At 41.3% G+C, this 57,671-nt stretch carries 40 protein-coding genes and 3 pseudogenes (2 of these 43 only partly in view); 17 read left to right on the top strand and 26 right to left on the bottom strand.

The genetic code is table 11. The features are described from left to right. On the bottom strand, positions 1-302 hold the 5' end (the start) of the coding sequence (locus B0X70_RS10565; protein WP_036814231.1) for an SDR family NAD(P)-dependent oxidoreductase. Its footprint begins 391 nt before the window's first position; only the first 302 of its 693 coding nucleotides appear in the window; its start codon is at positions 300-302; its stop codon lies beyond the left edge, outside the window. A gap of 751 nt (positions 303-1,053) precedes the next feature. Between B0X70_RS10565 and dauA the strand changes: the two genes are divergently transcribed. Beyond that, positions 1,054-2,769, top strand: coding sequence for a C4-dicarboxylic acid transporter DauA (gene dauA / locus B0X70_RS10560; RefSeq protein ID WP_214040460.1), 1,716 nt, complete (start codon positions 1,054-1,056; stop codon positions 2,767-2,769). 134 nt (positions 2,770-2,903) lie between these two features. Here dauA and kdsA read toward each other — a convergent pair whose 3' ends face one another. From kdsA to hemA, 5 genes are read right to left on the bottom strand one after another with little or no spacing between them, the layout of a single operon-like run. Continuing rightward, positions 2,904-3,758: a 3-deoxy-8-phosphooctulonate synthase gene (gene kdsA, locus B0X70_RS10555; RefSeq protein WP_162120874.1), complete on the bottom strand. Its 855-nt coding sequence runs from the start codon at positions 3,756-3,758 to the stop codon at positions 2,904-2,906. A 60-nt stretch (positions 3,759-3,818) separates the two neighbouring features. After that, positions 3,819-4,628 (bottom strand): invasion regulator SirB1, encoded by an 810-nt coding sequence (gene sirB1, locus B0X70_RS10550; RefSeq protein WP_036814228.1) that lies wholly within the window; start codon positions 4,626-4,628, stop codon positions 3,819-3,821. Continuing rightward, a complete protein-coding gene (gene prmC, locus B0X70_RS10545; protein ID WP_217471468.1) occupies positions 4,612-5,460 on the bottom strand; it encodes a peptide chain release factor N(5)-glutamine methyltransferase in 849 nt (282 codons plus the stop codon). The genes sirB1 and prmC overlap by 17 nt, the downstream gene beginning before the upstream one ends. Beyond that, entirely contained in the window at positions 5,460-6,542 is a 1,083-nt protein-coding gene (gene prfA / locus B0X70_RS10540) for a peptide chain release factor 1 (protein ID WP_040148969.1), read from the bottom strand. Before prfA ends, prmC begins: the two co-directional genes overlap by 1 nt. A gap of 31 nt (positions 6,543-6,573) precedes the next feature. Further along, entirely contained in the window at positions 6,574-7,836 is a 1,263-nt protein-coding gene (gene hemA, locus B0X70_RS10535; RefSeq protein ID WP_036778674.1) for a glutamyl-tRNA reductase, read from the bottom strand. Positions 7,837-8,109: 273 nt separating this feature from the next. On the opposite strand from hemA, the gene lolB reads away from it, so the two are divergent. From lolB to prs, 3 genes are all read left to right on the top strand, one after another. Next, positions 8,110-8,754 carry a lipoprotein insertase outer membrane protein LolB gene (gene lolB / locus B0X70_RS10530; protein WP_082302257.1) on the top strand — a complete coding sequence of 215 codons (645 nt, stop codon included), beginning with the start codon at positions 8,110-8,112 and terminating at the stop codon, positions 8,752-8,754. Further along, positions 8,754-9,629 (top strand): 4-(cytidine 5'-diphospho)-2-C-methyl-D-erythritol kinase, encoded by an 876-nt coding sequence (gene ispE, locus B0X70_RS10525; RefSeq protein ID WP_036814224.1) that lies wholly within the window; start codon positions 8,754-8,756, stop codon positions 9,627-9,629. Before lolB ends, ispE begins: the two co-directional genes overlap by 1 nt. Positions 9,630-9,693: 64 nt before the next feature. Continuing rightward, a complete protein-coding gene (prs, locus tag B0X70_RS10520) occupies positions 9,694-10,641 on the top strand; it encodes a ribose-phosphate diphosphokinase (protein WP_011146321.1) in 948 nt (315 codons plus the stop codon). Between the two features lie 126 nt (positions 10,642-10,767). Here the strand turns inward: prs and ychH are convergent, their stop codons facing one another. From ychH to B0X70_RS10460, 12 genes are all read right to left on the bottom strand, one after another. Next, positions 10,768-11,043, bottom strand: a complete 276-nt coding sequence (gene ychH / locus B0X70_RS10515) for a stress-induced protein YchH (RefSeq protein WP_036778679.1) — start codon at positions 11,041-11,043, stop codon at positions 10,768-10,770. Positions 11,044-11,506: 463 nt separating this feature from the next. Then, positions 11,507-12,475, bottom strand: coding sequence for an Ig-like domain-containing protein (locus B0X70_RS10510; protein ID WP_217471467.1), 969 nt, complete (start codon positions 12,473-12,475; stop codon positions 11,507-11,509). Positions 12,476-12,592: 117 nt separating this feature from the next. Next, on the bottom strand, positions 12,593-13,918 hold the full coding sequence (locus B0X70_RS10505; RefSeq protein ID WP_217471466.1) for a hypothetical protein: 1,326 nt from the start codon (positions 13,916-13,918) through the stop codon (positions 12,593-12,595). Beyond that, positions 13,915-14,601: a hypothetical protein gene (locus B0X70_RS10500; protein WP_217471465.1), complete on the bottom strand. Its 687-nt coding sequence runs from the start codon at positions 14,599-14,601 to the stop codon at positions 13,915-13,917. Before B0X70_RS10500 ends, B0X70_RS10505 begins: the two co-directional genes overlap by 4 nt. 83 nt (positions 14,602-14,684) lie before the next feature. Then, positions 14,685-16,205: a hypothetical protein gene (locus tag B0X70_RS10495; protein WP_246593489.1), complete on the bottom strand. Its 1,521-nt coding sequence runs from the start codon at positions 16,203-16,205 to the stop codon at positions 14,685-14,687. Positions 16,206-16,315: 110 nt separating this feature from the next. Beyond that, on the bottom strand, positions 16,316-17,836 hold the full coding sequence (locus tag B0X70_RS10490) for a hypothetical protein (protein WP_036814219.1): 1,521 nt from the start codon (positions 17,834-17,836) through the stop codon (positions 16,316-16,318). A 416-nt stretch (positions 17,837-18,252) separates the two neighbouring features. Then, positions 18,253-19,755 (bottom strand): hypothetical protein, encoded by a 1,503-nt coding sequence (locus B0X70_RS10485; protein ID WP_036814218.1) that lies wholly within the window; start codon positions 19,753-19,755, stop codon positions 18,253-18,255. 381 nt (positions 19,756-20,136) lie between these two features. After that, complete coding sequence (locus B0X70_RS10480; protein WP_036814217.1) at positions 20,137-21,642, bottom strand: hypothetical protein; 1,506 nt, start codon at positions 21,640-21,642, stop codon at positions 20,137-20,139. 455 nt (positions 21,643-22,097) lie between these two features. After that, positions 22,098-23,603 carry a hypothetical protein gene (locus B0X70_RS10475; protein ID WP_110087166.1) on the bottom strand — a complete coding sequence of 502 codons (1,506 nt, stop codon included), beginning with the start codon at positions 23,601-23,603 and terminating at the stop codon, positions 22,098-22,100. A 596-nt stretch (positions 23,604-24,199) separates the two neighbouring features. After that, positions 24,200-25,369: an RNA-guided endonuclease InsQ/TnpB family protein gene (locus tag B0X70_RS10470; RefSeq protein WP_217471463.1), complete on the bottom strand. Its 1,170-nt coding sequence runs from the start codon at positions 25,367-25,369 to the stop codon at positions 24,200-24,202. Between the two features lie 153 nt (positions 25,370-25,522). Further along, a complete protein-coding gene (locus B0X70_RS10465) occupies positions 25,523-32,686 on the bottom strand; it encodes an Ig-like domain-containing protein (protein WP_217471462.1) in 7,164 nt (2,387 codons plus the stop codon). A gap of 249 nt (positions 32,687-32,935) precedes the next feature. Continuing rightward, positions 32,936-34,621: a phage tail protein gene (locus B0X70_RS10460; protein WP_217471461.1), complete on the bottom strand. Its 1,686-nt coding sequence runs from the start codon at positions 34,619-34,621 to the stop codon at positions 32,936-32,938. A gap of 278 nt (positions 34,622-34,899) precedes the next feature. Between B0X70_RS10460 and pth the strand changes: the two genes are divergently transcribed. From pth to B0X70_RS10445, 3 genes are all read left to right on the top strand, one after another. After that, positions 34,900-35,490, top strand: a complete 591-nt coding sequence (pth, locus tag B0X70_RS10455) for an aminoacyl-tRNA hydrolase (protein WP_036814214.1) — start codon at positions 34,900-34,902, stop codon at positions 35,488-35,490. A 134-nt stretch (positions 35,491-35,624) separates the two neighbouring features. Beyond that, the gene (ychF, locus tag B0X70_RS10450) at positions 35,625-36,716 is read left to right on the top strand and encodes a redox-regulated ATPase YchF (RefSeq protein WP_217471460.1); all 1,092 of its coding nucleotides are present in this window, start codon (positions 35,625-35,627) and stop codon (positions 36,714-36,716) included. A 435-nt stretch (positions 36,717-37,151) separates the two neighbouring features. Then, positions 37,152-37,724, top strand: coding sequence for a nuclear transport factor 2 family protein (locus B0X70_RS10445; protein WP_036814212.1), 573 nt, complete (start codon positions 37,152-37,154; stop codon positions 37,722-37,724). A gap of 159 nt (positions 37,725-37,883) precedes the next feature. On the opposite strand, the gene B0X70_RS10440 is transcribed toward B0X70_RS10445, so the two are convergent. After that, on the bottom strand, positions 37,884-39,092 hold the full coding sequence (locus tag B0X70_RS10440; protein WP_217471459.1) for a phage tail protein: 1,209 nt from the start codon (positions 39,090-39,092) through the stop codon (positions 37,884-37,886). A 468-nt stretch (positions 39,093-39,560) separates the two neighbouring features. Next, a pseudogene (locus B0X70_RS25135) lies at positions 39,561-39,787 on the bottom strand (transposase); the annotation flags it as partial. A 106-nt stretch (positions 39,788-39,893) separates the two neighbouring features. Here B0X70_RS25135 and B0X70_RS10435 point away from each other — a divergent pair. The 3 genes from B0X70_RS10435 (at position 39,894) to B0X70_RS10425 (ending at position 45,427) form a co-directional block, all read left to right on the top strand. Next, positions 39,894-42,584: an AAA domain-containing protein gene (locus tag B0X70_RS10435; RefSeq protein WP_217471458.1), complete on the top strand. Its 2,691-nt coding sequence runs from the start codon at positions 39,894-39,896 to the stop codon at positions 42,582-42,584. 775 nt (positions 42,585-43,359) lie between these two features. Then, on the top strand, positions 43,360-44,166 hold the full coding sequence (locus tag B0X70_RS10430; protein WP_217471457.1) for a hypothetical protein: 807 nt from the start codon (positions 43,360-43,362) through the stop codon (positions 44,164-44,166). Between the two features lie 418 nt (positions 44,167-44,584). After that, positions 44,585-45,427, top strand: coding sequence for a hypothetical protein (locus B0X70_RS10425; RefSeq protein WP_040152636.1), 843 nt, complete (start codon positions 44,585-44,587; stop codon positions 45,425-45,427). Positions 45,428-45,511: 84 nt separating this feature from the next. On the opposite strand, the gene vapC is transcribed toward B0X70_RS10425, so the two are convergent. From vapC to B0X70_RS10410, 3 genes are all read right to left on the bottom strand, one after another. Then, positions 45,512-45,919 carry a type II toxin-antitoxin system tRNA(fMet)-specific endonuclease VapC gene (gene vapC / locus B0X70_RS10420; RefSeq protein WP_040152635.1) on the bottom strand — a complete coding sequence of 136 codons (408 nt, stop codon included), beginning with the start codon at positions 45,917-45,919 and terminating at the stop codon, positions 45,512-45,514. Continuing rightward, positions 45,919-46,149, bottom strand: coding sequence for a type II toxin-antitoxin system VapB family antitoxin (gene vapB / locus B0X70_RS10415; RefSeq protein WP_110090524.1), 231 nt, complete (start codon positions 46,147-46,149; stop codon positions 45,919-45,921). Before vapB ends, vapC begins: the two co-directional genes overlap by 1 nt. A 162-nt stretch (positions 46,150-46,311) precedes the next feature. Continuing rightward, positions 46,312-47,739, bottom strand: a complete 1,428-nt coding sequence (locus tag B0X70_RS10410; protein WP_217471456.1) for an aminotransferase-like domain-containing protein — start codon at positions 47,737-47,739, stop codon at positions 46,312-46,314. Positions 47,740-47,870: 131 nt separating this feature from the next. Here B0X70_RS10410 and B0X70_RS10405 point away from each other — a divergent pair, with 131 nt between their 5' ends. The 7 genes and pseudogenes from B0X70_RS10405 (at position 47,871) to B0X70_RS10375 (ending at position 53,695) form a co-directional block, all read left to right on the top strand. After that, complete coding sequence (locus B0X70_RS10405; RefSeq protein WP_040152629.1) at positions 47,871-49,208, top strand: cytochrome ubiquinol oxidase subunit I; 1,338 nt, start codon at positions 47,871-47,873, stop codon at positions 49,206-49,208. Further along, positions 49,198-50,205: a cytochrome d ubiquinol oxidase subunit II gene (gene cydB / locus B0X70_RS10400; RefSeq protein ID WP_040152628.1), complete on the top strand. Its 1,008-nt coding sequence runs from the start codon at positions 49,198-49,200 to the stop codon at positions 50,203-50,205. Before B0X70_RS10405 ends, cydB begins: the two co-directional genes overlap by 11 nt. Beyond that, positions 50,186-50,344, top strand: a complete 159-nt coding sequence (locus B0X70_RS10395) for a DUF2474 domain-containing protein (protein WP_071647063.1) — start codon at positions 50,186-50,188, stop codon at positions 50,342-50,344. The genes cydB and B0X70_RS10395 overlap by 20 nt, the downstream gene beginning before the upstream one ends. A gap of 208 nt (positions 50,345-50,552) precedes the next feature. After that, the gene (locus B0X70_RS10390) at positions 50,553-51,641 is read left to right on the top strand and encodes a histidine kinase (protein ID WP_229000842.1); all 1,089 of its coding nucleotides are present in this window, start codon (positions 50,553-50,555) and stop codon (positions 51,639-51,641) included. A gap of 138 nt (positions 51,642-51,779) precedes the next feature. Beyond that, entirely contained in the window at positions 51,780-52,613 is an 834-nt protein-coding gene (locus B0X70_RS10385; protein ID WP_036814199.1) for a siderophore-interacting protein, read from the top strand. 390 nt (positions 52,614-53,003) lie between these two features. Further along, positions 53,004-53,346 (top strand): annotated as a pseudogene (locus B0X70_RS10380) (type II toxin-antitoxin system RelE/ParE family toxin). Between the two features lie 7 nt (positions 53,347-53,353). Beyond that, the gene (locus B0X70_RS10375; RefSeq protein ID WP_217471715.1) at positions 53,354-53,695 is read left to right on the top strand and encodes a helix-turn-helix domain-containing transcriptional regulator; all 342 of its coding nucleotides are present in this window, start codon (positions 53,354-53,356) and stop codon (positions 53,693-53,695) included. Positions 53,696-54,069: 374 nt separating this feature from the next. Here B0X70_RS10375 and phoH read toward each other — a convergent pair whose 3' ends face one another. The 3 genes and pseudogenes from phoH to B0X70_RS26085 all read right to left on the bottom strand — a co-directional run. After that, entirely contained in the window at positions 54,070-54,861 is a 792-nt protein-coding gene (phoH, locus tag B0X70_RS10370; RefSeq protein ID WP_046395189.1) for a phosphate starvation-inducible protein PhoH, read from the bottom strand. A gap of 562 nt (positions 54,862-55,423) precedes the next feature. After that, complete coding sequence (locus tag B0X70_RS10365) at positions 55,424-56,407, bottom strand: endonuclease (RefSeq protein ID WP_418889067.1); 984 nt, start codon at positions 56,405-56,407, stop codon at positions 55,424-55,426. 367 nt (positions 56,408-56,774) lie between these two features. Further along, positions 56,775-57,671, bottom strand: a pseudogene (locus tag B0X70_RS26085) (phage tail protein); it runs 10 nt beyond the window's last position.

Below are 57,671 nucleotides of genomic sequence, written 5' to 3'. Positions count from 1 at the left end.
CCAAACAAGTTGACATTAAAAACATCATGCCAACCCTCAATATCCTGAGCATGCAATAAACCATCCAATGACATTGCCGGCGTATAGATAACTGCGTCAATACATTTCATCTTGTCAACTGCAATGCCAATGGCTTCTCTAACACTGTTATCCGACATAACATCTAAATAAATTTCTTCACTACACGGTTTACGTGAAGTACCTAATACTTCATAGCCGCTGGCAACCGCATGTCGGCAAATTGCATTCCCAATTTCACTTGATGAACCAATAATAAGTATCTTGCTGTTATATTTATGCATTCAAACATTCCTACCTTATCTAAAAGTTATTTTCCAACAGTAAACCCTACTTTAAATAAAGCATTCAGAATAAATATTATCTAAACAAGAAAACATTTTTAACTTATATATTTCTAAATACATGTACTTTTAACGCATATATTTTTAGCTTACCTATTTTCAACTCATTTAATCCATCTAATTCTATGAGTCATCCTAAATAGTAGGATGAGTTCTTATATCTGTCAAATTATTAATCTAATATTTCAGCGATATCAATGCATTGGTTAAATTACATCCAAAAATTAAATAAAAAACATCATGCGTAAAAATATCCAATATAGCTAATTTAATCTAGTCATAATCAATACATGTGGTGAATGCATAATTAATTATTTAACTTTCTGACAATAACAATTAAAAATTGTAATTAATTCTGTTATTTTATTATAAAGATAAAACATTATATTTAATAGAATAAATATATAGATTTAAGTTTGAAAATATTAATTAAATTCTTTATGAAGTTAATTCAATAATATTCACTAATAAGAATAGATACTTAATAGAATCGGTTTCAGCCTATTTTATGGTGATAAGAACACTATTCTCCCTTTTACTTTTCACTTTCCTGGCGTTAAGCTATTAACATTAAGTTTGATCTAATAGCGCTATCGCGTTGAACTAAAAGCACTATTTTTACAATTCGGTTTGCAGTTTGGTTGTAACAACCCTATTGCTTTTTCCCTCTATATTTTTGGTTTATGCACAGATGAAAACTCGTAGAATGAACGGCATACGGCCGTTTAGTGCTGTAATTGATGCTTGTTGGAAAGAACCCTACTCTTTTGCTCGTTTAACTAAAGATATTATTGCCGGTATTACTGTCGGTATTATCGCCATCCCACTCGCTATGGCGCTAGCAATCGGAAGTGGCGTCCCACCACAATATGGGCTTTACACCGCCGCTATCGCCGGGATGGTAATCGCGATAACCGGCGGCTCACGCTATAGTGTTTCCGGCCCTACCGCCGCTTTCGTTGTCATTCTCTATCCAGTCTCTCAACAATTTGGCCTGGGCGGTTTGCTCATTGCAACATTAATGTCAGGCATTATTTTGCTGGTGATGGGATTAGCCCGCTTTGGTAAATTGATCGAGTATATTCCCCTCCCCGTCACTCTCGGTTTTACTTCTGGAATCGCGATTACTATCGCAACCATGCAAGTAAAAGATTTTTTTGGCCTGCAATTGGAACATATGCCAGAGAATTATATCAATAAGGTTGCGGCTCTGTTTCAAGCGCTGCCAACACTGTATTTGAGTGATACGCTGATTGGCTTAACGACACTCGCCATTCTGATTTATTGGCCTAAGCTTGGGCTGAAATTACCCGGGCATCTTCCCGCCCTCATTGCAGGAACCGCTGTGATGGGGATCATGAACTTATTCGATCAACATGTTGCTACTATTGGTTCTGAGTTTAGTTATATTTTGAATGACGGTACTCAGGGGCAAGGCATTCCCCCCATCCTGCCGCAATTTGTTTTACCGTGGCATTTACCTGATATGGGGTTCCATCAAGTTGATATAAATTGGGCAACAATTTCAGCCCTATTACCCGCCGCCTTCTCAATGGCAATGTTAGGCGCTATTGAATCACTGCTTTGCGCCGTGGTTTTGGATGGTATGACCGGTAAAAAGCATCACTCAAACAGTGAATTGATTGGTCAAGGCTTCGGAAATATTGTCGTGCCATTCTTCGGCGGTATTACGGCTACCGCCGCAATCGCCCGTTCAGCCGCCAACATCAGAGCTGGCGCGACATCGCCGGTTTCAGCCATTGTTCACTCTCTGCTCGTGTTATTAACTTTACTGGCATTGGCTCCCATGCTCTCCTATCTTCCTCTGGCCGCTATGTCTGCCCTGTTGCTCATGGTCGCCTGGAATATGAGCGAAATACATAAAGTTATCGACCTCATGCGCCGTGCGCCAAAGGATGACATTATTGTGCTGGTACTTTGCATGTCGCTCACAGTTCTGTTTGATATGATTATTGCCATTACGATCGGTATCGTATTAGCTTCACTGCTGTTTATGCGCCGAATAGCCAATATGACTCGCATCAGTCAATTGCCGCAAACAAATGTCGATAAAGGTCTGCTGGTTGTCCGTATCAATGGCCCGCTATTCTTTGCCGCCGCTGAACGTATCTTCACAGAATTAAAGGAAGAAAGCGCCAGTTATCAGACGATCATTATGCAATGGGACGCCGTTCCCGTGCTGGATGCCGGTGGGATGCACGCTTTCCAACGCTTTATCGATGAAGTGGGTAAAGATAAATATATTGCTGTTTGTGATATTCCATTCCAGCCTTTAAAAACACTGGCCAGAGCTAAGATCCTATTGGTTGAAAATCACCTTAGCTTCCATGCGACATTGCCACGAGCAATGGCAGAATTAAATTTCAATGGCAAAATGGATAGCTGAAATTGCCAGACAAAAACTTGCTAACTCTTTTTCCAATACTTTTTTCCCATAATTAATGGCGCTGTAAACCAGCGCCGAATCTATTCATCACCAAATCTCGTCATCATTTGATGTCATGGCATCAGAAAGCCACTTTATTTACTGGTATCCAGTTGAGGTAAGCTTTTCACCACGTCATCAATGGCTTTCATCTGACTCAAGAATGGCTCTAGTTTTGCCAACGGCAATGCTGATGGACCATCACACATCGCATTCGCAGGATCAGGATGAGCTTCAAGGAACAAGCCGGCAATACCGACCGCCATTCCCGCACGCGCCAGTTCAGCAACCTGAGCGCGACGCCCACCAGAAGCGGCGCCAAATGGATCGCGGCATTGGAGTGAATGAGTGACATCAAAAATTACCGGATGCCCCCCGGTCGCCTGGGCCATAACATTGAAGCCCAGCATATCCACCACCAAATTGTCATAACCAAAGTTGCTGCCACGGTCACATAAGATCACTTGATCGTTGCCGCCTTCTTTGAATTTTTCCACAATATTTCCCATCTGACCCGGGCTGATAAACTGCGGTTTTTTAACGTTGATCACCGCACCGGTACGCGCCATCGCTTCAACCAAGTCAGTCTGACGCGCCAAAAATGCAGGCAGTTGGATGACATCAACCACTTCCGCCACTGGCTGCGCCTGTGCCGGTTCATGCACGTCAGTGATGATTTTCACACCGAAAGTTTGTTTCAACTCCTGAAAAATTTTCATTCCCTCTTCCAGACCTGGGCCTCGGTAAGAGTGAATCGATGATCGGTTTGCTTTATCAAAGGAGGCTTTGAAAACATAAGGAATGCCCAATTTTTGTGTCACTGTGACATAGTGCTCACAAATACTCATGGCCAAATCCCGTGACTCAAGGACATTCATACCACCAAAGAGAACAAACGGTAGATCATTCGCGACCTTGATATCACCAATATGAACCACTTTCTGTTGCATACTTATACCTTCCGTTAGGGACCAATAAATTAATGAAATAAATCAGTGCAAAACAATATCTTAGTGTAAAACAACGCATTGCTGCTTAATGGCGTATATTTGCATTCTGATCATTTCTGCCACCGGGTCTTCCGGGCAATTCTCGACAAAATAATTTAAATCAGAAACCGCAATATGATTACAATCAAGTTCCGCATAAATCAGCCCTCTATCACGTATTTCATAGGGGTTATCGGGATCAAACATCAGCACAGCTTCACTCGTCCTCAGCGCCAATTCCATTTGTCCTTCGTCCATTAATGCGACTTTTATCGTATCTAGCATTTTACGTATAATGCTAGCGTTATCAGCGCTTTGCAAATCATCTGCTGCTAATTCCGCTGTCTGGCTAATATTACCTTTCAGCCATACATCAAGCACGCGTTCGCTTAGCGCTTCTCCATTGATTGGATTAATAAACTTTGCCGTGTTATCTGGATAATCAACACGCAAAATCAACTGCGTCGGAAAAATAACCGGCATAAACGGCAGTTCTAAAGCCTGAGCAATATGAATCAGAATTGCCCCTAAAACAACAGAGGAACCTCGGCGGGTTTGCAATACTTTATCCAGCCATAATGTATCTGACAGGCAATAAACACCACTGGCGCCGCCGAATTTCCAGGTTTGATAAAAAAGCCTCAGTAATTTTTCCAGTCGTTCTTCTATATTTAGCTGCGGAGATATTTCACGTCTGGCTTCATCAATCAATACTTGAAGCTGCATTTCCACTGAATGCTGAGGAAAATCAGCACGCAAAGTTCTGGAAATTAACAGGATACCGCTACTCAACGATGCATCATTAAATTCATAATCAGCTATGGCTTTCATCACTTTTCCACTGACCCAGTGTTATTCGCTCATTACCGCCATAATCCTGAAAAGTAGCCACCTGCCGATAACCACTCTCAGAAAATAGGCTTCTTACAACATTTCCCTGTCTCCAACCATGTTCCAATAACAACCATCCACCAGGCAACAAAAAATGGCGAGATAGATCAATAATGGTATTCAGATCAGCAATTCCCTGTCGCGCCGCAATTAATGCACTATCCGGCTCGAACCGAACATCGCCCTGAGATAGATGTGGATCGGTTTCATCTATGTAAGGTGGATTACTGACAATCATACCAAACTGTTGATTATTCAACGAAGAGAACCAATCGCTTACCCCAAAATCCACATTTTGTATTTTGAGTTTTTCAGCATTGCCCTGCGCCAACATGACCGCATCAGGATTGATATCAACCCCGATAACCCGGCAATCAGGACGCTCACTGGCGATTGCCAGTGCAATTGCGCCGGTTCCCGTTCCCAAATCCAGAATGCGGCAAGGTGTCAGCGATAGCCGTTCAAGCGCCTTTTCTACCAGACATTCAGTGTCAGGACGCGGGATCAACGTGGCAGGAGAGACATTTAATGGCAATGACCAAAATTCACGCTCACCGGTGATGTAGGCAATAGGTTCACCTTTCACCCGGCGAGCGAGTAAAACCTCAAGCTGGCTGAACTGCGCCGAAGCTAGCTGCGTTTCACCGAACGCCAATAGGTAAGTCCGGGAATGGCGAGTGACAAACCCCAACAAAATTTCCGCATCTCGTTTAGGGCTGTCACTTGCCGATAACTGTATTGCGGCTTGTTTAAGCCAAGATTGATAATCCATCAATCTTGCTCTGACAAAGCCGATAAGAGATCAGCTTGATATTCATTAACGATCGGCTGAACAAGCATATCTAATTTGCCTTCCATCACTTCATCAAGGCGGTATAACGTTAAGTTAATACGGTGATCCGTCACTCGCCCTTGGGGAAAATTGTAAGTGCGGTTGCGATCTGAACGATCACCGGAACCTAATAAGTTACGACGCTCAGACGCCTCGGCCTCTTGACGCTTACGAACTTCCGCCGCATGAATACGCGCGGCCAACACGGACATCGCTTTCGCTTTGTTTTTATGCTGAGAGCGCTCGTCCTGACACTCAACCACAATACCGGTTGGAATATGAGTGATACGAATAGCGGAATCCGTGGTATTGACGTGCTGACCGCCCGCCCCGGAGGAACGAAACGTATCAATACGCAAATCATTTGGGCTAATATCGGGCAACTCCGCTTCCGGAACCTCCGGCAAAACCGCAACGGTACAAGCAGATGTGTGAATGCGCCCTTGCGATTCGGTTTCCGGCACACGCTGAACACGATGACCACCCGATTCAAATTTTAAATGACCATAAACCTGCTCACCGGAAACTTTAGCAATAATTTCCTTATAGCCGCCATGCTCGCCATCGTTAGCGCTAATCACTTCGACTTTCCACCGATGGGATTCCGCATAACGGCTATACATACGAAACAGATCCCCGGCGAAAATAGCCGCTTCATCACCACCGGTTCCCGCACGTACTTCAAGAAAACAGTTACGCTCATCATCAGGATCTTTTGGCAACAGCAATAATTGTAGTTGCTGTTCTAACTCTTCATTGCGAACCTTGGCGTCCCTGATCTCTTCCTGTGCCATTTCCCGCATTTCAGGGTCATCAAGCATTATTTCGGCTGCTTTAAGGTCATCCTGAACCGTACGCCAGGCCCTAAAACAGCTCGTCACATCAGTCAGTTGAGCATATTCCCGCGACAAAGCACGAAAACGTTCCTGATCAGCAATCACATCGGCATCACCGAGATGAGCCAAAACTTCCTCGTGACGTTCTTGCAATGCTTCCAATTTAGCAACAATAGAAGGCTTCATTCTTGGTTTCAGACCCTATTCCGAGATATGGTTAATTATGTTCCAGCCCCAGGCTGTCACGTAATAAATTAAGGCGCTCCAGATCACCATTGCTGGCGGCTTGCTGGAGTGATTTGGTAGGAGCATGTATCAGACGGTTCACCAATTGATGAGTCAATTGATTAACGGCCTGTTCTACGTCAGCTCCCTGATTGATAGCAGTCAGTGCCTTAGCTGTCATTTCAGCCCGCACCCGTTCTGCCTGATTACGATACTCACGGATTGAATTTACTGCGCTCTGCGAACGCAACCAGTCCATAAAATAACGGCTTTCCTGTTGAACAATACATTCAGCCTGAACCGCCGCCGCTTTGCGCTGCGCAAGATTCTGCTGAATAATTGCTTGCAAGTCGTCAACACTGTAGAGATAGACGTTATCCAACCTTTCTACATCAGGCTCTATATCACGAGGAACCGCAATGTCAATGAGTAACATTGGTTGGTTACGACGTAACTTTAATGCGCGTTCAACCATCCCTTTACCAATAATAGGCAAAGGACTGGCAGTCGAACTGATAACAATATCCGCTTCTGCTAAACGTGTGTCAATTTCAGGCAGGGTGATCACTTCCGCCTGAACTTCATCAGCCAACACTTGTGCCTTCTCTTTCGTCCTGTTAGCAATCATCATATGGTGCACGCGATGCTCTTTCAAATGACGAGCCGCCAGTTCAATCGTTTCTCCGGCACCGACCAGCAAAATATTTAGTTCAGAAAGTGATTCAAAAATCTGCCGCGCCAGAGTGCAAGCGGCAAATGCAACGGAAACCGCGTTCGAACCAATTTCTGTTTCCGTTCTGATGCGCTTGGCAACGGAAAATGATTTCTGAAACAGTCGCTCCAGTTCACTCGATAAAGAGTCGCTGTGCTGCGACTCGGCAAATGCTTTCTTCACTTGCCCAAGAATCTGAGGTTCTCCCAGCACCAACGAGTCCAGCCCACTCGCCACTCTCATCAAGTGGCTGACAGCTTCATTATCACAATGCCAGTAAATACTGGATCTTAGATCTCTGGGATTTAGCTGATGATATCCACACAACCAGTCAATTAACTGCTCATACAGATTATCTTGTTGCTCTACGCTGAGATAAAGCTCCGTACGATTACACGTTGACAACACAACTCCCCCTTTCACCAGGGGATGCTGGAGAAGGTTATCAAGCGCTTCCCCAATAGTACCCGGAGAAAAAGTGACCCGTTCACGCAGGGATACAGGAGCCGTTTTATGGTTAATACCAAGTGCTAACAAAGTCATATCAACTTCATTGAGTTATCAGCAGAGAGACAGTTCATCGTAAAAAACATTCTATTTGATGAAATCATCACCCTTAATAAGGACTCTTATAAACTGTGCATTCTACTTGATACCTCAGATCAATAAAAGACGATCGCAGTGTCTGGTATCATTATTCAGAACATTTTTTTGAAATTTAACTGGATTAATAGTTCATTCTTCATTATTAAGTGACGTAAAAGTTTTCACGTTATTAAACAGAGATTGCCGATGAAATCAATGCCGATAAAACCCATGTCGATAAAATCAGCGCCGACAAAACCGATACAAAAATTATCCCTATTCCGTCTATTGCCGCTCTCTTGTGTACTGTTGACCGCCTGTACATTAACGCAACCTGGCGGAACAGGTTCGGCAGATTCTCCCCAATGGCGAACACGTACCCAACAGCTACAGCAATTAAATCAATACCAAACACGTGGCTCTTTTGCCTATCTGTCTAATGAGAAAAAGGTTTATGCCCGCTTTTTCTGGCAACAATATCATCCTGAACGCTACCGTTTATTACTAACTAACCCGCTAGGCAGCACTGAATTAGAGCTGATCGTTCAGCCTGGCATGACGCAATTAACTGATAGCCAGGGTAAAAAATATTTTAGTGACAACCCCGAAAAGATCATTTATCAGCTCACCAATATGGATATTCCATTAGATAATCTGCGGCATTGGATAACGGGTCTCCCCGGTGATGCCAAAAACTTCAAACTGGATGCCAACCATCTATTGAAAACCGTCAATTACCAGCGACATGGCGCGACATGGCAGGTTAATTATCAATCCTACGATACCTCAACGACCCCCGCCCTTCCCAATCGCCTGGAACTGATTCAAGGGGATCGTCGCATCAAATTGAAAATGGATAACTGGACAACAAAATAATGACATTAACCTGGCCTTCGCCGGCAAAACTTAACCTATTTCTCTATATCACCGGTCGTCGCGCTGATGGTTATCACCAGTTGCAAACGCTATTTCAATTTCTTGATTATGGTGATGAAATTACCATTACCCCTCGTCAGGATAATGAAATCCGTTTACTGACGCCGGTAGAGGGGGTGGAACACGATAACAACCTGATCGTTCGCGCCGCGCGTCTATTGCAATCCTACAGCGATAAACACCATACCGGGATTGCTCATAAAGGCGCTGACATCCATATCAACAAACGTCTGCCAATGGGCGGTGGATTAGGCGGAGGTTCATCCAATGCCGCTACCGTACTCATTGCGCTGAATTATCACTGGCAAACCGGTTTCACAGACGAAACACTGGCAACCCTTGGCGTGAGCCTTGGCGCTGATGTGCCGGTCTTTGTCAAAGGACACGCCGCATTTGCAGAAGGTATTGGTGAAATTCTGCACATGGCAGAGCCGGCAGAAAAGTGGTATCTGGTTGCACATCCCGGTATTGAAATCTCAACCCTGCGCGTCTTCACAGATCCGGAATTAAAACGTGATACGCCAATTCGCCCTCTGGCCGCATTATTAAAGGCTCCGTACCTAAATGATTGTGAATCTCTTGTAAGAAAACGTTTTCGTAAGGTTGAACAGCTTCTTTCATGGCTGCTAGAATACGCGCCGTCACGCCTGACCGGAACCGGTGCCTGTGTATTCGGTGAGTTTGAATCAGAAGCATCGGCCCGTAAGGTGTTAAATCAAGCCCCTGAGTGGTTGCAGGGTTTTGTTGCGCGTGGCGTTAACAATTCACCTTTGCACAGTTTTCGCTCTGGGATACCCGTGTTATTGAACCAATGAATAAATATTTGTTATTTACATTGGTCAACAATATCTCTCTGGACGCAAGCCTGAGGTCTTTCTCGTGCCCGATATGAAGCTTTTTGCTGGTAACGCTATTCCTGAACTAGCACAACGTGTTGCCAACCGCCTGTACACCAACCTTGGAGACGCGGCTGTCGGCCGTTTCAGCGATGGTGAAGTCAGCGTGCAAGTTAATGAAAATGTGCGTGGTGGTGATATTTTCATCATCCAGTCCACTTGTGCACCGACTAACGACAATTTAATGGAATTAGTCGTTATGGTTGATGCGCTGCGTCGTGCTTCCGCAGGACGTATTACCGCAGTAATCCCTTATTTCGGTTATGCTCGTCAGGACCGTCGAGTCCGTTCAGCCCGTGTGCCAATTACCGCCAAAGTTGTTGCGGATTTCCTCTCCAGCGTTGGTGTAGACCGCGTACTGACCGTTGACCTGCATGCTGAGCAGATCCAAGGGTTCTTCGATGTTCCGGTTGATAACGTATTTGGCAGCCCAATTCTGCTGGAAGATATGTTACAGAAAGAGTTGGAAAACCCTATCGTTGTTTCCCCGGATATTGGCGGGGTTGTCCGCGCTCGCGCTATCGCTAAGCTGCTGAATGATACCGATATGGCTATCATCGATAAGCGTCGGCCACGCGCTAACGTTTCTCAAGTGATGCATATTATCGGTGATGTCGCTGGTCGCGACTGCGTGTTGGTCGATGACATGATTGATACCGGCGGCACCTTATGCAAAGCGGCGGAAGCATTGAAAGAACGCGGAGCAAAACGGGTATTCGCCTATGCCACTCACCCGATTTTCTCCGGCAATGCTGTGGACAACATTAAAAACTCGGTGATTGATGAAGTGGTTGTCTGTGACACCATCCCGCTGTCTGCCGAGATCAAGGCGCTCAATAAAGTTCGTACTCTCACTTTGTCCGGTATGTTAGCTGAAGCGATCCGGCGTATCAGCAATGAAGAGTCAATTTCTGCAATGTTTGAGCACTAATAAATAAGTTGTACTCATAATATTGCTATTTAAGAAAAAACCCGTTGTACAAGAGATTCAACGGGTTTTTTGCTTATCTGGAATATACTTTTCCATTAGCACAAACTATGACTAACTCTATTTTTGTTATGGATACCGATGATCACCACGACGATAACGCTCATCATAGTTTCTTAACCACCAATAACGATCTGCCACACCTTCCCGGCCTCCCACACCGGCACCAGCCAACCAAACAAGCGCGCCAATAAAAACACCCAATAGCGCGGCTTCAGATAAAAACTCAGGCCAGCCAAAACCGAAGATGTGAGGCAGTAATGTATAAGCCAGGCTACTCACTATGGTGAACATACCGACACCCATTAATACATTACCGACTATGAAAGCACTTTGACGTTTCATATATTACCTCCAACACTCTTCGTGAATACACACTCTCCGTGAATACACACTTCTCCGTGAACACTAAGAACCTATAATTCAAAAGTTAACGTTAATTGACTCGATATAACTATAAAGCTTATTTATAGTATAGCCCTATTTCACAAAAGGTCATTGCGGGCGCGATCACAACTAAAGGAGATTTAATAACAACACCCTAATCATTGTAAGAAATAACATGAAGAAATAATGAGTTAGTAGCCTGAACTTCACTTAAAGAAAAGTTCAGGTTTTTAACTAAATATTGACATATAACAATGATAGTTGTGAAATTCCATCCAGGTTATATATTTTTAATCAATGATTCCTACCGGGATAATAAAAATCATCTTATTTTCACACTGCATGATAACGGCTAAAAACAGGGGATTTGTCTAATTTTTCAATGCGTAACCATCAATCAGCATCCCCAAATATCCAACGCCTAATATAGCCCTGGGGTTAATTCTATCCACGTTTGAGAATATACCCGCCCATCAATACAACTTATATACACCGGTGCGGATTCATTCATGGGAGGTACATGATTATGAGGCGAATACCCTCGAGTATAAGAAGAAGAAACTCTAAAGCTGAAATAGCCATCTTTATCGGTAGTCATATGTTTGTCTTGATCACTCAATGACAGATAAAATCCCATAGATACTGATATAGTTACATTAGGTTCACCTACGCCATTCTTATATAAATATCCAGCTATAATACCGCTTGAAAATGAAGACAGAATAGCCGGAGATTTTCCAATCTTTAACTGATATGGATTATACGTGAAACACATAGCTATAGCCTTTTCAATAGCTCCCGCTTGTGCCATTAGCATCACTTCACCAGCACTATTAGATTGTATTGACGCCGTTATTTTACCCTCTTTATCTGTCATACCCGACGACGGAACTACTGTTGCCCCACTATCTGCATAGAAGGTTATTTTTTGGTTTTCAATTCCCTTACCCAACCGATCATACACAGTTACAACTACCTTATTCTCATCGGCACTATTAGTCCATGCATTATTTTTTTCTAAATCAAGATTAAGATCTGCCACAAATTGAGGAACAGCAGTAAACTCGACCTGGAGAGGAGGGGCTGCTATTTGAGTATCATTTTCCAAGTAAGCATATACATTCCCTTGACACGGAGTTAAATCAGTAGAAACTATTTCAACTGATACCTTACCCATTACTCCTGTGTTTTTTATAATTTTACGATCATTATTCTCTTTAAATACCATAGATTTATTATCTAAAGTGAAACTTATATTCACCCCATGCAATAAATAACCATCTTGCATTACGTTTACACCGATATCTATAGGCTTATCCGCAGTCTCCGTTTTTTCACTTGATAGCCAATTTAATGTTTTAGCCTCTTTTGGTGCTTGTTCGCCATTCATTTCATTCTCCTAAATTATCACTAACATGTATATTTACACATGTTATCATTGATTTAAAGTTAAAAAACAAAATGGTTCAACATGATAATATTATGCCAATTAACAATAACCCTTATGCTAAATAGAAGGAAAATGTTTAAAATTAATAGAAAATTGAATCGACTTATCAACATCGGGTAAACTTATTATCACATTATTTTTTTCCGCTTTGGTATTAGTTATATGGAAAGTTGTACAACCATCCTGACTAATTGCAACCTGCAACTCTCTCTCATTATCACCATAACCTGAAATTATCGCAGAGCCATCAGTACGAACAAGTAATCTTTTGCCGGAATAGGCAGTACGGTCCACAATAACATAACCACTACAAACACTCACGCCATCAGCAGGTACCTCAGAGGTAAATGCATAAGCCTTGATAATATTCCCTCCATCTCTCCACTCACTAAATACTGCCTGACCTACACCCGGTGTTATAGAACCATCCTGCGCCGAAACAGTACAACGAAAACTACCCGTTTCCTCAGATTGCAAATGGAAATAAGCCAGCCCGAAACTATCAGGGGCAAATTGATATTGTGTGCCATCCCCTTCAACAATACTTCCTGATTCAACACTAGCCGATAATCTCTTTCCTGGCGGCCCATAAACCGCAACCAAATTTTTCGGCCTTATTCTGGGATATTCATTAGACACCATCGGCGCACCTTCGCTAATTGATATCATAGCAGATGACATATCCATTAATGACAATATCACTGAACCTGGAGCAGAAATATTATTGCCAACCTCATAATATCCTGTTCCCACCCCCTCTTGCCCCAAACAAAGCACGTTTTCCACCGGTACCACTAAAGAGACATAACCCTTCTTAATATCCTCATCACTGACTGTTATTGGTTGTGCATCCCAGTCAGACCTCGCAATTGGCTCATAATTAAAATTATGTCCTCGCCAGTGGAATATGACGCTATCGCCTTTCCGCATATGCTGATAACTGATATGCACATTTAACCCATGATGTTGTACAAGAGATGAATAGTGAATAACGCCAGATGTTGAATCTGGATAAATTGATGGTAATAATTTTATCGATGGAGAATTAATAACTTTAATAACAGTCGGTTCAGAGAAATTTTCATTCTCGAAATCATCAGCTGATGTATAAGTCACATTATAGCTACCATCAGGTATTTCAGAGAACGGTATAGTTACAGTAAAAAAATCAAGATTAATATTCTGAATATAATAGGGCCGAGAAAATATTCCACCAACATTTACCACGATCATATCCCCGATTCTTAGCCATTCATGATAAGGTACTTTGATAATTAAATCTTGGTTCTGTTGAACAGAAACATCAATCAGGCCATCATGATCTGCTTGCGGCAACTCTGGCGACGATAAAGAAATAGGTGTATTGTCGTTATTAGTAATCATATTTCACCTCCCATTGGAATCGGTCTGAACGATAAAACAAAATTGACTTTATCCCCTGAATCTGAATCAGGCGCTGTTAGCCAAACATTAACTTTACCTACTGTGTCGCTAGTCACATTCACTGTCGCACTACCATCCTCCTTTAATGGAATATCTGCCCAGTTCTTATTATAACCATCGATGAGTGCATTATTATTAACTCTTACACGGATTTGATTAATATCATCATTATTTTTACGATCAATAAAAAGATATATCGAGCAAGGCGTCTTCCCATCCGCCGGAGCGCCTGTAGTATAATTATAGGCGGTAAATACTATAGCCTCATCAGACTGACGATAATTACCAAAAATAAGCGGAAAGGATATTACTTTATTGATATCCTTTTGTGGGGCAATCACCACAAAAGCCGAAAATTCTTCGCTATTTTCAATATTTTTATGTTCAAACGGAGAACGAACATAAAAATGTCCTTTTCCAGTCTCATCTAACGTCAATATGATCTGATCCACATTAATGTTATCGTCTACAATAGAAGCACCAATAGATGTCGTTGCATAAAATTTATGCCCAGGCAGACCATATATAGTCACAATATTTTTGGGATTAAGATTAGGGTAATCGGTTAAATCACTTATCGCCGCGTTTTCTGTGATAATCACACTTGATATGCCGTTATTCATATTGTCACCATTAACTCCATGATTTATTAATTGAAAATAAAATGATAACGCTTAATAAAATATTAAAGCTCAATCGGTTAAATTTACTGTCCGGGAAGAACCGTATCAATACGTCCAAACCAAATCTTAGAGTCCTTTGTACTTTCACTGCACTCCATGCCTACACTATAAGTGATATAAACCCAGCCTGGCGCACCATCACGATATGAATTTACATTAGTAAAAGGCGCCTGACCAAGTGGAATAATAATTTCTCCAGCTTCCAGTGCGTCGGCAGTTACCGTATGAGGTTCAACAGAATAAATCTTTGAAAATGGATTATCATTTACAATACCATTAATGTAAATACGTACATTAATGACATTATTTACCTCTATCCCATTCTTTTCCCCCACAGCAATATGAGCATCCAGCCCCCCTCCTAAAATACTTGCAAGATTCATCTTACTTGACTGTCTAAATTCTATCTGGTCTTTATGACTGAAAATTCTAGGTACCGCCAATATACGCCTAATCTCTGGTGGTACATTTAGTATTGACCTCGTTAAATTAAAATAGCGGGCAGATGATACAGCGACGTTTCCATTTGCATCAGCCACATAATAATACAACTCATTATCGCCAATATTTGGAATACTGGCATATGGAACTGAAATAAATGGTATATCTAACTGATTCAGATCAGTAATGACAGCAGACTCACCTTGCGTTTCGTCATAACCTTCTCTGATCATTAAGAAAACTCTATCTCTCGGTCTAACACCTTCATAAAATGGGATAATCACATGAAAACCTGTACTACTATTTCCTACTGATGGCATTAACTTATTACCATTCAGTTCTGCAATATCTGGCGCTGGAAGCGTTGGCTCAATATCTTTGGTAATCATCAAAATGCTTGATGAAGCGCTTTTTAAAAGATATGACAGTTTTGTCAACATATTCACTGAATAGTTACCCTCAGATTTCTTAGGGAAAACTCTTAAGGCAACAAAACCACAACTATCCGTATTAATATAATATTGATAATTATCTTTTTCACTAATAAAAGACAATATTTCTTCCGTAATTTCTTCTCCATCATACCCAAAAATACGTACTGCCCTATCAGTTACCAGAGGAATTTGGAAATAAGGAAGCGGATCATTTTTTTCATTCAACGCATAGATATTAATAAGCAGGCTGCCATTAAATTCATAAGGTCGCTCATTATCTTCTGCCGGAGAAAAATCTTTTATCAACGAATCGCCCATAATTATAGGGGTAAACCCTGCGTGTGAAAAATCATTTTTATCAATGGGATGAAATGCTATTTCTAATTTAGCATCAGGGTCCGTAGCCTTATCCATTGAAAACATTATGGTGAAATCACTGGCACCAGAGTAAGCAGTAACAACAAATTTTGCAGTGCAAGTATTATTCTTAACATCCCTTGAAATACAAGGGGCCTCATCAAAACTGACATCTTGCTGGTCACTGTATACTATATCAGTCGTTTCCGTTACTTTATGGGTGTCATTACCTGAATAAGTCACAGTAATGGCAACTGGGCATTCTTCTAAAACCGTTATTCCTGAAACGATATCTGCTGTCAATGTTGACATATTAAACCTCATATTAAAGTTAAACATCAATAATGCGTTTACACAACAATGCTTACCATCTATTACCTCCTTTCTACTTCTCACATAAATAAAAACTCAATTAGCTAAATTTAGTATCCAGGTGGAACCGTATCAATGCGTCCGTACCAAATCTTAGAGTCCTTTGTGCTTTCACTGCACTCCATACCTACACTATAAGTGATATAAACCCAGCCTGGCGCACCATCACGATATGAATTTACATTAGCAAAAGGTGCCCGACCAAGTGGAATAATAATTTCTCCAGCTTCCATTGCGTCGGCAGTTACCGCATGAGAACCAAGAGAATAAAGTTCCGAAAATGGACTCTCATTTACAATGCCGTTAACGTAAATACGCACCTTGATAATACTATTTATCTCTATTCCATTCTTTTCACCCACAGCAATATGAGCATCCAGCCCTCCTCCTAAAATACTTGCAAGATTAATCTTACTTGACTGTCTAAACTCTACCTGATCTTTATGACTGAAAATTCTGGGTACCGCTAATATACGCCTAATCTCTGGTGGTACATTTAGTACTGACCTCGTTAAATTAAAATAGCGGGCAGATGATACAGCGACGTTTCCATTTGCATCAGCCACATAATAATACAACTCATTATTGCCAGTATTTGGAATATTGGCATATGGAACTGAAATAAATGACATATCCAACTGATTCAGATCAGTGATTACAGCAGACGCACCTTGCGTTTCGTTATCATCTTCTCTAATTATTAAAAAAACTCTATCCCTCGGCCTAACACCTTCATAAAATGGAATAATCACATGAAAATCTGTATTGCTATTTCCTACTGATGGCATTAATTTATTACCATTCAGTTCTGCAATATCTGGCGCTGGAAGCGTTGGCTCAATATCTTTGGTAATCATCAAAATGCTTGATGAAGCGCTTTTTAAAAGATATGGCAGTTTTGTCAACATATTCACTGAATAGTTACCCTCAGATTTCTTAGGGAAAACCATTAAGGCAATAAATCCTTTACTATCTGTATTAATATAATATTGACAATTATCTTTTTCACTAATAAACGGCAATATTTCTTCCCTAATTTGTCTTCTATTATAACCAAAAATACGCACTGGCTTATCCGTTACCAGAGGAATTTGAAAATATGGTAACGGATCATTTGTTTTACTCAACGCATAAATATTAATAAGCAGTCTGTCATTAAATAGTGAAGGTCGCCAATTATCTTCTGCCGGAGAAAAATCTTTTACCCACGAATCGCCCATAATTATAGGGGTAAACCCTTCGTATGAAAAATCATTTTTACCAATAGAATGAAACTCAATCTCTAATTTAGCGTCAGGATCAGTAGCTTTATCCATTGAAAATGTTATGGTGAAATCACTGGCACCAGAATAAGCAGCAACAACAAATTTTGCAGTGCAGATATTATTCTTGACATCCCTTGAAATACGCGGAATCTCATCAAAACTGACATCTTGCTGGTCACTGTACACTATATCAGTCGCTTCCGTTACTTTATGAACCTCATCACCTGAATAAGTCACAGTGATAACAACTGGACACCCTTCTAAAATCGTTATTCCTGAAACGATATCTGCTGTCAATGTCGACATATAAACCTCATATTAAAGTTAAACATCAATAAGTAAAAAACATCTAATTTTCTATCAAAATTAATGCATTTCCATAATGATACTGACTACCTATTACCTCCTTTCTACTTCTCAATAAATAAATTATTTACTTTAGCCGTTCATGTAATAACAATAAATCCATCACTCAGAGCATAAGCTTTATATCCAAGCAGACCATATAACCATAATTTTCATATGGTTAAAAAAATGGTAATAGTTAAATTATTTCTCACCATGTTTACTATTATTCATACTGTCACTATTAACTCCATGATTCATTGGTTGAAAATAACCCACAATAAAAAATCGCTAGTTTACAAATAAGAAACATGTCCGGGGAAATGGAAAACGCTTACGCATTTTCCATAAACAGGTAAAAGCTCAATCAGTTAAATTTATTGCCCAGGTGGAACCGTATCAATGCGTCCAAACCAAATCTTGGAGTTCTTTATATTTACACTATAAGTGATATAAACTAATCCTGGTCCATCATCATATGAGTCCACACCGGTAAAAGGTGCCTGACCAAGCAGAATAATAGCCTCTCCTGCCGCCACTTCGTCGGCAGTTACCGTATGAGGTTCAAGAGAATAAATTTTTGAAGATGGACTATGATTGACAATACCATTAACGTAAATACGTACATTGATAATACTATCCACATCTATTCCATTTTTTTTACCCACAGCAATACGCGCATCCAGCCCTCCCCCTAAAATTTTTACAAGATTGATCTTATCTCGCTGTTTAAGTTCGCTCTGATCTTTATGAGTAAAAATTCTAGCTGCCGCTAATGTACGCCTAATCTGTGGTGGTTGATTCGGTACTGACTTCGTTAAATAAAAATAGAGGGAAGATGATATAGCTACGTTTCCCATTGTATCAGCCACATAATAGTATAATTCATTATCGCCAATATTTGGAATGCTGGCATATGGAGCTGAAATAAATGGTATATCCAACTGATTCAGATCAGTAATGACAGTAGATGTACTTTGTATTTCATCATTATCTTCCCTGATCATTAAGAAGATTCTATCTTTCGGTTTAGCATCTTCATAAAATGGGATACTCACATGAAAACCCGTGCTACTATTTCCCACTGATGGTATTAATCTATCGCCATCTAACTCTTTAATATCTGGCATCACAAGGGTTGGAGCAATATCTTCTGTAATAAACAGAATATTTGACGAAGATTTCCTTGAAAAACCCTGCAACTCTGTAAACATATTGACTGTATAGTTACCCCCCTCTCCCTTACTAGGGAAAACTCTTAAGGCAGCAAAACCTTTACTATTCGTATTAATATAGTATTTACTATTATTGAGTTCTTGAATAAAAGGAAATATTTCTTCCGTAAGTTGCCCTCCCTCATAACCAAAAATACGTACCATCCTATCAGTTACCAAGGGAATTTGAAAATAAGGCAACGGATCATCTGTTTTATTCAGCGCATAGATATTAACAACGAGGCTGCCGTTAAACTCAGAAGGTTGCTCATCATCCTCTACCGGAGATAAGTCTTTTACCAACGAATCGCCAATAATGATAGGTTCAAACGCTGCATGTGAAAAACCATTTTTATCAATAGGATGAAATGCTATCTCTAATTTAGCATCGGGGTCCGTAATCTTATCCATTGAAAATATTATGGTGAAATCATTGGCGCCAGAATGAGCAGTAACAACAAACTTTGCAGTGCAGATATTATTCTTGACATCCCTTGCAATACGAGGAGTTTCATCAAAACTGACATCTTGCTGGTCACTGTACACTATATCAGTCGTTTCTGTTACTTTATGAGTCTCATCACCTGAATAAGTCACAGTAATGACAACCGGGCACGCTTCTAAAACCGTTATTCCTGAAACGATATCTGCTGTAAGTATCGACATATTAAACCTCATATTAAAGTTAAACATCAATAAGTAACAAACGTGTGATCTTCTTACCAAAATAATGTGTTTACACCACGATGCTTACTGTCTATTATCTCCTTCCTGTTTGTTACAAAAATAAATTATTTACTTCATCCGTTATTTTTTGGTCAAGATTAGGATAACTGTCAAATCACTTCTCACCATGCTTGCCATTATTCATACTGTCATCATTTCTCCATGATTCCTTGCTTGAAAATAAAATGACAACACTCAATTAAATATTGTAGCTCGGTAATGAAAAAATCGCCAATTCACAAAATAAGCAACATGTCCGGGAAAATGGAAAATGCTTATGCATTTTCCATAAACAGATAAAATCTCAATCAGTTAAATTTATTATCCTACTGGAGCAGTATTAATGTGCCCACTCCAAATCTCAGACTCCTTCGTGTCTACACTATAAGTGATATAAACTGAGCCTGGTGTACCATCACAATACGAACCTACCTTAGTAAAAGGAGCCTGGCCAAGCTGAATAATAGTTTCTCCAGCAGCCACTTCATCGGCAGTTACCGTATGAGGATCAAGAGAATAAAGTCGTGAGGATGGGTTATCATTTACAATACCATTAACGTAAATACGTACATTAATAATACTATCCACATCTATTCCATTGTTTTGACCCACAGCAATATGGGCATTCAACCCTCCTCCTAAAATATTTTCAAGATTGATCCTACCTGACCGCTCAAATTCCAACTGCTGTTTATGAGCAAAGATTCTGGGTACTGCTAATGTCCGCTTAACTTCCGGTGGTTCATTCGGTACTAACCCTGTTAAATTAAAATGGAGGGCAGAAGACATAGCTACATTTCCCACTACATCAGCCACATAATAACATAATTCATTGTCGCCAATATTTGGAACGCTGGCATATGGAACTAAAATAAATGGATTATTCAACTGATACAGATCAGTAATGACAGTAGACGCACCTAGCGTTTCGTCATTATCTTCTCTAATTACTAAAAAAATCCTATCTCTCGGTTTAGCACCTTTATAAAATGGGATACTCACATGAAAACCTGTGCTACTATTTCCTACTGATGGCGTTAATCTATTATTTCCATCCAGCTCTTTAATGTCTGGCGCAGGAAGCGCTGGAGCAGTGTCTTCTATAATAAACAGAATATTTGATGAAGCGTTCTTTAAAAAACCCGGCAATTCTATGAACATATCAACGGTATAATTACCAATCTTCTCCTTACGAGGGAAAACCCTTAAAGCAACAAAACCTTTATCATCCGTATTAATATAGTATTTATTATTATTGATTTCTTTAATAAAAGGCAATATTTCTTCCGTAATGTTTTCTCCATCATACCCAAAAATACGTACTAAATTATCAATTACCAGAGGGATTTGAAAATAGGGTAACGGTTCATTTGTTTTACTCAACGCATAGATATTAATAAGCAGGCTGCCATTCAATTCAGAAGGTCGTTCATCATCAGCTGCCGGAGATAAGTCTTTTACCAACGAATCACCAATAATGATAGGTTCAAACGCTGCATGTGAAAAATCATTTTTATCAATAGAATGAAATACTCTCTCCAATTTAGCATCGGGGTCCGTAGCCTTATCCATTGAAAATGTTATGGTGAAATCACCAGCGTCAGAACCAGCAGTAACAACAAATTTTGCAGTACAGGTATTATTCTCGACATCTCTTGAAATACGAGGGGTCTCATCAAAACGGGTATTTTCTGGGTGACTGTACATTATGTCAGTCGTTTCCGTTACTTTATGTGCATCATCACCTGAATAAGTCACAGTAATGACAACCGGGCACGCTTCTAAAACCGTTATTCCTGAAACGATATCTGTTGTAAGTGTCGACATATGAAACCTCAATTAAAGTTAAACACCAATAAGTAACAAACACTTAATTTTCTGTCAAAATAATGCGTTTATACAACGATGCTTACTATTTATTACCCTATTATCTCCTTCCTGTTTGTCACACAAATAAATATTTACTTTAGCTATTAATGTAATAGCAATAAACCCACTACTCATAACATAAGCTTTATATCCAAATATATCCTATATGGTCACAATATATCTGTGGTTAAAACTACGATAATTGTTAAATCACTTTTCGCCACATTGACCATTATTCATACTGTCACCATTAACTCCGTGATTCATTGGTTAAAAGTAAAATGACAACGCTTAATAAAATATTATAGCTTGGTAATGAAGAATCGCCAGTTCATCAATAAGAAATATGTTCAGAAAAATGGAAAATGCATGAGCATTTTCCAATAAACAGTTAAAAGCTCAATCAGTTAAATTTATTTCCTAGGTGGAACAGTATCAATATGTCCAAACCAAATCTTAGATTCGTTTTTGCCTACGCTATAAGTGATATAAACCAAGCCTGGCGTACCATCACTATATGAGTCTACATTAGCAAAAGGGGCCTGACCAAGCGGAATAATAGTCTCTCCTGCCGCCGCTTCGTCGGCAGTTACCGTATGAGGATCAATAGAATAAATTTTCGAAGATGGATTCTCATTTACAATACCATTAACGTAAATACGTACATTAATGACATTATTTACGTCTATTCCACTGTTTTTACCCACAGCAATATGGGCATCCAACCCTCCACCTAAAATATACTTAAAACTAATCTTACCTGGCCAACTAAATTCCTTCTGTCGTTTATGATTAAAGATTCTAGGTCTCGCTAATATACGCTTAATCTCTGGTGGTATATTTGGTGTTGATCTCGTTAAATTAAAATAGAGGGCAGATGACATAGTTATGTTTCCTATTACATCAGCCACGTAATAGTATAACCCATTATTGCCAATATTTGGAATACTGGCATATGGAACTAAAATAGATGGTATATCCAACTGACTCAGATCAGTAATGACAGAGGACGCACTTGGCGTTTCATTATTATCTTCTCTGATCATTAAGAAAATTTTATCTTTCGGTCTAGCATCTTCATAGAACGGGATACTCACATGAAAACCTGTACTGCTATATCCTGTTGATGGCGTTAATCTATCACCGTCCAGCTCTTCTATATCTGGCATCACAAGCGTTGGAGCAATGTCTTCTGTAATAAACAGAATATTCGATGAAGATTTCCTTGAAAAACCCTGCAATTCAGTGAACATATTAACTGCATAGTTCCCATCTTCCTCCTGACTGGGAAAAATCTTTAAGGCAACAAAACCTTTATCATCTGTATTAATATAGTATTTATTATTATTTAGTTCTTGAATAAAAGGAAATATTTCTTCCGTAAGTTGATCTCTATCATACCCAAAAATACGTACTAATTTATCCGTTACCAAGGGAATTTGAAAATAGGGTAATGGATCATTTGTTTTACTCAGCGCATATAGATTAACGAGGAGGTTGCCACTAAACTCAGAAGGCTCCTCATTATCTGCTGCCGGAGATAAATCTTTTATCAGCGAATCACCAATAATGATAGGTTCAAATGCTGCATGTGAAAAACCATTTTTATCAATAGAATGAAATGCAATTTCTAATTTAGCATCGGGGTCCGTAGCCTTATCCACTGAAAATTCTATGGTAAAATCACCAGTGCCAGAATTAGCAGTAACAACAAATTTCGCAGTGCAGGTATTATTCTTGACATCTCTTGAAATACGAGGGATCTTATCAAAATAGGTATTTTTGGGGGTACTGTGCACTATGCCAGTCGTTTCCGTTACTTTATGAGCATCATCACCTGAATAAGTCACTGTGACAACAACTGGGCACGCTTCTAAAACCGTTATTCCTGAAACTATATCTGCTGTAAGTGTCGACATATTAAACCTCATATTAAAGTTAAACACCAATCAGTAACAAACACTTAATTTTCTATCAAAATAATGCGTTTATACAACGATGCTTACTCTCTATTACCTCCTTCCTGTTTATCACATAAATAAATTATTCACTTTAGCCATTACTGTAATAGCAATGTATTCTTTATCCAAAAGATATCGTAAAATAGGATACGGTGCTTCCTCCACATATTCCTTGATTAATGTATGAGGATCAATAGTAATAACTACTTAATCTGACTCCTCTCCCACAATACCATCAGTGTAAACACTTACATTAATAACATCCCTCGCTGTCCAAGTTCTAAATGACCTTGGTGAGTGCTACAGCTAATGTACGAGCAACCTGTGGCAGCCCATTAGGGACTGAATCTGTTAAAATAACGAGAAGATGACATAACTACGTTTTCACTATAATTCACAGTGATAGCAACTGGGCATTCTCCTAAAATCGTCATTCCTGAAATTATATCTGCTGTAAGTGTTAACATATTAAACCTAATATTAAAATTAAACACCAATAAGTAACAAACACGTGACTGCTCCCCGCGGTAAAAAACGGCGAGGCTTCCCACTTCTCAGGCCGCCACCGTCTTTATGACGGATTGACGCTGGCCTCCGTGGGCAGAGACGACGAGTCCCGCCGCCTGTAATTCTGTTATGCCCTTGCGCTGGATGTTGAGCGCCGCATTGATATCGCGGTCATGTTCGACTCGACAGCAAGGGCATGGCCAGATCCGCTTACGCAGCGGCATTTCCGGCATTTTGTGACCGCAGCAATGGCAGGTTTTCGAACTGGCAAACCACTGATCCAGTTTGACCAGATGAACGCCCGCCGCTGCGGCTTTATATTCCAGTTTCTTGATGAAGCCATGCCAGCCCGCATCCCCGATAGCGCGGGCAAGGTGGTGATTCTTCATCATGTTAGCCGATTTCAGCGTCTCCACAATGATCGCTTGGTTTTCGTCAACTATTGTCCGAGAGAGTTTGTGTTGAAAATCGGCGCGGGCATGGGCTACCCGCTCATGGACGGCCGCCAGACGTAATCGGGCCTTGCCGCGGTTAGCGCTGCCCTGTTGTTTGCGGGACAGTGATTTTTGTTTACGACGCAGGTTACGGGCGGCGTTGATAAGGTGACGGGGGTTATTGACCTTCTCCCCGGTCGACTCGATAAGATAGTGGGACAAACCCATATCGCACCCGGTCACGCGGGTGATAACGCCCGGCTTTTCCAGCACCTCTTTGCCGTCGTCACACAGGATCGCGGCGAAATATTTTCCCGTGGCGGTGCGAGAGAGCGTAATGCTCTTCACTTTCCCTTCAATTTTTCTGTGTATGCGTGCTTCTATCGGTGACAATTTCGGGATCTTCACTGCGCCCTCCAGCACTTTCACCCCAACACAGTGATAACTGGATTGCTTGCCCTGTTTGCGTTTGAACGTGGGAAATTGGGCGCGCAACTTCGGATTGAAGAAATTATCAAACGCGGAATGCAGATTGATCACCGCCTGCTGTAGTGCAATGGAGTCATATTCCCTGAGCCAGGCATACTTGCGGGATTGCTTCGCGACCGCCAGTAACGGTTTGAGGTCTTTGCGCGGATTTAAACTCACGCCGTGACGTTTGTAAGCCTGCTTTTTGATGTGCAGCGCCTTGTTGTACGCAAAACGGACCGCCCCGAACTGGCCGTCAAGATACCCGGCCTGTTCGGGTGTGGGGTAGATACGGACTTTGGTCGCTCTCAACATATTCAGCGCTCATTAATAAAGTGCATTCATTTTAGCCTGTTTTACCGGCAGATATCCCCACCCGCACTGGACAAGGGTTTACGGCGGTTTTTGCTAATTTTCTATCAAAATAATGCGCTTCAACAATCATGCATACTACCTATTATTTCCTCCCTACTCTTCACATAAAACTACATAAGCCGTTGCTGCTAGATCGTTGTTATCCAACAAATGAGCCTGAATACTATCTTCATTTGTATGTAACCCTCCCATTGTTATATTTTTATTAATTAGCCCGCCGCTAGTTGGATTACCTAACAAACCTTTCTTCAGAAGATTTAAATTCAAATCATTAACCAAATAATCAATTGAGCTACCAAGATCACTTTCCTTTATCCTACTTCCTCTTGTACAACGCGGTAAAGGTTTACTCCTGTCAATACGACTATCCCACTCAGGATAACCAATCCCCGGCCCCTTTATGTCAGAATCAATAATTACAAAGTGGTCAATTTTCACATCGGGAATAACATATTTTAAATACCGACCAGATTCTGGGTGTGTAAACGTCGTAGTTAATGTAGCCGTTCCCGCTTTTTTAACTTGAAAATGCTCTCCATCCACATCAATTACGTTCCTATTACTTGAGTCATATACTCCAATATAACCACCAGATATTTTTCCTTTTCCAGGCAAATACTCGGGGTTAAACTTCATTTTTTTCCAGCCAAAATTCATTCTTCCTTTTGGTACTGAACTCCCGTACCCTTCTCCATCTTTAGGGTCATAATCCACTATAAAGAAGTTAGCAACATCCTGCTCATTAGCCTTAATTTCTACCGTTTTATTCTTAGAACCAACAGATGAATCATTCACTTTGGCCGTTACCATAACAGCAACAAACCCGCCACTTTTGCTATATACCCGATATTGCGCTTTCCCATCAGCATCTGTTTTACCATCACCCACTACCTGAGTAACCAAGTTTTTATCAGTAATAGTAACTCCCTTACTATTTGTTGCACTCCAAGTCACCGCAACACCACTTTTCGCCTGCCCGGAAAAATCTTTTACTGTGGCAGTAAAGGTGTAAGTATGCTCCTCGCTTTCTCCTTCTGTCACGTGATCTGGACTAACAGTCAAAGAAGCAAGCTCATCAGGGCTGATAAAACTGACTTTTTTATCCGCATTCATTGGCGTCTGCTGAGTAGCTGTTTTTGCCGACACTTGTACATCAATCGCTACCACCGTACTGCTTAACGTCGCCGTCACCTGCCCCTGCGCGTTACTCACCGAATTGCTCTGTTTCGTCAAGGTTAACCCTTCAACCGTTGGCTCTGTCTGCCAGTCAATATCGATTGATTTATCCACCACCGGCTTGCCATATGCATCTTCCACTGTTGCCGTGAAGGTGTAAGTATCAGTACCTCCGTTGTAGAGCGGACCATCTTTGTCCACCGTTACATGGGTAACATGATAGCTAGTGCTCAGATCCTCAAAGCTGACCTTTTGATCAGCCTCTATCCACGACAGGTTCGCCGCCGCTTTCGCCGATACCTGCACATCCTTCACCGCCGCCGTGCTGGTTAAGGTCGCCGTCACCTGTCCCTGCGCGTTACTCACCGAGTTGTTCTGTTTCGTCAGGGTTAACCCCTCAACCTTTGGATCTGTCTGCCAGTCAATCTCTATCGGTTTATCCGCTACCGGCCTGCCATGCGCATCCACTACCGTCGCCGTGAAGGTATAACTGTCCGTGCCGTTGTTATAGCGCTTCTTGTCTTTATCCACTTCCACCGTCACGCCGGTGACTTGATAACTGCTACTCAGCTCCTCAAAGCTCACCGGGCTATCGGCCTTGACCCATGACGGGTTCGCCGCCGCTTTCGCCGATACCTGCACATCCTTCACCGCCGCCGTGCTGGTTAAGGTCGCCGTCACCTGTCCCTGCGCGTTACTCACCGAGTTGTTCTGTTTCGTCAGGGTTAACCCCTCAACCTTTGGATCTGTCTGCCAGTCAATCTCTATCGGTTTATCCGCTACCGGCCTGCCATGCGTATCCACCACCGTCGCCGTGAAGGTATAACTGTCCGTGCCGTTGTTATAGCGCTTCTTGTCTTTATCCACTTCCACTGTCACGCCGGTGACTTGATAGCTGCTACTCAGCTCCTCAAAGCTCACCGGGCTATCGGCCTTGACCCATGACGGGTTCGCCGCCGCTTTCGCCGATACCTGCACATCCTTCACCGCCGCCGTGCTGGTTAAGGTCGCCGTCACCTGTCCCTGCGCGTTACTCACCGAGTTGCTCTGTTTCGTCAGGGTTAACCCCTCAACCTTTGGATCTGTCTGCCAGTCAATCTCAATCGGTTTATCCGCTACCGGCCTGCCATGCGCATCCACCACCGTCGCCGTGAAGGTATAATTGTCCGTGCCGTTGTTATAGCGCTTCTTGTCTTTATCCACTTCCACCGTCACGCCGGTGACTTGATAACTGCTACTCAGCTCCTCAAAGCTCACCGGGCTATCGGCCTTGACCCATGACGGGTTCGCCGCCGCTTTCGCCGATACCTGCACATCCTTCACCGCCGCCGTGCTGGTTAAGGTCGCCGTCACCTGTCCCTGCGCGTTACTCACCGAGTTGTTCTGTTTCGTCAGGGTTAACCCCTCAACCTTTGGATCTGTCTGCCAGTCAATCTCTATCGGTTTATCCGCTACCGGCCTGCCATGCGCATCCACCACCGTCGCCGTGAAGGTATAACTGTCCTTGCCGTTGTTGTAGCGCTTCTTGTCTTTATCCACTTCCACTGTCACGCCGGTGACTTGATAACTGCTACTCAGCTCCTCAAAGCTCACCGGGCTATCGGCCTTGACCCATGACGGGTTCGCCGCCGCCTTCGCCGATACCTGCACATCCTTCACCGCCGCCGTGCTGGTTAAGGTCGCCGTCACCTGTCCCTGCGCGTTACTCACCGAGTTGTTCTGTTTCGTCAGGGTTAACCCCTCAACCTTTGGATCTGTCTGCCAGTCAATCTCAATCGGTTTATCCGCTACCGGCCTGCCATGCGCATCCACTACCGTCGCCGTGAAGGTATAACTGTCCGTGCCGTTGTTATAGCGCTTCTTGTCTTTATCCACTTCCACCGTCACGCCGGTGACTTGATAACTGCTACTCAGCTCCTCAAAGCTCACCGGGCTATCGGCCTTGACCCATGACGGGTTCGCCGCCGCTTTCGCCGATACCTGCACATCCTTCACCGCCGCCGTGCTGGTTAAGGTCGCCGTCACCTGTCCCTGCGCGTTACTCACCGAGTTGTTCTGTTTCGTCAGGGTTAACCCCTCAACCTTTGGATCTGTCTGCCAGTCAATCTCTATCGGTTTATCCGCTACCGGCCTGCCATGCGTATCCACCACCGTCGCCGTGAAGGTATAACTGTCCGTGCCGTTGTTATAGCGCTTCTTGTCTTTATCCACTTCCACTGTCACGCCGGTGACTTGATAGCTGCTACTCAGCTCCTCAAAGCTCACCGGGCTATCGGCCTTGACCCATGACGGGTTCGCCGCCGCTTTCGCCGATACCTGCACATCCTTCACCGCCGCCGTGCTGGTTAAGGTCGCCGTCACCTGTCCCTGCGCGTTACTCACCGAGTTGCTCTGTTTCGTCAGGGTTAACCCCTCAACCTTTGGATCTGTCTGCCAGTCAATCTCAATCGGTTTATCCGCTACCGGCCTGCCATGCGCATCCACCACCGTCGCCGTGAAGGTATAATTGTCCGTGCCGTTGTTATAGCGCTTCTTGTCTTTATCCACTTCCACCGTCACGCCGGTGACTTGATAACTGCTACTCAGCTCCTCAAAGCTCACCGGGCTATCGGCCTTGACCCATGACGGGTTCGCCGCCGCTTTCGCCGATACCTGCACATCCTTCACCGCCGCCGTGCTGGTTAAGGTCGCCGTCACCTGTCCCTGCGCGTTACTCACCGAGTTGTTCTGTTTCGTCAGGGTTAACCCCTCAACCTTTGGATCTGTCTGCCAGTCAATCTCTATCGGTTTATCCGCTACCGGCCTGCCATGCGCATCCACCACCGTCGCCGTGAAGGTATAACTGTCCTTGCCGTTGTTGTAGCGCTTCTTGTCTTTATCCACTTCCACTGTCACGCCGGTGACTTGATAACTGCTACTCAGCTCCTCAAAGCTCACCGGGCTATCGGCCTTGACCCATGACGGGTTCGCCGCCGCCTTCGCCGATACCTGCACATCCTTCACCGCCGCCGTGCTGGTTAAGGTCGCCGTCACCTGTCCCTGCGCGTTACTCACCGAGTTGTTCTGTTTCGTCAGGGTTAACCCCTCAACCTTTGGATCTGTCTGCCAGTCAATCTCAATCGGTTTATCCGCTACCGGCCTGCCATGCGCATCCACTACCGTCGCCGTGAAGGTATAACTGTCCGTGCCGTTGTTGTAGCGCTTCTTGTCTTTATCCACTTCCACCGTCACGCCGGTGACTTGATAACTGCTACTCAGCTCCTCAAAGCTCACCGGGCTATCGGCCTTGACCCATGACGGGTTCGCCGCCGCTTTCGCCGATACCAGCACATCCTTCACCGCCGCCGTGCTGGTTAAGGTCGCCGTCACCTGTCCCTGCGCGTTACTCACCGAGTTGTTCTGTTTCGTCAGGGTTAACCCCTCAACCTTTGGATCTGTCTGCCAGTCAATCTCTATCGGTTTATCCGCTACCGGCCTGCCATGCGCATCCACCACCGTCGCCGTGAAGGTATAACTGTCCTTGCCGTTGTTGTAGCGCTTCTTGTCTTTATCCACTTCCACTGTCACGCCGGTGACTTGATAACTGCTACTCAGCTCCTCAAAGCTCACCGGGCTATCGGCCTTGACCCATGACGGGTTCGCCGCCGCTTTCGCCGATACCTGCACATCCTTCACTGCCGCCGTGCTGGTTAAGGTCGCCGTCACCTGTCCCTGCGCGTTACTCACCGCATTGCTCTGTTTCGTCAGTTTTAACCCGTCAACTTTTGAATCGGTCTGCCAGTCAATGTCGACCGGTTTACCTACCACCAGATTGCCGTGTCCGTCCTTCACCGTCGCCGTGAAGGTATAACTGTCCCTGCCGTTGTTGTAGCGTACTTTGTCTTTATCCGCATCCACCGTCACGCTGGCGACATAATAGCTGGCGCTGTACTCCGTAAAACTGACTTTTCTATTCGCGTTCTCCGCCATCTGCTGGGTAGCCGTTTTCGCCGATACCTGCACATCCTTCACCGCCGCCGTGCTGGTTAAGGTTGCCGTGACCTGCCCCTGCGCGTTACTCACCGAATTGTTCTGTTTCGTCAGTTTTAACCCGGCCACCGCTTTATCTGTCTGCCAGTCAATATCGATCGGTTTATCCGCTACCGGCTTGCCATGCGCATCCACCACCGTCGCCGTGAAGGTATAACTGTCAGTACCATTGTTGTAGCGCACTTTGTCTTTATCCACTTCCACCGTCACGCTAGAGACTCGGTAGCTGTTGCTGGACTCAGTAAAGCTGACTTTTTTATCCGTCGTAACACGTTCACCATTAATACTGACGCTGACTTGTATATCGGATAATGGTGTTGTACTGGTTAATGTTGCAGTCTGTTGCCCATTTTTATCTGTTGCCTCTGAATCAGGCTTTAATTTCAATCCAGGATCTTTTTTATCCGTATCCCAAATCAATTTAGCATTTTCGATCGGTGTTTTTTTGTCAGCGCCAAGTAGAGTAGCTGTGTAGACATATTTCGCATTGCCATCAGCAATTAAAGGATCGGTTGTATTAACACTCAAAGAAATATTACGTTGTAATACATGGGTTTGTATCTGTACTCCCTGCTGCCCATCTTTACTTGTACCTGTTATGGTATAGTCATTTTTTCCATCAGGCTGATATTCCGGTAACTGAATAGTATAACCATTAGTACTTTCTATGTTTATAATCCCGCCATGCTTCTGGAATAATTCAGGCATTTCCCAGGTAATATCTTTTAATGAAGTATCTGATTGAATTTGTATTGGTTTAACTTCACCACCGTAACCACTAATTTCTAATACAGGAACCAGTAACCTAAAACGTTGCGGTTTTTTCAGATAATTCAAAATAATATTATTATTTCTTTCAACTAAGTCGTAACGATTTCCAGCCAAACTTCGTAGTGAAGAAACATTTTCTGGTGATAGTTGTTCTGATAACGGAACACCAAATCGATAGTTCACATTGAATGAAAATATGCCATCACTCTTTCCCTCTTTCCCTAATTTATAGTCAACTCCCGCAGTGATCAGTGGAATCGGGGTATAATTTACCCCAATAGTTGCTGCATAGGGATCTTTTTGCCTATTGTCCTTTCCGAATAACGCAACATTATCACCAAAATATTGTTCATATTTTATTTTGGCGCCGAGTGACGGCATTGCAGGTAAATACATGTCGGCAATCAGGTCATAACCATTTGCAGGGCGCTCATAATAATTGGTTAAATCACGAGAGTTATGCCAATCACTCAAGCGAAAATATGCGTTAGCAGACATTTTTAGGTAGTTAGTCCACAATTCACCGCCCAGGCTAAATCGGCTGTTATTACCGGTTAAATCATTATCGTAAAAAGTGTTCGCCCCATACATCCAATTGTTTATGAATAAACGGGTTCCAATGCCTAAATTCACAGTGTCACGGCTATCTTTATGACGATATCCATATTGGCTATAAACAAGCCAGTGGTCTTTATCATCATAGAAAGGGACGAGTAAGTCTACAGAACTTTCATCCAAGCGCCCATGATGGTCAACATTTAAATTAATTTTAGCTGTACCAAACTGGGATAACCATTTCTGAGTATTATTTGTTATCTGACTATTTAATTTATTGACAATATAATCCTGAGCTAATTTTTTTGGATCTGAATTTAATAACCCTAAGAGTTCAGTGCCACGAGATAAGATTAAAGGAGGGGTATTTTGATTATCATCTTTAGGATCATTTTCATGTAACTGGGGTATTTTTGGTTTTTCACCGCTATCGTTTTTTCCTATTATGCTTTTCTTTGATAAAAATTTACCGCACCGCCTCTGCTCTGATCGCTTTTTCTCTTTATGAATAACGTTTTCGTGTAATTTCTTACTAACCTGATTTTGCTTCATGGCGGATTCTGGGTAATCCTGACAATTTTCAACACCAATCAAAGAGTTTCCTAATTCAGGTAACGCAGTATAACTTTTCAGTGGCATAAACGCGGCAAATAAAAAACAGGCCATGAGTACACGCTTATTTACTTTATAACTTATTACGTTACGAAAAATACGATTGATGTTCATCAGTATTACCATAAAGTTTCCGCCGTTATATTCATTTATAGCTACTGAGAACATTAAATGACTTTTTATAGCTTTGTATAATGAAAATAAATTATCAGCCAATAACCATTAGTAATCACTTAGCAAAACCATCGTAAATTCTTGCTCAATGCGACATTAAGTACCTACGCAATTTTCAGAAAAAACCCGTTGTGCAAATAGTTCAACGGGTTTTCTGCTTATTGGTGATTATGAGTTAGCACTTAATTATTATGATTTTTCAGGCCGTTGAACTCTAACATTAATCACTCGGCCATCGGGGATATCACATAGTTCACCATCATGGTAATAAACGACTTCCCCGCCATCGCTAATACTCTTAACACGTTTATTTTGGGCAAATATCGGCGCATCTCTATTTTGACGATGATAACATTCAATGGTTATATCGCCACTAGGTATATCTACTGATTCATTAACCCAAATCAGATTTAACCCGTTACTGTCTGCCGGAACAATGGTACCACCATGAATTCCCCATGCCCCATCTTTAGCAAAACCGTTGCAGCCGCTGATGCGATATTTCCCTGTCTCTATCCGCTCGACAGTCATACCCTCCGCTTCACGAGTTAGCTCATAAGTTCCGTCTGGATAAATACTTACTACGGGGCTGGATACTTTGAGATTGCCGTTAGTGTCAGCGATACAGTTATTATTCAGGATGGCAATAGGATTACCGTTATATTGCAATTTATCGCCGCCGATTGTCAATCTTCCGTATCTTTTTTCATTGCAAATATCAAAATCCTGTAACCCATCACCTGGAACCCCAATGTAGGCGGTTCTTTTTCCCCCCTCAAAAAACTGAAAATATGCGTGTCTACCCGCGTCATATGTTATATTAAAAACACCTCCGGCCCCCTTTAAATTTGCCGACCCAGCATTAATCCGCCCCTCAGGAGAAACAGAGAAAACCCGATTGTTATTAATATATGCAACCAACTCACCACCAATTGTTAATTTGCCAGATTTTTTTTCGTTACAAATATCAAAATCCGGTGAGCCGTCACCCGGGAATCCAACGTAGGCCGTTCTTTTTGCTCCCTCAATAAACTGAAAATAGGCATGTTTACCAATATCATGCATTATGTTAAAAGTCCCCGCATTCCCTCGTATATTCGCTGACGCTGCTTCAATCAAACCCGCAGGAGAAACAGAAAAAACCCGTTTGCCATTAATATCTATCGTATATCCGTAGGTATCGACGCTACCGCCACGCACAATCCCCGTTTTAATATAATTGTCATACCAGTTGTAAAGCGTAAACCCAACTATCTCATTTGCCGGTTTAGCCCCCTGTAAAGAAACTAACATCGTCGCATTACGTTCAGTGGGAAGCGTTTCAACCTGTTTAAATCTAAAATACTGTGGATAATTCCCCCCGTTGGCCGATACTGCATTTTTCGCCAATTCCACAGTTTCCGATAAGCCGAGGTTTTTCACAAACGCGTTTTTATCAGGAATATCTGCGCCATTTTGATTTTTTGCCAATCGGTTATTAGCATTATCATTTACATCAGAAACTAGCTTCTGAGTGACGGCGAGAGTATTACTATTACCTATTTTATCTGTGAGCTGAGTAACACCTTTTTGTGTTAATGAGGCATCTGGTACTTGTATTGCGATTTTTTGCTCTAACGCTTTATTTAATTGGACAATCAGTTTAGCTATATCCCCATCATCCAGAACATCATTGTCAGAATATGTCGCAATAAAATTAGCTACAACAGATGTTATTGTCGACGACTGACGTAATACCTTGTTGAGTAAATGAGTGGTAATATTTTCCGGGGGAAATCCTGTTTTTAAACTCGGGCTATCTTCATATCCTTCTTGACTGACTACATTGGCATTATTACTAATGGAAAAAGCTTTAAAATCATTCTTGAGTTTCATATATTCTCCTCAAATTAAATAATATCAATTTATAATCAATAAGTTATTTCAATTATATTCTAGCTTAGAAGCAGAATAATGAAACATTCTTAAAACTTAGGTTGACAACTATTTTTTATAATTATTCCTTACAATTTCACATCCTAAAAATAACTTATTGTTCGATAACCATCAGTAATCACTTAAAGGAAAGAATAATCAAACTGAACTTTGTACTCGTCGCACCCGGCAGGTACACTAGCCTTCTTTTTGTTTTATGCTAAAAGTGAAGAAAAATAGTGAGTAACATAAAATTAATCGTCGGTCTGGCTAATCCTGGTGCTGAATATGCCCAAACCAGACACAATGCCGGAGCCTGGTATGTTGACCTGCTCGCTCAAAGCCACAATCAGTCACTGAAAGAAGAGAGTAAATTTTTTGGTTACACCGCCCGGATCAATATCTGCGGTCACGATGTTCGTCTGTTAGTTCCGACGACATTTATGAATCTCAGTGGTAAATCTGTCGCTGCCCTCGCCTCTTTCTACCGTATCCAACCGGATGAAATTCTGGTGGCCCATGATGAACTCGATTTACCGCCAGGAGTGGCAAAAATGAAACTGGGTGGCAGTCATGGCGGTCATAATGGCTTGAAAGATATTCAGAATAAATTTGGCAATAATCCTAACTTTCACCGCTTACGTATCGGTATCGGCCATCCCGGCGACAAAAATAAAGTGGTTGGCTTTGTGCTAGGCAAACCACCAGCCAGTGAACAAAAGCTGATCGATGACGCAATTGACGAAGCGCTGCGTTGTACTGATATCCTGATGAAACAAGATATGAATAAGGCAATCAATCGCTTACATAGCTTCAAAGCCAGCGCTTAATAACATGGAATCGATAAATCTTGTCTGTCAGATCGTGATAGCCCGCCATTCCGTGTATAATGGCGCCAATTTTTTTGACTCATCAAACAGGCTAACACAGCCTTTTGATTTATAAGTAATTTAAGGTGAAAATCATGGGATTCAAATGCGGTATCGTCGGCCTGCCTAACGTCGGAAAATCAACACTATTCAATGCGCTGACTAAAGCAGGCATCGAAGCAGCAAACTTCCCGTTCTGCACTATTGAACCCAATACCGGTGTCGTCCCTATGCCAGATCCACGGCTTGAACAACTGGCGGAAATTGTGAAACCTCAGCGAATCCTACCGACCACAATGGAATTCGTCGATATCGCGGGTCTGGTAAAAGGCGCATCAAAAGGTGAAGGTTTGGGCAACCAGTTTCTGACCAACATTCGTGAAACAGAAGCTATCGGCCATGTTGTGCGCTGTTTCGTCAACGACAACATCATTCACGTTTCCGGTCAAGTTAATCCTGCTGCTGATATTGAGATCATCAATACCGAACTGGCCCTTTCCGATCTGGACACCTGCGAACGAGCCATTCATCGTGTCCAGAAAAGGGCCAAAGGCGGCGATAAAGATGCCAAAGCAGAATTGGCAGTACTGGAAAAATGTCTGCCTCATCTGGAACAAGCGGGTATGTTGCGGGCGTTGGATCTCAGCACCGAAGAGAAAGCGGCTATCCGTTATCTGAGTTTCCTGACGCTGAAACCCACCATGTACATCGCTAACGTCAACGAAGAGGGTTTTGAAAATAACCCACATTTGGATGCTGTTCGTGCGATCGCAGAAAAAGAGGGTTCGGTGGTCGTTCCGGTTTGTGCCGCGGTAGAAGCGGATATCGCGGAGCTGGAAGATGATGAACGCGAAGAGTTTATGGCTGAACTTGGCCTGGAAGAACCCGGTTTAAATCGCGTTATCCGCGCGGGTTATCAGTTACTGAATCTGCAAACTTACTTCACTGCCGGCGTGAAAGAGGTTCGGGCATGGACTATCCCAGTTGGCGCAACCGCACCACAAGCAGCCGGGAAGATCCATACTGATTTCGAAAAAGGTTTTATCCGTGCACAAACCATCTCTTTTGAAGATTTCATCGCTTACAAAGGTGAACAAGGTGCAAAAGAGGCCGGTAAAATGCGTTCAGAAGGTAAGGATTATGTCGTTAAAGATGGCGATGTGATGAACTTCTTGTTTAACGTCTAATTGACTTTTCATCTCTGACAACATCGCAAGATATCTCTGAGACTGATTAAAACTCTTAAAATCCACGCAGTTGCGTGGATTTTTGTTTTCATATAGAAGCCGGTTTTGGTGTAAAAACGGCTAATCCGAGCCATTTTGTTTTTAATGGTTATAATTACTTTATGTGACTATTTACATGCTTTTCTATTAGGCGTAGTATGTTTTTACTAATGCCTTTCTATACGATAGTTATCCGGTGTGAGTCCGTTTAGTCACTTATCCTATTAAATTACGTTGTTTTGGGTGGTTCTTCTCTATCTAGTCAAAATCTAGTCAAAGTTCAAACAAGCCGATGAACAATCATTTTTAACTTAATCTAATAAAGGAGTCCAAAAATACTTAAATCTTTATAAAACAATCTTTTAGTTCCTTTAGTACTAACAAAGAGGAAAGACCATGAAAAGTCACAAGAGGTTATCGTTATTCACGCTTCTACTGCTTACTGCCAGCCCGGTAGCGCTTGCGGTGCAAAACAATTGGCCCGGCACCAAAGTAGATCAACCAGCACCTAAAATCAAAGGGATGCCCAAAGCTCTGGAAAGAAATTTGGCTAACTTTGACGATCTTGATTTCCGTGTCTATACAGACCAAAGATGGTGGGATCTACATAAGAGCCATGCCATGAACATTATTGTTCACTACCCTGATGGTCATACTACTAAGGGTATTCGACAGCATCTTGACGATCTGAAGTATATGTGGACATTTGCTCCTGATAACCGAATCACAGAGCACCCGGTACGGTTTGGTACCGCTGATGCGGAATGGACCGCTGTTACGGGATTTACAGATGGAACATTTACGAAACCTATGGTTCTCCCAGATGGTAAGGTTATTAAACCTACAGGTAAGGCGTATCACCTCCCTATGGCGACACTCGGACACTGGAACAAACAAGGGGTTATGGATGAAGAGTATCTCTTCTGGGACGATTCTGTGCTTATGAAACAGATAGGTGTTAGTGATTGATTCAACTACTTCGTACGGACTTGCTTAAGAGCGAGTCCGTAAATGTTGCAATGTTATATGTTTGGGCCTGCCCCAATAGTGGTGGGGAGCATGATAACTTGTATGCGCAATTCTTTACAAAACCGGCTAGTCAGAAAAAACCGCCTATTTCCAATTGCATTATTCCTGTGGTTTTTCCGGCAGTTGCACTCGAACATTAATTACTCGACCATCAGGAATATCGCATAACTCACCATCATGGTAATAAATAACTTCCCCATCACCATTAATACTCTTAACACGCTTATTTTGCGCAAATATCGGCGCATCTCCATTTTGACGATGATAACATTCGATGGTTATATCACCGCTAAATGGATCTACCGATTCACAAACCCAAATCAGATTTAACCCGTTGCTGTCTGCCGGGACGATAGTACCACCGTGAATTCCCCACTCTCCGTCTTTTGCAAAACCATTGCAGCCGCTGATACGATATTTTCCTGTCTCTATCCGCTCGACCGTCACCCCTTCCGCCTCGCGAGTTAACTGGTAAGTTCCATCTGGATGAATATCTACCACTGGGCTGGAGACTTTTAAGTTGCCATTAGTATCCGGCTTGGCGTTGCTTGTTGACCAGACTTTGTACCACGGATTCCATTTATTGATGTTACCGTCACCATTGTGCGTTCTATAGTATAATTCGCTCTTCGGCAAGTATGAGGAGTGAATCATCAGCTCATAAGCCTTAAAGGTCCCATACCCTCCTGAAAATCTCATTCCTGGCCCATGTATACCTGGGCCATTTAGTCCTACTGGATAGCCAAAATATGTCGAATTCTGAGGAATGTTATCAAAATTATCGATTGTAGAAGCTGTATTAGTCCCAACAACAACCGGCTTTGTACTAATAACTTCTAAATTGAGATTTTCCACAAATGCTTTCTTATCAGGAATATCTGCGCCATTTTGATCTTTTGCCAATCGGTTATTAGCATTATCATTTACATCAGAAACGAGCTTCTGTGTTACCGCAAGAGTATTACTATTGCCGGTTTTATCTGTAAGCTGAGTAACACCTTTTTGTGTTAACGAGGCATTTGGTACTTCGGTTGCAATTTTTTGTTCTAACGCGCTATTTAATTGGGCAGCGAGTTTAACGATATCCCCATCATCCAAAACATCATTGCCGGAATATGTCGCGATAAAATTAGCCACAACAGAGGCTATTGCCGACGACTGACGTAATACCTTATTAAGTAAATGAACAGTAATATTATCCGGTGGAAATCCGGTCTTTAAATTTGGACTTTGTTCATACTCTCCTTGACTCACTATATTAGCATTATTACCAATAGAAAAAGATTTAAAATCATTCTTGGGACTCATATACCCTCCAAAATCAAATAATATTATTTTATAAAAAATATATTGAACTACTGTAAACCACTCTCAAAAACTCACTTCAATCATAGTCTAGCCTAGAAAAATAATAATGGAACATTCTTACAACTTAAATTGATAACTATTTTTATAACTGATAGCAATGAAAAACAAAACCACCTAAAACCAGACATATATTAAAACCATTTTCATCTAATATATGAAAGTAACTCTTTTTCATCCATTTCATCTCGAAAATATTTTTAATAACATTTATTTCACCATAATAAAAACAATAATTATCCACATAATAAACCCATATTATATTATTAGGTATATGCTCTTCACGGTAGAATAGATAAGATGAACATACAACAAAAATATTTTAACCAATAAGTTAATATAATTAAACGTAATCTTTAATTGTAATTATTCGTTTTCTTACATTCACATAATAAATGCAAATAATTTCACCTATACTATAAAATAACTTGCTTTATTTAAAAATAACTCATTAGGTGTCTTATACCCCAGTGTCTCACGTTGGCAATTATTTAGTTTATTCATACGAATCTTATTTCCTGTTCTATCACCGATGAAAAATCTGTGCTCTTTGGAAGATACTGACAAATCAATCCATTTGTGTTTTTATTCACTCTGCGTTCCCAAGAAGCATAAGGATGTGCAAAATAAACTTGCGTTCCTATCGTAGGATTTTCACCAGTTCATACCTTTGCTTAGCTTCTAATTCATACCATCATTGAGTATATTAAAGGATTATGAAACATTTCTTATGGACGATATGACATGGTTTCCGTTTATATGGATAAACAAGACAAAACCAAGCAGATAGCTGACTGGAAAATTTGGTATAACGACAAGAACAATGAACTGATGCTTACCAGCTATTTTGCTTCCGGAAAAAAATATACTCTGCCAATGACAAGATGTGCGGTCATCCCCACAAAAGCCACGAAAGGAAATCTTCTAATAATAAATGGTCAATCCATTATCACGGCTATTGAAAGTGCAGAAACCTACGGCAATAGGTTTACCGTCATCTATTATCCCGGAAGTAACAAACCTTATGTCATGAAAACGGATAAGATTGAAATTATTTCCGCAACGAACATCATGAATGAAGCAGTTTTTGACTATTTTATCGCTGTGGCAAAAGCACGTATCAACCATACCAAAGGAAATGACAAGCTCATTGCTGAGAACGTGCTACGCCAAATGGAAAAAATCACTCCCCATCCTGATACGGCGCTACATGCTTATTGTTTTGGTAAAAATCAAACTCGGAAGCCGACTCAACATTTTATTTATCCCTTTGGAGTAAATGAAAGTCAGTTAAAAGCTGTTGAACACGCATTTTCCTCCCAGATCAGCATTATTGAGGGACCACCGGGAACAGGGAAAACGCAAACCATATTAAACATCATTGCCAATATTTTGTTAAATCAAAAGACAGTGGCTATATTGTCCAATAACAACTCTGCGGTAGAGAATGTATATGAAAAATTATCCAAAGTGGGACTAGGTTATCTGGTTGCCAAATTAGGGAGTTCCGATAATAGAAATCTGTTCTTTGAAACCGGGCAATCCTCCCTTACAGAACAAATTGAGCATACCACTGATATTCAGGCTATTAATTCAACACTAAACAAATTAAAATTGCATCTCAAAGCTCAAAATCAGATAGCACTTCTACAGGCACAAATCGATGAATTATCCATCGAAAAACAATATCTAAAGCAGTGGCAAAATGAAAATTTAACAACAAAGCCAAAAATATTAGAGAAATATAAGTTACCACCACAAAAAACAACCGACCTACTTGCTTATTTAAACTATCTTGCAATGCGGCGTATTTCTTTTGCAAACAGAATTCAGCTCTTACTTAACTTCAGAATAGTACGTACCAAATTTCTAAATGATTGGGAGAAACGTAAGGAGTTCATTTACTCTCTACAATTCTCCTATTATGAAAATATGTTGCATCAAAAAACAAAGCTACTAGATAAGTATAAGCAAGAGCTACGGAACCACAATTTTAAACAATTGTTGAACAATCTAACAGATAGTTCGATGAAGTATCTTAAAAACCATCTACGCCAGCACATTCACCACCAGTCTACTTTCAGTGCACAAGATTATCGTAAAAGATTTAGTGAATTTACACGACGCTTTCCTATTATTAGCAGCAGTACGCACTCTATCATTAATTCTATCGCCAGAGGCGCTTTGCTCGACTATGTAATTATGGATGAAGCTTCACAACAGGACATTATTCCAGGTATTCTAGGTCTCGGCTGTGCTAGAAATATCATTATTGTCGGGGATAGAAAACAATTACCACATGTCCCAGTGAAACTCCAAATTACGCCACCAGATGAATTTTACGACTGCGTAAAATATAGCCTTCTGGACTCTTTTATCGGGATTTTTCAGAATAATATCCCCATCAATTTACTCAAAGAGCACTACCGATGCCATCCAAAAATCATTCAATTCTGCAACAAACAGTTTTATGATAATCAACTCATCCCGATGACACATGACAACGGTGAAAAGGCATTATCACTAATTACCACCGCCAAAGGAAATCACACCAGAAACTTATCTAACCTGCGAGAGTTGGAGTCGCTAAATAAAATCGGATGGGAAGCAAACCATGATATAGGCTATATTGCTCCTTATAATAATCAGATCAACCTTTCTCAGGAGCACCTGCCGGAAGGTATGATTAAGGCCACAACACATAAATTCCAAGGGCGAGAGTGTAATGAGATTATTTTCTCCACTGTTTTAGACAAGAAGTGGGATAGCCAAAAGAAAATTTCTTTCGTTGATGATCCGCATCTAATCAATGTGGCTGTATCCCGTGCCAAAAACAAATTTACGCTGGTGACCGGGGATAATGTATTTACCAAGAACAACCAAAGTATTGCTGCTTTGATTCGCTATATCAGATATTATGCAGATACCAAACAACTTCATGATAGCCCTGTCATTTCTGCCTTTGATCTGCTTTATGACGAATATGACAAATCATTAGAAAAACTAAATGCCAAGTTGCGTACAAGTGATTCCAGATTCAAATCGGAACAAATTGTTGCCCAACTGCTACGCGAAACCCTAGCTCAGGAAAGGTTCAATTCAATTAAATATCATCAGCAGATTGACCTGATTCAACTGGTTTCACTGAAAAACAACACATTTATTCCGCATGAATTGGAATTTATGAGAAATAGAGCCAGCTGTGATTTTGTTCTCTACTTCAAAATGGGGAAATCTCCTTTGGGAGTCATTGAGGTGGATGGTTATTATCATGATACTGCTCAACAGTCTGAACGTGACAATATAAAAAATGCCATTCTGATAAAGGCAGGCATTCCTTTATTAAGATTAAAAACCATCGATAGCGATATTCAATGTAAAATAGCTGCTTTTATCACTGGAATCCTAGAAAACTCCTTCATAACAACCGCTTGAATGCAAATATTGCTTACTAAGTGGAGAAAACATCCGCGATATCCAGATACATTTTTGAACTCATCCAAATTTAATTTAAAGCCTTCTGTTGGTTCAGAAGGTTATTAAAATTACCGATAAAATTGGATTCTTTATTTATCGCAAACTCCCATTAATTAATATAATATCTTAATGTTTTATCATTACCCCATCTTTCATCAAGATATACTGATATTAAATATAATTTTAACAGTGATAACTCGCAAAAATAATAAATCCATTCCAAAAAATAGAACCGATAATTACCTACACAATAAAACCACATTATATTCTTTAAGCAATGCCATACACCCAGCAACAGAATAAATAAGATGAACTATAAAACAAAAAAATTCCAACCAATAAGTTAATATAATTGATCGTAATTTTCACTTGTAATTATTTTCACCTAATAAATATGAATCAAAATAAATCGACAAATAATTAATAATAAAATGCATTATTAGAAAATAAAAAAATAAATAGTAGAATAGTATAATGTAAGATTATTCAATAAAAACCTCACAAATTTTATTGAAATAGACTTTACATACTACATTTTTACACTATTATTAAAAGATTAGATATATATTTTTATCCATCGATTAAGATGTTATCGGTTTTCAGGAGCATATGTTTATCACATAAACAAAGCCATATATTATTGATATAAAATAAATTATAGTTTCTGAACCCAGAACTCAGGTTGAATAAAAAATCAATTGCTTATCTAATAAATCCACAAAGGAAAGCAACCATGAAAGATATATTAAAAAATTCTGATCATAAAATTAAAGATATTCAGGAGTGGATAGAATACATTAAGCACAGAGGAGAAAAATATTCTAAAACGCAGCCACATTCAGATAACATTTTTATTCGTTTCCTAGAAATTGAGAATCTTTCTGATATACAAAGTCCAGCCAGTGTAGCAGCGACAAATACATACACACTATTTGCAAAGAAATCAGCTACATCAAATAAATATCCAGTCAGTGTCACTGAGGGGCTGCAAACTATCATCAATTTATGTCGAGTCGCATCAGGCTATGATCCATTGGAACCAGAAAGTGATGGCAATACGGAGAAATTCATAGCATTCACCGAAGAAATAGAAAAGGTTCCCTTTCTCTCTTTACTATGGGCAGACAAAAGTACGATTACTCAACAAAGCCATGACACAGATATCTTGATCGATTCTTTTATTAAAGTTTTTCAAGGGTTATCTCCTCAAGATAAAATTACCATTAAGATTTATTTGAAAAAGTTGATTGATACCGCTTTATCATATGCCGATCAGAAGGAAAAAAAATCCAACCTGGTACAATATGCTCTGGCTAAAACCCCAAATGGAGTGTCACTCTTACTCTATTCTTTCATATTGACAATAAAGAAAGTAGATAACAAAGGTACGATTAAATTTACATCTCATTATAATCTTTGCCAGGCAGAATATAATCTCAGCCAGAAAATATGGGAAATGACAAGATCGGTATTGGAGAAAGAAGATAAGATAACCATAGAATATTTAATCGATTGTATGACAACCAAAACGAAAGCATAAACTGAAAGCTTTCTATAAGTAGATTAATTGATTTATATCAATGACATCATTACCAATATGTTCTGAGATTATTCTCATTATAGTTATTCAATAAAACTATTAAACTCAATAAAAATACAATATATGAAAATATCACATAAACAACCATTTATCCGTGAGGAATAAGTTAAATTACATACCCTTAATATTTGATAGTGAAAAATATCCATCTATGGATATACTTAGTTTGCAAAAAAATATATTTAACATTCGTTAACAAAAATTTAAAAAAAATTACCAAGCTAAAAAAGCAGTAATATTAAGTACATGATTATCGATTTATCTCACTGTTAATAATAGGGTTAAACATTGTTCCCTATTTTCAACAGTACCCTAACATTCAATCCCTAACTTAATAAATCTATTAAGGATAAAAATCATGGAACATATCTTAAATAATCCTGATTATGCAGTTAAAAAAGCCCAAGAATGGATAGAACATATTGAAAAAGGAGGAACAAGACTCCTTAACGATTGGGAACGCTCAGACAATATTATTATGGATTCTCCTGATGCTGGCGATTATTCCGATGTACAGAGCCCGGCTAATGGCGCAGCTACAGGAGATTATACACAGCTTGCAAAAGACTCTTCCACATCATCTAAAAATCCGTTAAGCATTACCGAAGGCTTGCAAACTGTTATTAATATGTGCCGTGCAGTCTCAGGCTATAATCCTTTAGATCCTCAAGGCCAGGGTAATAAAAAGAATTTCTTCTCATTTACAGAAGAGTTATCTGGCGTTCCATTCCTTTCTTTGCTGTCAACAAGCGTACAAAATGTTATTCAAAAAAGCCATGATGCAGATGTTTTGATCAACTCTTTCCTGGAAAACTTCTTAGGATTATCCAGTCAAGAGAAAGAGCAGATGAAAACCCCGCTGAGACAATTAGCTATCGCAGCATTATCCTATGCAGGTAGAAGACAAACTCAATCCAATTTCGTACAAAGTGTTCTTGCTACATCACCAAGAGGCGGCGTGTCATTCTTCTTATATTGGTCTGAGTTTTCAATCGTCGCTTACGAAGATGATAAAGGACTTATCGAATTCAAATCTCATTACTTCCTGCCACAAGCAGAATATAACCTAAGATACGAATCATGGGTAAATGTAAGACCTGCATTCGAGAAAGCACAGAAAGTATCATTAGAAGATTGGATTGACAGTATGACCACTCGAAGAAAGAAAGGAAGTAATGTAAGAGCGCTTTGTATAGAATAATGTGGTGAAATAACCCCAAAATGGTGTCTGCAAAAAGGTCGTGGACACCATAAAGTTCATTGAATCCGCGATAAACCACAGTAATTATTTTTCGTTGACCCAGTTCTCAACACGAAGGCCAGGAACCCGCTCAAATTCGCGCACATTATTAGTCACGATAATCAACCCTTGGCTTCTGGCATGCCCCGCTATTTGATTGTCATAAGACCCTATGCGTAAACCGCCCCGTTCAAGCTCTGCGATAATCTGACCGGCATGCACAGCAGCCTTACTGTCGAAATCCAATACCCTCAACCTAGCAACGAATCCCTCAATAATCTTCATATTGCTTTCTGGATTTCCCGATTTCTCTGCGCCTTTAATCAACTCCATCAATGTCACCGTGCTAATACACAACTGATCGTGATGGAGTAGAAAAGCTTCGCGCACTCTCTGGGGCTGGTTCTTAAGAGTGTAGATGCAAATACAGGTATCAAGCATGTATTTCAGCATCAGAATCCCTCTCGCTCTTGTACTGGCGGCTGCTCGCGTTCTGCCATAAAATCGGCCGTAACACTAGGGCCATCAAACCAACTGTCCCAAGATTCACCAGCCGGAGTGATTATGCGAGTATGGCCTACAGCGACAACATCAACCCACTTCACATCTTCCGGAAAAGCGACAGCTTTAGGAAGCCGGACTGCCTGAGAACGATTGCTTTTAAATACCGTTGTTTGAACCATAAAATGTTCCTCATACAGGGATATACTTACTGTATATCCATGATAAGCACTAAAAAGAGCATGTCAACAAGATGTACCCAATTTTTCATAATTAAACACTCTGAGAGTATTTGCTCTTATCTATATAAATCACTAAACAACTATAGCCAGAAGCCCACATCGTTATGTCTTTCCACATTCAGACAGTAAACTATGACAAATATTGCCTAAAGTCTGCATAGCACGTTCCATTTCCTGATCCCAATCAAAAGAGGCATTCAGACGAAAGGCATGGTTAAACTGTTCGCTAGTGCAAAACATACTCCCGGGTGCAATGCTGATCCCTTCCGCCAATGCCAGTTGATAAAGCCGCTGTGCATTGAACAGAGGCTCAAATTCCAACCAGAGAAAATAGCCGCCTTTAGGGCAATTCACTTTTACTGAATCGGGCATATAGTCACCAATCGCTCGTAACATCAGGTGTTGACGTTGCTCCAATATGCGACGAAGGCGGCGTAAGTGGTTGTCATACCCCCCCTCCGCAAGATAATCAGCAATTGCCAATTGCGTCGGCATGCTGGCAGAAACGGTACTCATCATTTGTAGCTGTTGGATTTTTTTGGCATGTTTTCCTGCTGCAACCCAACCTACCCGAAATCCCGGCGCCAGACATTTAGAAAACGAAGAGCAATGCATAAAGTTGTTTTCACTGTCCAACCCTTTCGCCGGTACAGGCCGTTGCTGCTCGAAATAGAGTTCACCATAAACATCATCTTCAATCAGCACCACCTGATTACAGTTCAGGATATGCACCAGCCGTAATTTACTGTCAGCGGACATCGTTCCCCCTAGCGGATTCTGAAAGTGAGTCATTAACCAACAAGCTTTTATCGGGTATTTCTGAATCACCTCCTCCAGCGCATCCAAATCAATACCATTTTGTGGATCAGTTTTGATGGCTACCGCTTTCAAACGCAAACGTTCAATGGCCTGCAAAGCGCCGTAAAAAGCCGGTGATTCAATCACCACCCAATCACCCGGCTCCGTCACCGACTGTAAACTAAAACTCAGTGATTCCATCGCACCAGCGGTAATGACAATTTCATCAGGAGAGACATGAATACCATGCATGGCATAACGGCGTGATATGTTACGGCGTAACTTATCATTTCCCGGCGGTAAATTGGCTAAAGCGCTATGCGGCGCTATTCGCCTGGCAGCAGCCGCTAACGCTTTGGAAAGTTTAGGTTGAATCAATAAGGATGGGTCCGGGAATGCTGAACCAAACGGAATAATCGCAGGATCTTTACACGCCTGTAATACATCAAAAATAGAAGCGCTTATTTCCACGCTTTCACTTAAATGTAATCGCTTTCCCCCTTTTGCGGCGGCAAAGGGTTGCAAACGTTTAGCGACGTAATAACCTGATTGAGGACGAGAAACGATCCATCCCTGACTCTCTAGTAATTGATAAGATTGAACAACAGTCATTAAACTCAAACCTGATAACTTCACTGACTCTCTCAACGAAGGTAATCTATCTCCCACCAGCCAGGTACCATCTTCGATATGTTGAAGAATTTGCCTGGCAAATTGTTCATAACGCTTCATCAATTCAGACCTCTCCGCAAACTGTTATAGTTAATATACAGAAAACTGTCACTATTATAGTTATTTTTTTCATGCTTTACTTACCCGTATACATTTCCTGCCTTTATTCAAACTAAAAATAAGAGGTCACTATGTTTGGTTTAAGCGCCTTGGAACTGGCCAGAATTCAATTCGCGTTTACCGTCTCGTTTCACATTATCTTTCCGGCAATTACTATCGGGTTGGCCAGTTTTTTAGCCGTACTGGAAGGATTATGGCTGAAAACTCGGAATACCGATTACAAAGAGCTATATCATTTTTGGTCGAAAATTTTTGCCGTTAACTTCGGAATGGGCGTGGTTTCTGGTCTGGTTATGGCTTACCAATTCGGCACCAACTGGAGTTTTTTCTCTGATTTTGCTGGTTCGATCACCGGCCCGTTACTGACTTACGAAGTACTGACCGCATTCTTTCTTGAAGCGGGCTTTCTCGGCGTGATGTTATTTGGCTGGAATCGTGTAGGTGAAAAATTACATTTCTTCGCCACCCTTATGGTTGCGCTAGGTACTTTGATCTCCACTTTTTGGATACTGGCCTCCAATAGTTGGATGCAAACCCCGCAAGGTCACGAAATTGTCAATAATCAGGTGGTCCCCGTCGATTGGCTGGCCGTGATATTTAATCCCTCCTTTCCATATCGCCTGGCTCATATGTCTACTGCGGCCTTCCTCGCCTCGGCATTTTTTGTTGCAGCTTCGGCGGCATGGCATTTATTAAAAGGCAATGACTCGACAGCAATGAAAAAAATGCTATCCATGTCGATGTGGATGATCCTGATTATTGCGCCTTTACAGGCATTGATTGGGGATGCTCACGGTCTTAACACACTCAAGCATCAACCCGCCAAAGTCGCGGCAATGGAAGGCCACTGGGAAAATCTTCCCGGCGAAGCGACTCCGCTGATCCTGTTTGGTATCCCGGATATGGAACGGGAAGAGACGCGTTATGCCGTCGAAATTCCTTATCTCGCCAGTCTGATTCTGACTCACAGTATAGACAAGCAGGTTCCTGCTCTTAAGGAGTTTCCGCCGGAAGACAGACCAAACGCGCTTATGGTTTTCTGGTCATTCAGAGTGATGGTCGGCCTCGGTATGTTGATGATAGTTGCTGGCTTTTGGGGGCTTTGGTTGCGCTATAAAAAACGACTTTATCAGTCAAAAGCCTTCCTGCGTTTTATATTCTTGATGGCGCCTTCCGGCCTGATCGCCATTCTTGCCGGTTGGTTTACTACCGAAATCGGCCGTCAACCGTGGGTCGTTTATGGTCTGTTACGCACCAAAGATGCGGTATCCGCACACGGTGAAATTCATATGAGCATCAGTTTGTTGCTTTTCATCGCGGTTTACAGCTCGGTATTTGGTGTGGGTTACGCCTATATGATGAAACTTATCCGCAAAGGTCCCAAAAAGGAGTTAAACAATGGGTATTGATCTGCCGTTAATCTGGTTCATCATCATTGTGTTCAGCATCATGATGTACATTGTCATGGATGGTTTTGATCTTGGGATTGGGTTGCTCTATCCCACGGTTAAAAGCGATAAGGATCGTGATTTAATGATGAACAGCGTTGCGCCGGTGTGGGATGGCAACGAAACCTGGCTGGTGCTTGGCGGCGCAGGTTTATTCGGTGCTTTCCCTTTGGCTTATGCCGTTATACTTGATGCATTAACAATTCCCCTGACATTAATGTTATTTGGCCTGATCTTCCGTGGCGTCGCCTTTGAATTTCGTTTCAAAAGCGCGCCTGAGCATCGTCATATCTGGGATAAAGCTTTTATCGGCGGCTCTGTGATGGCGACGTTTGTTCAAGGCGTGGTGGTGGGCGCCTTTATTCAAGGATTCCCGGTGGAAAACCGAGCTTACGCCGGCGGCTATTTTGATTGGTTCTCACCCTTCCCCTTATTTTGTGGTTTTGGGCTGGTAGTTGCTTACGCCTTGTTAGGCTGTGGCTGGTTAATTATGAAAACCGAAGGTCACTTACAACAAGAGATGTACCGTATCGCCCGTCCGCTCATTTTTCTGATGCTGACAGTTATCGCCATTATCAGTTTATGGACGCCATTCATTCATCCGACCATCGCTGCACGTTGGTTCAGTCTGCCTAACCTGTTGTTCTTCCTCCCTGTGCCACTATTAGTGGTCTGGGCGGGCTGGAAACTACTACATTCAATCAAACGTCAGACTCATTACACACCGTTTCTATCAGCGCTATTGTTAGTTTTCCTTGGCTACAGTGGATTAGGCATCAGTATCTGGCCTCACTTGATCCCACCGGCAATTAGCTACGAAGCGGCGGCGGCGCCACAACAAAGTTTAGGTTTTATGCTGGTCGGCGCTCTACTTATCATCCCAGTGATCCTGGTTTACACCTATTGGAGCTACTACGTTTTTCGGGGGAAAGTTAATCATGAACAAGGCTACCATTAATCAAAACACGCCACGCCCTTCTGTATGGAAACGGATAGGTTGGATGGCAATGATCTGGTTATGCAGTGTGATGGCTCTTTTTGCTGTTTCCACACTATTTCGCCTGTTAATGACAGCAGCCGGTATGAAATTGAAGTAATTATTAACACTATTTAATAAATTGAGCTAAAGTTTTCATCAGTATTGCAGAACGGAATCTTAGCCTGATGAAAACAAGCTCAAATAACTCCATCTTCAAAAATCAAAAACTGTTTGTAATCAACTCTATTATAAATTTATTTTTACTTTTTATACTGTTATTGATTAACAAACCGTCGATCCCAGATTTAATTTTACCGTTATTGATAATGTTAAGCATTACAAATGTCTACTTCCTGATAAAAGTGGTACATAATTCTGCTCCTATTAAAGAATGGCAACATGCAAGATACAAAGCAGAAATTAACGCCCTGAAACAAAAAAATGGCTATTTGGATTTTCTCTGTCAAAGCCATTTCAAACTGCAAAATTGTAAACTGCTACCTGAAAAGCTTCAGGAGATTTTTTCCCACCTCAATCGCCTGATCCCTTTCTGTGAAGCCAAAATCATCTTTTATCCATCACAACAAGAATATTCCTTCCGTAATCCTCATCAATGCCCCTATTTCGATATGCCGCTTATTACGAGATGGAATTTAGATGACAATATTGATAACTATGGGACACTCTGGATAAAAACACACAGAAATAGTGATCTTACTCCCGATGAAAAAAGTCTGGTTCAAGATGTGGTAACTTTAATGACAAATAAACTATTACGGGAAAATCAGCTCCAATGCCAACATCAGAGTGTGCTGGCCGCAGAGAGAGCCGCTATTTCCCGTGAACTCCACGATTCCATTGCTCAATCCCTCTCTTTCCTTAAGATTCAAGTTAATTGCCTATATATCGGCAGTGATAATTTACCCAAGCAAAGTTTAACTTCGCTAAATATGATTAAAGATGAGTTGAATATTGCCTATCGCCAGCTAAGAGAATTACTGGCAACTTTCAGGAATGAACAACCTCAATGTAATCTACAAGAATCTTTACAGGACTTGATTAATGAATTTAACCACCGTCTAGGCTTCAACATTGAATTCAATTATCGCCTGACACATCAGCACATTCCTGACAGTTACAGCAAGCATTTGATACAAATCATTAGGGAATGTTTAAACAACTGTTATAAGCACGCCGATGCCAATTGGATCAGTGTCCGCATTTACCCTATTGATGACAAAATTATTACAGTTGTTAGTGATAACGGTCAGGGTATCAATCTGGACTCCGCTAATAAAAACAAATTTGGCATGGCTATTATGCAAGATAGAGTTTCTATCCTGGGTGGACAATTACAGATAAAGAATCGAAAACATGGCGGTACAGAGGTAGAAATTCAATTTTCACTGGATTGAAAAAGGCGGATAAATCCCATTATCGACAGCAACTCAATTTGTTGAATGATAATAATTATCATTTTCTCTAATTGCTGTTACACTAACTTTGGCTTTATCAGATAATAACCTTCGGTAAATTTTCCAGAGGAATTTTACGTGACTAATAGCACAATTGAAGAAAAAAATATTTACCGTCCTGCACCACCGAGGCTTGTTCAGGTAAAAAATATTTTCGATGTAACACCTAATATGCGCAGCATTACTTTCACCAGCGAGTGTCTGGATAGTTATCCCACTGAATGTGAAGGCGGGCACCTAAAGATATTCTTACCGCTTCCGGGGCAGACCAAACCGGTATTACCGACTTTATCCCCAGAAGGCCCAATATGGCCACCGAGTGAACTGCGTCCAATTGTCCGTACTTACTCGGTTCGCGCCATCCGCACCGAACAAAAAGAGATCGATATTGAGTTTGCATTACACCACAATGGCGGCCCGGCAGTGGAATTTGCTTATAGCGCTAAAATCGGCGACTGGATCGGTATCACTAACCCCGGCGGCCCAGATCCATTACTACCAAAAGTCAGCCACTACTATATGGCTGGCGACCCAAGTTCCCTGCCTGCTATTGCCGCGCTCTTAGAAACAGTAAAACCAGACGCGACCGGGCAGATCATTATTCGTATCGAAAGTGAGCAAGATATTCAGGAATTAAAAAAACCGGCTGGAATAGCGGTTCACTGGATCACCGGTGATGTTGAAATAACTGACAAAATCGTATCTGAATTCAAATCCTGGTCATTACCAACAGAAGATGTCACTTTCTGGCTTGCCGGTGAAGATAAGCTGGTAAAAGAACTTCGTCGCTATATTCGCCGAGAAAAAGGCTATGAACGCCACCAGCTATATGCCATTCCTTACTGGAGACATGGCTTTGATGAGGAAGGTTATCATGTCCTGCGTCATGAAGTGATGGATAGCGACGATTAAGAATCTTGTATATTTATATTCGCTTGATCCCCTCACTTACTGAAATTAGAAGGTGAGGGAATCAACGATACGGATATTATCCGCAACATCACTTAAAACGAGGTTTTTAAAATCGAAGAAATGCGATTGACGATAATTCAATTTCTCTTGAGTTTGTAACATTTTGTTACAAATTTATTTTTTCGTGAATTAAAAAAATGAAAATTTTCCTTGCTATTCGCGGCGGGCATGTTCACCCACGATTTCACGCAGTACCGCCAATTCAGCTTCCAGTCAAGCCACGCGGTCAACTGCTGCGGGGAATAAAATATAAAAATTCATGATGGATGCTTGATGAAATGTAACTTATAAGAGACAATAAGTATAAGTCATTGTGATGAGGGCAGCTGAATGCCTTATACAACACTACGTTATCAGGACGGTAACAAAAAAGTTCCTTATACTGAATGGATAAGAAAACTTAGAAAAAAAGATCCCCGCGCTGCCGCTAAGGTTGACACTCAAGTATCCCGCGCATGTGCCGGAAATTTCGGGGATCACAAATTTGAAAGGGATGGTGTCTGGGCTATTACGAATTGATTACGGGCAAGGCTACCGCGTTTATTATTCGATGGAAGCTGGACAAATAATCCTCTTACTCATCGGAGGCAACAAAGGCTCACAACAAACGGATATAGACAAAGCCGTTAATTACCTTAAAGATTTTCATGTGAGGATAAAAAATGACAGATAAAATCAAAATGAAAGTAGCCTGCGAAGCAGGTGACTCTAATATCCCAGCTTCAATCGATCACGATACTGCAATGATTGAAGAGTTGCGCGCCGATCCTGCATACGCTGAAATCTATTTACAGACGGCGTTAGAAGACATTTACGAGCCGGGTGGCGTTGGTGCGTTCCTTATTGCATTACGCCAGATCATTGAGGCTCGTGGCGGCGTTGGTGAGATAGCCCAAAAATCCGGTCTTGCCCGACAGCATATTTACCGCGCGTTATCCGCTAATGGCAACCCGACATTGAGCACTATTACTGAAATAACACGTGCAGCGGGAGTTAGATTAACCCCGGTCCACTATTCCTAATATGGTGCTGGTTTATTAGCGCCGATTTGTGGGGGGTTCATTCCTCAGCCCCACAAATCGGCCTAGTACTACAGCCGTAGATGTTGTGTAATAATACGCCAAGTTTTCACGCCAACATAGCGAAAGATTCGATGCAAATACCGTTGACCCTGTGGACACAGGAGCTGCATACATTACACGCCCGTTTAGCTCCCCTGTTTAAGCGCTCCGAACCACATTACTGGAAAATAAAGTAGCGCCACTAAGGTCATATCACCAGTTTATCCATATCCAGAATTAAACAATAAAGGTAAAGGATTTAAAATAGGCGGAATAATCAAGGATTACGCCGTGAGGCGCTGTTACAAAAGTCCTCAACGGCGTATTTCCGCAATTTATTCACAATAAGCCAATAACGTTTTCTGGCACAATTGAGAACGAACGCAATCCTCTTGATTAAAATGGATAACACTGACAATTTCATCATCTGAAAATCTTTTCAGTGCATCACGCAATCCTGATACGACTCCAACCGGTAAATCGCATTGACTTATATCACCATTTACAATCACAGTAACATTTTCCCCAAGCCGGGTCAGAAACATTTTCATTTGATTAACAGTGACATTCTGGGCTTCATCCAGAATCACAAATGCGTTTTCAAATGTTCTACCCCGCATATAGGCAAAAGGAGCAATTTCCACTTTGCCAATTTCAGGTCGTAAGCAATATTGCAGAAATGATGCTCCCATGCGTTTTAATAAAACGTCATAAACTGGGCGGAAATAGGGCGCAAATTTTTCAGCCATATCTCCGGGCAAAAAACCGAGATCTTCATCCGCCTGTAATACAGGGCGGGTGACGATGATCCTATCAATTTCCTTATTAATCAACGCATCCGCAGCCATTGCGGCACTGATAAACGTCTTACCGCAGCCCGCCTCCCCACTGGCAATAATCAATTTTTTATAGTTTATTGCGCGCATATAACGCCATTGCGTTTCAGTCCGTGGCAAAATTTCCGAAGTATCCCGGTTATCACGTGCCATACCAATGGCTTCTACGCCACCGAGTTGTACCAGAGAGGTTACATTATCATCCTGATAACATTGATGATGACGCAAATCCCTTTTCATCATCCGTTTTGCCTCTCGACGTGATTTAATCACTGCTTTCTGTCTACTCATAGCAGTATCACCTTATCGTTGTTTTCACCCATCCGGTGTCATATCACCGATATAATAACTACTTTATTTCAAACAGATAGGCGCCTCCTTTTCGCTTATTCAGCCCCATAGAAAAACAATGGTAAAACCGTCGCATATATTAATGACTTTGATACTCCCACAGGTTCACATATCATTGGAATATCAATCATTAACGTTACTCACCATTATTTCTATCTAGTGAAAACTAACGAATCATTATGACAGTATAATGACAATTTCTAAGTTATGACAAACGCGCCAGAAGCTCTTGATTAAAAATCATCGACATTATCGTTTATTTATTTTTGCCAGAAACTTAATTCATTGAATAATATGACTTAATATTTACAATGATAAGCATTCATTAATATAAGCTAATTACTTAACATCATAGTAGCCATTATTGATTTGGCTACTATGGTATTGATACATTCAGTTGCCACCCGGCAAAGAAGTTACTACCTGAAAGTACTCTTCTCCACCAGATGGCAACAATATTATTATTGATGACAACAGAGTAAATAGTTAATTATCTGTTTTGTTAAGTACCCTTACAGTTTCCAGCCAATCGAAAACCCGCATTTTTTGCTTCCGTTTCTGTTTTAAAATAGACCGCGTTCTTCTCCTGCATCACCTTATAACCTGAACAATGAGAAAAATGATAGATTTTGCTGTTGTTATTCCCTTTAATTAATCCTGTAGAGGATGCATCAGGTAACACCCGTTGTCTCTGGATATCTGCCTGACTATTTCTCCGCCCTGTTCTCTGCTCAGTTTTGGGAATGCCCGCAGCGGAGTTTTTATGCCACAATTGCCATTTCTGCTCACCGGTAACAAAAGGGTTATGATGTCCCATAATACCGGCAATTCGATTATCTCTCTCCCGCTCCCATTTACTCGGTGGATATTGACGATCCCAAGCGATAAATAATTGCTGTTGTTGACGGGACATAGAAAGATTGTAACGATCGTGCATATAAAAATTGATCCGCGCAACCTGCCCTTTTACTTCATTTCTAGGCTCGAATGTACGAGATTTAAAATCGACTTTACTGGTACAACGACCATAATCATTTGGCATATTTTTCGGTAACATTCCATAACCAAAATTACTACGATCGCCATTAACCTCGCCAATTGATGGGGCCAAATTATGCATATCGGATTCCATTGCCCTGAAAACCGGATCGGAAGAGACACAATTCTTCCTCCCTCCATTTTGCCAACATTGCCGCTGATGCCCAAAAACCCAGGCAGGAACAATATGTTCCCATTCAATTCGTTCAGCTCGATTCTGTTGTGACCTGACTTGATAACCACACGAAGAAAGAATTGCGCGTCCACCGCTCTTACCTGTCCATTGCCAATCGCAACCACAATAAAATGTCCCTTCTCCTGACTTAAATTGATCATGGTAAATGCGTTTACGCAATTCAACTTTAGCTTGTTCAAAGGTGGTCGGAGCGGCAAAAGAAGATAAAGGAGCAATTAAACTGAAACACCCAATATGAATTGTCCAAAAAATAACTTTACGTTTCAATGATAAACCCTACTTATGCAAAAATATCATTCTGATTTTACGCTTTTATGTTGCCTCATAATCGACCTATAAGACAAATATTATTTCTTTGCATTTCTTCTTAGCTTCTCTTTTAAAAAGAAAGGCTATTCAATGAACAAGTTGAGATATCACAAGATGGCAGTTATTCCATTATTGTGGAATGATTAATCGGGTATTATGAGATCGATATATAAACCATATGTTTCAAAAACAAGCGGTTATATCACTCACCACCGACATGAAAAAATAGAGAATGATGTTCAACATCGGCTTAAGATACAGGGCCGATATATGGCCCCGTCTTACTGCAATTTACTACCAGAAGCATTTATTACCTAGAAGCGCCGGTACTCTCCATTTCTTCCTGTAACTTCTTTCGTTTCAAGTTCCAGAGTGAATCTTCTGGCATTTGGATCCGAATATCTAAGCGGCAGGAATCGGGAATATCACAAGGCTCTCCATCTTGATAGAAGATCTTGTTGCCATTGTCATCAATAGATTTGAGTCGCCAATTTTGAAATCTCTCCGGTAAATGCGCATGTTGACGATGGAAAGTCTCAATGATAATAGAGCCGTCAGGTTGAACGTGATCATCAACAAAAATCAGTTCGAGATTATTGTTGTCACGGGGAACGGAAATGCCCCCATTCACCCCCCAACCACCATCAGCGTTATAGCCCAAGATATTTGATATACGATATATGCCGGTTCTCTCTTTTATTACTTCTGCACCTTCGGATTCATCATTAGTCGAGAATGTGCCATCAGGGGAGATTTCTATTACCGGGGAGGCTACCTTGAGGTTTCCGTTGGCGTCTGGTTTAGCGTTCTTATCGTCCCAAAACTAATGAATTGACTATTTCCTTAATCAACTTTTGCGTCACTGCCAATGTATCACTATCACCAATTACATCGGTAAGTTGAACAATACCTTTTTGTGTTAATGAGGCACTGGGAATTTTTGCTGTGATTTTTTGTTCTAATGCTCGATTTAATTGCGCAGTAAGTTTAGCTATATCACCATCATCCAGAACATCATCACCAGATTGTGCCACAATAAAATTAGCCACGACAGAAGCTATGGTTGACGATTGACGTAATACTTTATTTAACAAATGAGTGGGAACATCATTTGGTGGAAACCCACTCAGTAAATCCCTACTCTCTTCATATCATTCTTGACTCACTACATTAGCATTATTACTAGTAGAAAAAGCTTTAAAATCAT

The sequence above is a fragment of the Photorhabdus akhurstii genome, from assembly GCF_019090985.1.
Classification (GTDB): Bacteria; Pseudomonadota; Gammaproteobacteria; order Enterobacterales; family Enterobacteriaceae; genus Photorhabdus; species Photorhabdus akhurstii.
Note: the sequence above shows the minus strand (reverse complement) of the source record. Positions and strands in the feature narration are given on the sequence as shown.

Bases quoted from the DNA above. Each gene is read 5' to 3' on its own strand.
- B0X70_RS10460 (WP_217471461.1), bottom strand. From the start codon at position 34,621: ATGAAACTCAAGAATGATTTTAAAGCTTTTTCCATTAGTAATAATGCC.
- B0X70_RS10490 (WP_036814219.1), bottom strand. From the start codon at position 17,836: ATGTCGACATTGACAGCAGATATCGTTTCAGGAATAACGATTTTAGAA.
- prmC (WP_217471468.1), bottom strand. From the start codon at position 5,460: ATGGATTATCAATCTTGGCTTAAACAAGCCGCAATACAGTTATCGGCA.
- dauA (WP_214040460.1), top strand. From the start codon at position 1,054: ATGAAAACTCGTAGAATGAACGGCATACGGCCGTTTAGTGCTGTAATT.
- vapB (WP_110090524.1), bottom strand. From the start codon at position 46,149: ATGGTTCAAACAACGGTATTTAAAAGCAATCGTTCTCAGGCAGTCCGG.
- vapC (WP_040152635.1), bottom strand. From the start codon at position 45,919: ATGCTGAAATACATGCTTGATACCTGTATTTGCATCTACACTCTTAAG.
- B0X70_RS10465 (WP_217471462.1), bottom strand. From the start codon at position 32,686: ATGAACATCAATCGTATTTTTCGTAACGTAATAAGTTATAAAGTAAAT.
- B0X70_RS10440 (WP_217471459.1), bottom strand. From the start codon at position 39,092: ATGAGTCCCAAGAATGATTTTAAATCTTTTTCTATTGGTAATAATGCT.
- ispE (WP_036814224.1), top strand. From the start codon at position 8,754: ATGACATTAACCTGGCCTTCGCCGGCAAAACTTAACCTATTTCTCTAT.
- B0X70_RS10405 (WP_040152629.1), top strand. From the start codon at position 47,871: ATGTTTGGTTTAAGCGCCTTGGAACTGGCCAGAATTCAATTCGCGTTT.
- B0X70_RS10375 (WP_217471715.1), top strand. From the start codon at position 53,354: ATGAAAGTAGCCTGCGAAGCAGGTGACTCTAATATCCCAGCTTCAATC.
- B0X70_RS10395 (WP_071647063.1), top strand. From the start codon at position 50,186: ATGAACAAGGCTACCATTAATCAAAACACGCCACGCCCTTCTGTATGG.
- B0X70_RS10410 (WP_217471456.1), bottom strand. From the start codon at position 47,739: ATGAAGCGTTATGAACAATTTGCCAGGCAAATTCTTCAACATATCGAA.
- B0X70_RS10435 (WP_217471458.1), top strand. From the start codon at position 39,894: ATGGTTTCCGTTTATATGGATAAACAAGACAAAACCAAGCAGATAGCT.
- B0X70_RS10470 (WP_217471463.1), bottom strand. From the start codon at position 25,369: ATGTTGAGAGCGACCAAAGTCCGTATCTACCCCACACCCGAACAGGCC.
- B0X70_RS10500 (WP_217471465.1), bottom strand. From the start codon at position 14,601: ATGAATAACGGCATATCAAGTGTGATTATCACAGAAAACGCGGCGATA.
- B0X70_RS10475 (WP_110087166.1), bottom strand. From the start codon at position 23,603: ATGTCGACACTTACAGCAGATATAGTTTCAGGAATAACGGTTTTAGAA.
- B0X70_RS10390 (WP_229000842.1), top strand. From the start codon at position 50,553: ATGTTAAGCATTACAAATGTCTACTTCCTGATAAAAGTGGTACATAAT.
- lolB (WP_082302257.1), top strand. From the start codon at position 8,110: ATGTCGATAAAATCAGCGCCGACAAAACCGATACAAAAATTATCCCTA.
- ychF (WP_217471460.1), top strand. From the start codon at position 35,625: ATGGGATTCAAATGCGGTATCGTCGGCCTGCCTAACGTCGGAAAATCA.
- B0X70_RS10445 (WP_036814212.1), top strand. From the start codon at position 37,152: ATGAAAAGTCACAAGAGGTTATCGTTATTCACGCTTCTACTGCTTACT.
- B0X70_RS10430 (WP_217471457.1), top strand. From the start codon at position 43,360: ATGAAAGATATATTAAAAAATTCTGATCATAAAATTAAAGATATTCAG.
- hemA (WP_036778674.1), bottom strand. From the start codon at position 7,836: ATGACTTTGTTAGCACTTGGTATTAACCATAAAACGGCTCCTGTATCC.
- B0X70_RS10485 (WP_036814218.1), bottom strand. From the start codon at position 19,755: ATGTCGATACTTACAGCAGATATCGTTTCAGGAATAACGGTTTTAGAA.
- cydB (WP_040152628.1), top strand. From the start codon at position 49,198: ATGGGTATTGATCTGCCGTTAATCTGGTTCATCATCATTGTGTTCAGC.
- kdsA (WP_162120874.1), bottom strand. From the start codon at position 3,758: ATGCAACAGAAAGTGGTTCATATTGGTGATATCAAGGTCGCGAATGAT.
- phoH (WP_046395189.1), bottom strand. From the start codon at position 54,861: ATGAGTAGACAGAAAGCAGTGATTAAATCACGTCGAGAGGCAAAACGG.
- B0X70_RS10425 (WP_040152636.1), top strand. From the start codon at position 44,585: ATGGAACATATCTTAAATAATCCTGATTATGCAGTTAAAAAAGCCCAA.
- sirB1 (WP_036814228.1), bottom strand. From the start codon at position 4,628: ATGAAAGCCATAGCTGATTATGAATTTAATGATGCATCGTTGAGTAGC.
- B0X70_RS10510 (WP_217471467.1), bottom strand. From the start codon at position 12,475: ATGAATGGCGAACAAGCACCAAAAGAGGCTAAAACATTAAATTGGCTA.
- ychH (WP_036778679.1), bottom strand. From the start codon at position 11,043: ATGAAACGTCAAAGTGCTTTCATAGTCGGTAATGTATTAATGGGTGTC.
- prfA (WP_040148969.1), bottom strand. From the start codon at position 6,542: ATGAAGCCTTCTATTGTTGCTAAATTGGAAGCATTGCAAGAACGTCAC.
- B0X70_RS10495 (WP_246593489.1), bottom strand. From the start codon at position 16,205: ATGTCAACATTGACAGCAGATATCGTTTCAGGAATAACGGTTTTAGAA.
- B0X70_RS10480 (WP_036814217.1), bottom strand. From the start codon at position 21,642: ATGTCGACACTTACAACAGATATCGTTTCAGGAATAACGGTTTTAGAA.
- B0X70_RS10505 (WP_217471466.1), bottom strand. From the start codon at position 13,918: ATGATTACTAATAACGACAATACACCTATTTCTTTATCGTCGCCAGAG.